The 57383-nt window shown below is 59.9% G+C and carries 53 protein-coding genes and 3 pseudogenes (2 of these 56 only partly in view); 36 read left to right on the forward strand and 20 right to left on the reverse strand.

Annotated elements, in window-relative coordinates; all coding sequences use genetic code 11:
• From ACIQWP_RS16030 to ACIQWP_RS16050, 5 genes are all read right to left on the reverse strand, one after another.
• Positions 1-658: the 5' portion of a dihydroxyacetone kinase subunit DhaK gene (locus ACIQWP_RS16030; RefSeq protein ID WP_402788858.1), read on the reverse strand. The gene continues 335 nt to the left of window position 1, outside the view; only the first 658 of its 993 coding nucleotides appear in the window; it begins with the start codon at positions 656-658; the stop codon falls past the left edge of the window.
• Positions 659-691: 33 nt separating this feature from the next.
• A complete protein-coding gene (locus ACIQWP_RS16035) occupies positions 692-1465 on the reverse strand; it encodes an SDR family oxidoreductase (RefSeq protein WP_402788860.1) in 774 nt (257 codons plus the stop codon).
• 61 nt (positions 1466-1526) lie between these two features.
• On the reverse strand, positions 1527-2516 hold the full coding sequence (locus ACIQWP_RS16040) for a substrate-binding domain-containing protein (RefSeq protein ID WP_402788862.1): 990 nt from the start codon (positions 2514-2516) through the stop codon (positions 1527-1529).
• A gap of 84 nt (positions 2517-2600) precedes the next feature.
• Positions 2601-3605: an ABC transporter permease gene (locus tag ACIQWP_RS16045; RefSeq protein ID WP_402788864.1), complete on the reverse strand. Its 1005-nt coding sequence runs from the start codon at positions 3603-3605 to the stop codon at positions 2601-2603.
• 55 nt (positions 3606-3660) lie between these two features.
• The gene (locus ACIQWP_RS16050; RefSeq protein ID WP_402789872.1) at positions 3661-5139 is read right to left on the reverse strand and encodes a sugar ABC transporter ATP-binding protein; all 1479 of its coding nucleotides are present in this window, start codon (positions 5137-5139) and stop codon (positions 3661-3663) included.
• A gap of 413 nt (positions 5140-5552) precedes the next feature.
• On the opposite strand from ACIQWP_RS16050, the gene ACIQWP_RS16055 reads away from it, so the two are divergent.
• The 5 genes from ACIQWP_RS16055 to ACIQWP_RS16075 all read left to right on the forward strand — a co-directional run bounded on the left by ACIQWP_RS16055 (position 5553) and on the right by ACIQWP_RS16075 (position 10109).
• The gene (locus tag ACIQWP_RS16055) at positions 5553-6137 is read left to right on the forward strand and encodes an NADPH-dependent FMN reductase (protein ID WP_402788866.1); all 585 of its coding nucleotides are present in this window, start codon (positions 5553-5555) and stop codon (positions 6135-6137) included.
• 123 nt (positions 6138-6260) lie between these two features.
• Positions 6261-6977 carry a FadR/GntR family transcriptional regulator gene (locus ACIQWP_RS16060; protein ID WP_402788868.1) on the forward strand — a complete coding sequence of 239 codons (717 nt, stop codon included), beginning with the start codon at positions 6261-6263 and terminating at the stop codon, positions 6975-6977.
• Between the two features lie 63 nt (positions 6978-7040).
• A complete protein-coding gene (locus ACIQWP_RS16065; protein ID WP_402788870.1) occupies positions 7041-8009 on the forward strand; it encodes a mannonate dehydratase in 969 nt (322 codons plus the stop codon).
• Positions 8010-8055: 46 nt separating this feature from the next.
• Complete coding sequence (gene kdgD / locus ACIQWP_RS16070) at positions 8056-8958, forward strand: 5-dehydro-4-deoxyglucarate dehydratase (RefSeq protein WP_402788872.1); 903 nt, start codon at positions 8056-8058, stop codon at positions 8956-8958.
• Positions 8959-9023: 65 nt separating this feature from the next.
• A complete protein-coding gene (locus ACIQWP_RS16075; protein WP_402788874.1) occupies positions 9024-10109 on the forward strand; it encodes a lactonase family protein in 1086 nt (361 codons plus the stop codon).
• Between the two features lie 23 nt (positions 10110-10132).
• Here the strand turns inward: ACIQWP_RS16075 and ACIQWP_RS16080 are convergent, their stop codons facing one another.
• Positions 10133-12232 carry a putative bifunctional diguanylate cyclase/phosphodiesterase gene (locus ACIQWP_RS16080; protein WP_402788876.1) on the reverse strand — a complete coding sequence of 700 codons (2100 nt, stop codon included), beginning with the start codon at positions 12230-12232 and terminating at the stop codon, positions 10133-10135.
• Positions 12233-12550: 318 nt separating this feature from the next.
• On the opposite strand from ACIQWP_RS16080, the gene ACIQWP_RS16085 reads away from it, so the two are divergent.
• A complete protein-coding gene (locus ACIQWP_RS16085; protein ID WP_402788878.1) occupies positions 12551-13465 on the forward strand; it encodes a DMT family transporter in 915 nt (304 codons plus the stop codon).
• Between the two features lie 201 nt (positions 13466-13666).
• A pseudogene (locus ACIQWP_RS16090) lies at positions 13667-13775 on the forward strand (Rrf2 family transcriptional regulator); the annotation flags it as partial.
• Positions 13776-13976: 201 nt separating this feature from the next.
• Here ACIQWP_RS16090 and ACIQWP_RS16095 read toward each other — a convergent pair.
• Positions 13977-14162: pseudogene (locus ACIQWP_RS16095) on the reverse strand (hypothetical protein); the annotation flags it as partial.
• A gap of 477 nt (positions 14163-14639) precedes the next feature.
• Between ACIQWP_RS16095 and ACIQWP_RS16100 the strand changes: the two are divergent.
• Both ACIQWP_RS16100 and ACIQWP_RS16105 read left to right on the forward strand, forming a co-directional pair.
• Positions 14640-16493, forward strand: a complete 1854-nt coding sequence (locus ACIQWP_RS16100; RefSeq protein WP_402788880.1) for an ABC transporter ATP-binding protein — start codon at positions 14640-14642, stop codon at positions 16491-16493.
• 92 nt (positions 16494-16585) lie between these two features.
• Complete coding sequence (locus ACIQWP_RS16105) at positions 16586-17065, forward strand: hypothetical protein (protein WP_402788882.1); 480 nt, start codon at positions 16586-16588, stop codon at positions 17063-17065.
• Positions 17066-17116: 51 nt separating this feature from the next.
• Here ACIQWP_RS16105 and ACIQWP_RS16110 read toward each other — a convergent pair whose 3' ends face one another.
• Both ACIQWP_RS16110 and ACIQWP_RS16115 read right to left on the reverse strand, forming a co-directional pair.
• Positions 17117-17263, reverse strand: a complete 147-nt coding sequence (locus ACIQWP_RS16110) for a DUF1127 domain-containing protein (RefSeq protein ID WP_402788884.1) — start codon at positions 17261-17263, stop codon at positions 17117-17119.
• Between the two features lie 202 nt (positions 17264-17465).
• A complete protein-coding gene (locus ACIQWP_RS16115; RefSeq protein ID WP_402788886.1) occupies positions 17466-18557 on the reverse strand; it encodes a Gfo/Idh/MocA family protein in 1092 nt (363 codons plus the stop codon).
• Positions 18558-18759: 202 nt separating this feature from the next.
• Between ACIQWP_RS16115 and ACIQWP_RS16120 the strand changes: the two genes are divergently transcribed.
• The 9 genes from ACIQWP_RS16120 to ACIQWP_RS16160 all read left to right on the forward strand — a co-directional run bounded on the left by ACIQWP_RS16120 (position 18760) and on the right by ACIQWP_RS16160 (position 27406).
• Positions 18760-20037, forward strand: coding sequence for an ABC transporter substrate-binding protein (locus ACIQWP_RS16120; protein WP_402788888.1), 1278 nt, complete (start codon positions 18760-18762; stop codon positions 20035-20037).
• A 77-nt stretch (positions 20038-20114) separates the two neighbouring features.
• Positions 20115-20987, forward strand: a complete 873-nt coding sequence (locus tag ACIQWP_RS16125; protein ID WP_402788890.1) for a sugar phosphate isomerase/epimerase family protein — start codon at positions 20115-20117, stop codon at positions 20985-20987.
• A gap of 52 nt (positions 20988-21039) precedes the next feature.
• A complete protein-coding gene (locus tag ACIQWP_RS16130) occupies positions 21040-21828 on the forward strand; it encodes a 6-phosphogluconolactonase (RefSeq protein WP_402789874.1) in 789 nt (262 codons plus the stop codon).
• Complete coding sequence (locus ACIQWP_RS16135) at positions 21825-22790, forward strand: ROK family protein (RefSeq protein ID WP_402788892.1); 966 nt, start codon at positions 21825-21827, stop codon at positions 22788-22790. The genes ACIQWP_RS16130 and ACIQWP_RS16135 overlap by 4 nt, the downstream gene beginning before the upstream one ends.
• 20 nt (positions 22791-22810) lie before the next feature.
• Positions 22811-23707 (forward strand): carbohydrate ABC transporter permease, encoded by an 897-nt coding sequence (locus ACIQWP_RS16140; RefSeq protein WP_402788894.1) that lies wholly within the window; start codon positions 22811-22813, stop codon positions 23705-23707.
• A gap of 8 nt (positions 23708-23715) precedes the next feature.
• Positions 23716-24537 carry a carbohydrate ABC transporter permease gene (locus tag ACIQWP_RS16145; protein ID WP_402788896.1) on the forward strand — a complete coding sequence of 274 codons (822 nt, stop codon included), beginning with the start codon at positions 23716-23718 and terminating at the stop codon, positions 24535-24537.
• 30 nt (positions 24538-24567) lie between these two features.
• Positions 24568-25701: an ABC transporter ATP-binding protein gene (locus ACIQWP_RS16150; RefSeq protein ID WP_402788898.1), complete on the forward strand. Its 1134-nt coding sequence runs from the start codon at positions 24568-24570 to the stop codon at positions 25699-25701.
• Between the two features lie 11 nt (positions 25702-25712).
• On the forward strand, positions 25713-27026 hold the full coding sequence (locus tag ACIQWP_RS16155; RefSeq protein WP_402788900.1) for an ROK family transcriptional regulator: 1314 nt from the start codon (positions 25713-25715) through the stop codon (positions 27024-27026).
• Positions 27027-27226: 200 nt separating this feature from the next.
• Positions 27227-27406: a hypothetical protein gene (locus ACIQWP_RS16160; RefSeq protein WP_402788902.1), complete on the forward strand. Its 180-nt coding sequence runs from the start codon at positions 27227-27229 to the stop codon at positions 27404-27406.
• A 287-nt stretch (positions 27407-27693) separates the two neighbouring features.
• Here the strand turns inward: ACIQWP_RS16160 and ACIQWP_RS16165 are convergent, their stop codons facing one another.
• From ACIQWP_RS16165 to ACIQWP_RS16190, 6 genes and pseudogenes are all read right to left on the reverse strand, one after another.
• Positions 27694-27948 carry a hypothetical protein gene (locus ACIQWP_RS16165; RefSeq protein ID WP_402788904.1) on the reverse strand — a complete coding sequence of 85 codons (255 nt, stop codon included), beginning with the start codon at positions 27946-27948 and terminating at the stop codon, positions 27694-27696.
• A 158-nt stretch (positions 27949-28106) separates the two neighbouring features.
• On the reverse strand, positions 28107-29405 hold the full coding sequence (locus ACIQWP_RS16170; RefSeq protein WP_402788906.1) for a hemolysin family protein: 1299 nt from the start codon (positions 29403-29405) through the stop codon (positions 28107-28109).
• Positions 29406-29514: 109 nt separating this feature from the next.
• Positions 29515-30423, reverse strand: coding sequence for a TIGR03571 family LLM class oxidoreductase (locus tag ACIQWP_RS16175; RefSeq protein ID WP_402788908.1), 909 nt, complete (start codon positions 30421-30423; stop codon positions 29515-29517).
• A 177-nt stretch (positions 30424-30600) separates the two neighbouring features.
• The gene (locus ACIQWP_RS16180; RefSeq protein WP_402788910.1) at positions 30601-30972 is read right to left on the reverse strand and encodes a PsiF repeat-containing protein; all 372 of its coding nucleotides are present in this window, start codon (positions 30970-30972) and stop codon (positions 30601-30603) included.
• 192 nt (positions 30973-31164) lie between these two features.
• Positions 31165-31400, reverse strand: a pseudogene (locus ACIQWP_RS16185) (alcohol dehydrogenase catalytic domain-containing protein); the annotation flags it as partial.
• 50 nt (positions 31401-31450) lie between these two features.
• Positions 31451-32284 (reverse strand): sugar phosphate isomerase/epimerase family protein, encoded by an 834-nt coding sequence (locus ACIQWP_RS16190; protein ID WP_402788912.1) that lies wholly within the window; start codon positions 32282-32284, stop codon positions 31451-31453.
• Positions 32285-32627: 343 nt separating this feature from the next.
• Between ACIQWP_RS16190 and ACIQWP_RS16195 the strand changes: the two genes are divergently transcribed.
• Together ACIQWP_RS16195 and ACIQWP_RS16200 are read left to right on the forward strand one after the other, a co-directional pair.
• Positions 32628-33662 (forward strand): sterol desaturase family protein, encoded by a 1035-nt coding sequence (locus ACIQWP_RS16195; RefSeq protein ID WP_402788914.1) that lies wholly within the window; start codon positions 32628-32630, stop codon positions 33660-33662.
• Between the two features lie 519 nt (positions 33663-34181).
• The gene (locus ACIQWP_RS16200) at positions 34182-34415 is read left to right on the forward strand and encodes a 4-oxalocrotonate tautomerase family protein (RefSeq protein ID WP_402788916.1); all 234 of its coding nucleotides are present in this window, start codon (positions 34182-34184) and stop codon (positions 34413-34415) included.
• Between the two features lie 97 nt (positions 34416-34512).
• Here the strand turns inward: ACIQWP_RS16200 and ACIQWP_RS16205 are convergent, their stop codons facing one another.
• Complete coding sequence (locus tag ACIQWP_RS16205; protein WP_402788918.1) at positions 34513-35175, reverse strand: HAD-IA family hydrolase; 663 nt, start codon at positions 35173-35175, stop codon at positions 34513-34515.
• Complete coding sequence (locus tag ACIQWP_RS16210; protein ID WP_402788920.1) at positions 35175-36095, reverse strand: sugar-binding transcriptional regulator; 921 nt, start codon at positions 36093-36095, stop codon at positions 35175-35177. Before ACIQWP_RS16210 ends, ACIQWP_RS16205 begins: the two co-directional genes overlap by 1 nt.
• Before the next feature lie 228 nt (positions 36096-36323).
• On the opposite strand from ACIQWP_RS16210, the gene ACIQWP_RS16215 reads away from it, so the two are divergent.
• The 8 genes from ACIQWP_RS16215 to ACIQWP_RS16250 all read left to right on the forward strand — a co-directional run bounded on the left by ACIQWP_RS16215 (position 36324) and on the right by ACIQWP_RS16250 (position 45513).
• Positions 36324-37265, forward strand: coding sequence for a tagatose-bisphosphate aldolase (locus ACIQWP_RS16215; RefSeq protein ID WP_402788922.1), 942 nt, complete (start codon positions 36324-36326; stop codon positions 37263-37265).
• A complete protein-coding gene (locus ACIQWP_RS16220) occupies positions 37258-38670 on the forward strand; it encodes an ROK family protein (RefSeq protein ID WP_402788924.1) in 1413 nt (470 codons plus the stop codon). Before ACIQWP_RS16215 ends, ACIQWP_RS16220 begins: the two co-directional genes overlap by 8 nt.
• Positions 38671-38898: 228 nt before the next feature.
• A complete protein-coding gene (locus tag ACIQWP_RS16225) occupies positions 38899-39888 on the forward strand; it encodes a substrate-binding domain-containing protein (RefSeq protein WP_402788926.1) in 990 nt (329 codons plus the stop codon).
• A gap of 106 nt (positions 39889-39994) precedes the next feature.
• Positions 39995-41059: a ribose ABC transporter gene (locus ACIQWP_RS16230; RefSeq protein ID WP_402788928.1), complete on the forward strand. Its 1065-nt coding sequence runs from the start codon at positions 39995-39997 to the stop codon at positions 41057-41059.
• Positions 41052-41798: an ATP-binding cassette domain-containing protein gene (locus ACIQWP_RS16235; protein ID WP_402788930.1), complete on the forward strand. Its 747-nt coding sequence runs from the start codon at positions 41052-41054 to the stop codon at positions 41796-41798. Before ACIQWP_RS16230 ends, ACIQWP_RS16235 begins: the two co-directional genes overlap by 8 nt.
• Before the next feature lie 267 nt (positions 41799-42065).
• On the forward strand, positions 42066-43580 hold the full coding sequence (hutH, locus tag ACIQWP_RS16240; protein ID WP_402788932.1) for a histidine ammonia-lyase: 1515 nt from the start codon (positions 42066-42068) through the stop codon (positions 43578-43580).
• A 112-nt stretch (positions 43581-43692) separates the two neighbouring features.
• Complete coding sequence (locus ACIQWP_RS16245) at positions 43693-44697, forward strand: ornithine cyclodeaminase family protein (RefSeq protein ID WP_402788934.1); 1005 nt, start codon at positions 43693-43695, stop codon at positions 44695-44697.
• 6 nt (positions 44698-44703) lie between these two features.
• Positions 44704-45513: a phosphate/phosphite/phosphonate ABC transporter substrate-binding protein gene (locus ACIQWP_RS16250; protein ID WP_402788936.1), complete on the forward strand. Its 810-nt coding sequence runs from the start codon at positions 44704-44706 to the stop codon at positions 45511-45513.
• Between the two features lie 56 nt (positions 45514-45569).
• Here ACIQWP_RS16250 and ACIQWP_RS16255 read toward each other — a convergent pair whose 3' ends face one another.
• Positions 45570-46151 carry a nucleoside 2-deoxyribosyltransferase gene (locus tag ACIQWP_RS16255; RefSeq protein WP_402788938.1) on the reverse strand — a complete coding sequence of 194 codons (582 nt, stop codon included), beginning with the start codon at positions 46149-46151 and terminating at the stop codon, positions 45570-45572.
• Positions 46152-46367: 216 nt separating this feature from the next.
• On the opposite strand from ACIQWP_RS16255, the gene ACIQWP_RS16260 reads away from it, so the two are divergent.
• From ACIQWP_RS16260 to ACIQWP_RS16275, 4 genes are all read left to right on the forward strand, one after another.
• Positions 46368-47615, forward strand: a complete 1248-nt coding sequence (locus ACIQWP_RS16260; protein ID WP_402788940.1) for an adenylate/guanylate cyclase domain-containing protein — start codon at positions 46368-46370, stop codon at positions 47613-47615.
• Positions 47616-47866: 251 nt separating this feature from the next.
• Positions 47867-48391 (forward strand): DUF992 domain-containing protein, encoded by a 525-nt coding sequence (locus ACIQWP_RS16265; RefSeq protein WP_402788942.1) that lies wholly within the window; start codon positions 47867-47869, stop codon positions 48389-48391.
• 190 nt (positions 48392-48581) lie between these two features.
• Complete coding sequence (pepT, locus tag ACIQWP_RS16270) at positions 48582-49814, forward strand: peptidase T (protein ID WP_402788944.1); 1233 nt, start codon at positions 48582-48584, stop codon at positions 49812-49814.
• A 273-nt stretch (positions 49815-50087) separates the two neighbouring features.
• Complete coding sequence (locus tag ACIQWP_RS16275; protein ID WP_402788946.1) at positions 50088-50873, forward strand: hypothetical protein; 786 nt, start codon at positions 50088-50090, stop codon at positions 50871-50873.
• Positions 50874-50972: 99 nt separating this feature from the next.
• On the opposite strand, the gene ACIQWP_RS16280 is transcribed toward ACIQWP_RS16275, so the two are convergent.
• Positions 50973-51590 carry a hypothetical protein gene (locus tag ACIQWP_RS16280; RefSeq protein WP_402788948.1) on the reverse strand — a complete coding sequence of 206 codons (618 nt, stop codon included), beginning with the start codon at positions 51588-51590 and terminating at the stop codon, positions 50973-50975.
• A gap of 642 nt (positions 51591-52232) precedes the next feature.
• On the opposite strand from ACIQWP_RS16280, the gene ACIQWP_RS16285 reads away from it, so the two are divergent.
• The 4 genes from ACIQWP_RS16285 to ACIQWP_RS16300 are packed head-to-tail and all read left to right on the forward strand — an operon-like array spanning position 52233 to position 56839.
• Positions 52233-52730 (forward strand): spore coat U domain-containing protein, encoded by a 498-nt coding sequence (locus ACIQWP_RS16285; RefSeq protein WP_402788950.1) that lies wholly within the window; start codon positions 52233-52235, stop codon positions 52728-52730.
• A gap of 25 nt (positions 52731-52755) precedes the next feature.
• The gene (locus ACIQWP_RS16290; protein ID WP_402788952.1) at positions 52756-53475 is read left to right on the forward strand and encodes a molecular chaperone; all 720 of its coding nucleotides are present in this window, start codon (positions 52756-52758) and stop codon (positions 53473-53475) included.
• 22 nt (positions 53476-53497) lie between these two features.
• On the forward strand, positions 53498-55861 hold the full coding sequence (locus tag ACIQWP_RS16295) for a fimbria/pilus outer membrane usher protein (protein ID WP_402788954.1): 2364 nt from the start codon (positions 53498-53500) through the stop codon (positions 55859-55861).
• Between the two features lie 15 nt (positions 55862-55876).
• Positions 55877-56839, forward strand: a complete 963-nt coding sequence (locus ACIQWP_RS16300) for a spore coat U domain-containing protein (RefSeq protein ID WP_402788956.1) — start codon at positions 55877-55879, stop codon at positions 56837-56839.
• Between the two features lie 51 nt (positions 56840-56890).
• Here ACIQWP_RS16300 and ACIQWP_RS16305 read toward each other — a convergent pair whose 3' ends face one another.
• A protein-coding gene (locus ACIQWP_RS16305; RefSeq protein ID WP_402788958.1) for a GGDEF domain-containing protein crosses the window boundary here: on the reverse strand, positions 56891-57383 show its final stretch. It continues 1307 nt past the right edge of the window; 493 of the gene's 1800 nt are visible here — the last part of the coding sequence; its start codon lies off the right edge, out of view; the stop codon is at positions 56891-56893.

The raw sequence follows: 57383 nt of genomic DNA on the forward strand, positions 1-57383 counted from the left end.
CGTGATGGCCGATGCCGACTTCCATCGTGCCCGGCTCGATCTGGAAATTCGGATGACCGACGGCGGGCAAGGTGCAGGGACCGAGGCCGATGCCGACGGAGCGGCAATTGTCGATAGCCTTCTGCGCGGCGACGCGCACTTCTTCAAGGCTCGCGCCTGTCGCAGCCTTGGCGCCGCCGACCTTCCACATGAAGATTTCGCCCGCCACGCCGCGACGCTTCTCGCGTTCTTCCAGCGGTGCCGAGCAGACATCGTCGTTGGCAACGACGGTGGCGACTTCGATGCCGTCCTTTGCGGCGAGTTTCGTCGCCATCTTCACGTTCATGTTGTCGCCGGCATAGTTGCCGTAAAGGCAGATAACGCCACGGCCGCCATTGGCCTCGCGAATGGCGTCATGGAAGCTCTTGGCCGTCGGAGACGAGAAGAGCTCGCCGACTGCGACCGCATCCAGCATGTTCTTGCCGGTGTAGCCGATGAAGGCCGGCTCGTGACCCGAACCGCCGCCGGTGATGACGCCAACCTTTCCGGTATGGGGCGCATCCTTGGCGACGACCACGCGTGGGTTTTCGGCCAAGCGGACGATATCCGAATGTGCCTTGATGAAGCCTTTTACAGTGTCTTCAACGACTTCATCGGGGTTGTTGATGAACCGCTGCATGGTCTCTCCTGTCGAATTGCCGAGCGCTTGCGCTCAAAGAATTGTGTAGCCGCCATCGATCAGAAGATCGGCGCCGTTGATCATGTCTGCGCCAGCAGACGAGAGGAAAACAGCCGCGGCTGCGATCTCCTGCGGGAAGGCGAAGCGGCCGGTGGGGATGCGCTTCTTCGCGGCTTCGCCCTTTTCGCCGGCCCAGGCCTTCTTGCCGAGTTCGGTCAGGACGATGGTCGGGGAAATGGTGTTGACGTTGATGCCGTGCTTGCCCCATTCGGCGGCAAAGGTCTTGGACATGCCGATGACGCCGAACTTCGAGGCGCAATAGGCGACATGTTCCTCGATGGCGACGGTGCCTGCCTGGGAAGCGAGGTTGACGATCTTGCCGCCCTTGCCGGCGGCGATCATGGCGCGACCGACGGCCTGCGTGACCAGGAACGTACCCTTCAGGTTGATATCGATCGTCTTGTTCCAGTAGTCGAGCGGCAGATCCTCGGCAGGGGCCAGGAAGACGACGCCGGCGCTGTTGACGGCGATGTCGATGCCGCCGAACTGCGACACCACATCGCTGACGGCCTTGTTCACAGAAGTCGGATCGGAGACATCGCAGACGAATGCTTCAGCGCCGCCGCCGATTTCGGCTGCCTTGGTCTTCACCATATCGACATTGATATCGAGCACGGCGACCTTTGCGCCCTTGGAGGCGAACGCCGCCGCGACCGCGGCGCCGATGCCGGAGCCACCGCCGGTAACAAGAGCTGTCTTGCCTGACAGCGGGAAATTCAAATCAATGTCTGGAGATGTCTCGGTCATCTTTTTCAAACCTCTGTCTTCGGGGTGAGGCGGGGCGACAGTTCGCCCCGCCTCATTGATCTCACTTGCGGGTTTCGAGCAGCTTGTCGACGTTCTCGGCCGTTACCGGGGTCCACGGAACGTTGTAGTTCTTGTCCTTGCCGTCGTTGAACGGCATGGCAGGATACTGTTCCCAAATCTTGGATTCCGGCTTGTAGTTGCCCTTCTTGGCGGCAAAGATCGCAAGATCGAGTGCGCCCTGGGCCTGTGCGCTCGCGTCCTGCAGGATCGAGGTCATCGTGCCTTGCTTGACGGCATGGAGCGCATCGGTGATGCCATCGATGCCGGCAATGGCGAAGTCCTTGACGTTGAGCTTTGCGGACTTGATCGCCTCGATCGCGCCAAGCGCCATTTCATCATTCTGGCCGATGACGCCGTTGATCTGGCCTGGATGCGAGGTCAGCCAATTTTCCATCAGCGTCTGGGCTTCGGCGCGCGACCAATTGGCGGTCTGGTCTTCCAGCACCTTCACATTCGGGCACTCGGCAAGCGCTTTTTTGTTGCCCTGCAGGCGCGAGATCTGGGCGGACTGGCCGACCGGTCCTTCGAGGATGACGACATTGCCCTTGCAGCCGATCTTGTCGAGCACGGTCTTGGCTTCCATGTAGCCGGAGACCGTATCGTCGGAGCCGACATAGGACGTCAGCAGATCGGAATCCACGCGGGTATTAGAGCCGATGACCGGGATGCCGGCGTCATGGGCGGCTTGCACGGCGGTTGCTGCGGCTTCGATATCGATCGGCGCGAAGATGATCGCGTCGAACTTCTGCGTGATCATCGTGTTGATCTGTTCCTGCTGGACGAGCGCGTCATAGCGGCCGTCGAAGATGGTCAGATCGACATCGCCGTTCTTGACGGCCGGATGTTCCTTCAGCGCTGCGGACCAGATCTGCATGAACTCGGCATTGAGGCCATAAGGCGCCGCGCCGATCTTCAGTTTCTTGTCCTGGGCGAGGGACGGCGAGGCCAGAAGCGCAGTGGCCGCTGCAAGGGCAATCAATAATTTCTTCATTATAATTCTCCTCCGTTGAAAGTCCGGCGGCCGTCGTGGCGTGCCGTTTGGTTTCCGAGTGCGAACACCCAGATTTCTTTGGGCTCAGCCGCCCAGATTTCTCTTCTGATCGAGCATGACGGCGCCGACGATGAGCGCGCCCTTGAGGACCTGCTGGTAGTAGGACTGGATACCCATGAGATCGAGGCCGTTGTTCATGACACCGATGATCAATGCGCCGATTAGCGTGCCGGTGATGCGGCCGACGCCGCCCGAAAGACTGGTGCCGCCGATAACGACAGCCGCGATGGCGTCGAGTTCATAGGCGATACCCGCCTGAGGCAGAGCCGAGCCGGTGCGGGCAGCGAGGAGCATGCCGGCCAATCCGGAAAGACCGCCAGAGATCACGTAAACGAGAAAGCGCAGCTTGCTGACATTGATACCCGAGGTGGTGGCGGCGTGCGGATTGCCCCCGACGGCATAAATGTAACGGCCGAAACGCGTGCGATTGAGAACCCACCATGCGATCGCAAAGACGATGGCCAACAGGATGACGGGCATCGGGATCGACAGGACGCTGCCTGTGCCAATCCAGCGGAAATCGGGTGTCAGAGCCGGAACCGGCTTGCCGCCGCCGTAGATCAGCGTCAGGCCGCGCGCAGCGGAAAGCATGCCGAGCGTTGCGACGAAGGCGGGGACGGCAAAACGCGAGACGATGAGGCCGACCAAGGCACCGCAGGCGACGCCGACCAGCAAACCGACTGCCAGCGCCACATAGGGCGGGTAGGGCGCGCCGACGATGCCTGCCGTCGCCGAGGTCGTTGCGAAGCTGGCACTGACGATGCCGGTCAAGGCAACCACGGAACCGACGGAGAGGTCGATGCCGCGCGTGAGGATGACAAATGTCATGCCGATCGCCAGCACGCCGTTGATCGAGGTTTGCAGTAGCACGTTGGAGATGTTGCCCGCCGTCAGGAAGTACTCATTCGAGAATGAGAGGACGATGGCGAGCAGCAGGAAGGCGAGAAAGATCCCGTATTCCTGAATGATCAATCGGCGCCGGTCCGAGCCGAACCATGAATTGGACTGGTTGTTGTCAGTGGCGGTCATTGCAAATACCTCTTGTTGCCGGACGCGTTCTTTTGGGCTTCGCGCTTTGTCGCATTCAGGTCGACAGATGCACGAGCGATTGCGCGTCGGCCTCCTCCCTCGTGAGAATTCCTGCGGAACGCCCCTGGCGCATCACCAGGATGCGGTCGGACATGCCGAGAACCTCGTCTATTTCCGATGAGATCATGATGACGGTACCGCCTTCGGCGGCGAAGTCGCAGATGATGCGATAGATTTCGCGCTTGGCGCCGACATCGACGCCGCGCGTCGGTTCGTCGAGAAGCAGCACCTTCGGCTTGCGCAGAAACCACTTGCCGAGCACGACCTTCTGCTGGTTGCCGCCCGAAAGACCCGACACGGGCATGCTGTCGCGCGCGGCCTTAATGCCGAAGTGTTTGATCATATCCTGGCTCGCGCCGGCTTCGGCCCGACGATCCATCGAGAAGCGCGGGCTCATTTCGGGCAGGCTCGCCAGGCAGATGTTATTGCGCACGCTGTCGATCAGATTGAGCCCCGTCAGCTTGCGATCTTCCGTGACGAAGGCAATGCCGTGCTGCATGGCTTCGGCCGGCTTGCGCACAACGATGGGCGCGCCGCCGAGCTTGATCTCGCCGCTATTGACGCTGTCGAGACCGAAGATGCAGTTGAAGATTTCGGTCCGACCCGATCCCATCAGGCCGTAGATGCCGAAAATCTCGCCTTTGTGAGCGGTAAACGAGATATCGCTGACCTTGCCTTCCGCCGTCAGGCCGGCGACTTCCAGTCCGGGGGCCGTCGTCGGAACGTTGGTCTTGATGTATTCCTCGCCAAGCTCGCGGCCGACGATCATGCGGATGAGGCCGGGCCGATCGATATCGGAAAGCGCGCCGCTACCGACATAGGAGCCGTCGCGGAATGCCGTGTAGGAATCGGCGATCTGGAAGATTTCCGATAGCCGGTGCGAGACGTAGACGACGCCTTTGCCCCCGGCCTTCAGCCGCTCGATTGTCGCAAACAGCTGCTGCGCTTCCTTCTCGCCGATAGCCGAGGTGGGCTCATCCATGAAGATCACTTCGGCATCATGGCTGAGCGCCTTGGCGATTTCGACCAGCTGAACCTGGGCGACCGAAAGGTTCATCATGAATTGCGTGGCGCGAATGTTGAACTGGAGCCGGTCGAGCAGCGCCTGGGCATTGCGGTTCATCGTCTTGAAATCGATGCCGCCGAAACGGGCGGAAGGCTCGCGACCGAGATAGATGTTCTCGGCAACGGTCATGTGCGGGATGGGGCTCAGTTCCTGCTCGATGATGGCGATACCGGCCGCCAGAGCTTCGGCCGGACTTGCATAATCGGCCTCCTTGCCGCGGCGGAGAATGGAGCCGGCATCGCGCTTGTGAATTCCCATCAGGATCTTGAGGAAAGTCGACTTGCCGGCGCCGTTGCCTCCGCACAAGGCATGCACGGAACCGGGGCGCAGCTGAAAGCGCCCGTCGCGCAATGCAGCGACGCCGCCAAAGGACTTCTTTAGCCCCTCTACTTCAAGCAGGAATTCCACTTTCCCCTCCGCACTCCCGATGCCGGAACGAGCTCTGACGACAGCGTCAGTCATTGCCCAGCACCAATATTGACAATATTCGAGGTGCTTTCGACAAATGTCAATATGGTTACCTTGAATTCGTGCGGTTGCGGTGTCGCGTGTCGATGGCCGTGAGAGATATGGCTTAAATCCGGCTTTAGAAAATATGATTAAGTAATTGTAATTATTATTATAAATACGTTGAAGCTCAACGCATGTCACTAAGGATGAGCAGGTTTAGAAATGCCGTTCCGATAGTGTGGCGGTGTAAGTCCCTTGTGCAGAGGGCCGCGATCGTGCAGAAAAAAGTTGGTTGCAAGCGTAACCAATCCGCTTAATTGCTGCGTGCAGCGCATCCCGACCGATGTCACTGGCGCCAGAGCGAGACAGAGATGCATCCATCGAAAATCACCATTTTGTCGTGCAGCCTGGACCCGCAAAGCCGCAGCCGCCGGATTGCCCGTGAGGCGGAGAGGCTGTTGCAGGAGAAGCGGTGCGAGGTCGAGTTTATCGACCTCCAGGATCTTGAATTGCCGGCATTCGACAACTCGAACTGTTATGAGCATCCTTCATACGACAGGCTGTATCGTGCAATTCGCAATGCGGATGGCGTGTTGCTTGCTTTGCCCATTTATAATTGGTCGGTGGGTAGCGCCGCCAAAAGCCTCATCGAACTCACCGGCGCGACAGGTGCGGAAGGTCGAAAATCAGCATGGTTCGATCAGCTGGTCACTTTCATCTGCTCCGGTGGGCTCCCGCACAGCTACATGGCGTATGGAAGTCTGGCCATGTCGCTGATGCTCGATTTCAAATGCGTGATCAATCCCTATGTGGTTTACGCCACGGAAAGGGACTGGATCGACGGCACCATCCTCTCCGACACTCTTGCGGCAAGGTTGCGAAAAACGATCGAGGTCAAGCTGGAGCTATCATCGAGATTGAATTCCAGAGCATACAGGTCCGACTGGGAAATCTGATCGCGTGGTCCGTCCCGATTGCAATCGACCCGCCTCATGTTAAAACTATGTCATATTATGACTTAATGCCGCCTGTGAAAGACAAGTGCGATTGAGCAGCGGCAACGGTATCGGGGATTGGCAATGACGATAAACGCCCGGACGCGGCAAAGGCTGGCGCAGAGGGTCATCGACCAATTGCGTATGCAGATCGAGACCGGCAAGCTGCGGACTGGCGACCAATTGCCGACAGAGCCGCAGCTCGAAGCCGCCTTCGACGTCAGCCGGACGGTCGTGCGCGAGGCGATCGCCGATCTGCGCGCCGCCGGCCTGGTCGAGCCGATACAAGGCAAGGGCGTGTTCGTTTCGGATGTGACGGCCCGTTCCGGCCTGATGCTCACGCCTGTCGAGATCAGAAGCATCCCCGAGACGCTCGAATTGCTGGAATTCCGAATGGCAACGGAAGGGGAGGCGGCTGCGATCGCCGCCTATCGCAGAACCGCCGAGCAGGAATCGGCCATCGCCACCGCCAATCGCAAAATGGCATCCTTGATAGAGCAGGGGCTGTCGACCGTCGAGGCGGATTACGAATTCCACCTGGCCGTCGCCGTCGCCACCAACAACCGCTTCTATGTGGACGTGCTCCGGCATTTCGGCTCTCGCACCATTCCGCGCGGACAGTTTCCGACACTGCCCGAGGCCAATGATCGCGTCTATCTGGAAAGGGTTCACGCCGAACATGCGGAGATTCTGGCCGGGATTGCCGAGCAGGATGCCGAACGTGCGCGGCAGGCGATGCGTGCGCACCTGATGGCGAGCCAGCGCCGTTATCGCCTCCTGGCCGATCTGCAGCCGCAATAATGCTCGACATGGCACCATAGTCATATTATGTCATATGATACGACTCTCAAGGGAGGTGCAGGCGTGTATTTGGGAACGCAGGTTGAAGCACGCGATGACGACGACTATCGCGTTTTCGCGCAACTGGGGGTGAAGCACATCTGCGCCGATCCGCCGGGGAGGCCGGAAAGCTGGACGCAGTCCGACCTTGAGCGGCACCGCGACAAGGTCGAGAGTTTCGGATTGATTCTGGACATGATCCAGCTTCCCTTGCCGTCCCAGCCGATCGAGAAGGCGTCCTATCCCGACATCCTGCTCGCGGGGCCGGACCGTGATCGCCAGATCGACGCGGTCTGCAAGCTCATCGAGGATGCAGCGGCGGTCGGCATTCCCTCCGCGAAATATAATCTCAATCTCATCGGCATTCCGCGCACGCCGGATGAGCCGGGCAGAGGAGGCTCGTTGAATGCGAGTTTCCGCTGGAACAAGGCAGACCAGCAGGCTGCCCCTGGCCTTGCCGGCGTCTTGTCGGAAGACGAAAACTGGGAGCGGATCGATTATTTCCTGGAACGCGTCGTTCCTGTGGCGGAAAGCAATCGCGTCCGTCTCGCCTGCCATCCGCACGACCCCTATACGCCGCCCGGTTACCGCGGCGTCACCCGCGTCCTCGGCTCGGTGGAAGGTTTGAAGAAGTTCGTTCTGATGCGCGAAAGCCCCTATCACGGGCTGAACTTCTGCCAGGGATCGATCGGCGAAATGCTCGACAATCCGCGCGACGAGATCGACGACGTCATCCGCTGGTTCGGCACGCGCGGCAAGATCTTCAACGTCCATTTCCGCAACATCAGGGGCGGCAAGCTGTCCTTCATGGAAACCTTCCCGGAGGAAGGCGACATGGACATGGCGCGCTCGGCCCGGATCTATAAGGAGGTCGGTTATCGATACATGCTGATGCCCGACCATGTGCCGACGGTCAGCGGCCGAGATCCGACCGGCGTCGCCTTCGCCTTTTGCTACGGCTATATCGCCGCTCTGCTTCAGACCCTGAAATAGCGCTTTGAACTCTCGCGGCCCAATCGATTGAGAAGAGGATGTCGTCATGAACCCGAATGAATTGAAGAAGGCAGTTGGCAGCGGACTGCTGTCGTTTCCCGTCACCCATTTCGGTCCGGATCTGACTTTCGACGAGGCTCAGTATCGAACCCACATCGAATGGCTGGCGGGCTATGGAGCCGCGGTCCTTTTTGCGGCCGGCGGCACGGGCGAGTTCTTCTCTCTCAATCCCGCCGAAGTGCCCCAGGTGGTTCGCGCCGCAAAGGCATCCGCGGGCAATACGCCGATCATCTCGGGAACGGGCTATGGCACGTCGCTCGCCATCGACATCGCCCAAGCGGCTGAAAAGGCCGGGGCGGACGGCCTGCTGCTTCTGCCTCCCTATCTCATGTTCGCCGAGCAGGCGGGCCTGATTGCCCATGTCAAGGCGGTCTGCCAATCCGTCGGGATCGGGGTCATCGTCTATAATCGCGACAATGCCGTGCTCAGCGCCGATAGCATCGCGCGGCTCGCCGACGACTGCCCCAACCTTATCGGCTACAAGGATGGCGTCGGCGACGTCGACAAGGTGATCGAGATCACCACGACGCTCAAGGATCGTCTTGTCTATGTCGGCGGCATGCCGACACATGAAGTCTACGCACAGGCCTATTTCGCCGCCGGCGTCACCACTTATTCGTCGGCGGTTTTCAACTTCGTCCCGACCCTGGCGCAGCGTTTCTATACGGCGCTTCGCACGCAAGATCAGGCGACGGTTGACCATATTCTGAAGACCTTCTTCTTTCCGCTGGTAGCGCTGCGCAATCGCAAGAAAGGCTACGCGGTTTCGATCATCAAGGCGGGCCTGCGTATCCTCGGCCGCGATCCCGGACCGGTCAGGCCGCCGCTGACCGATCTCACGACAGAGGAAATGGCGGCCCTGGAAAAGATCATCGCGGCAGCCGGATAATATCTGCTAGAAGAATCGGCGTGATCGCCGGTCAAGCCGGCCTCGATGCTTGGACAGGGTGACCCGTGGTTCAGTCTTCTTTCAGCGCGCCGCGCACATTCGTCTACGTCTCGGCGGCGGTTGCCGGAACGATCGACATATATGGCATGGACGGGACGACAGGCGCGCTCACGCAGGTATCCAGCGCGGATGTCGGTCAGATGGTCATGCCGATGGCTATCAGTCCCGACAGGCGGCATCTCTATGCCGTCATCCGCTCGCAGCCGTATCGGGTGCTGACGCTGGCGATCGACCCGGCTACCGGCAAGTTGAGGCAGGAGGCCGTCACCGGCCTGCCCGACAACATGGCCTATATTTCCCTCGATCCGACCGGCGGGCTTCTGTTTGCGGCTTCCTATGGCGGCAACAAGATCGCCGTCCTGCTCATCGGCAAGAACGGGCTGGTCAACGGACAGGCCCAACAGGTGATCGCAACCGGACGCAACGCCCATTCGATCGTCAGCGATCGGACAGGCAAATATGTCTTTGCCGCCAATCTCGGTTCCGATGCCGTACAGCAGTTCATTCTCGATCCCGAGACCGGGATACTGAAGGCGAACGATCCGACGCAGGTCTTGACCGGCCCTGGCTTTGGTCCGCGCCACATCGTCGTCTCGCCCGATAACAGGGCCGTTTACGTGCTGACGGAACTGACCGGGCATGTCATCCACTATGCGCTCGATGCTACCAACGGCACATTGAGCGAGATCGAAAGCGTCGCTTCCGTTCCGGAGAACGCGAGGCTTTCACCAGGCGTCGCGCCGACGGCAGCACAGGCGGACGACGACAAGCCAAAGGTCTGGGCCGCGGATATCGCCATCACGCCGGATGGCAAATTTCTCTATACGACGGAGAGAACCACCAGTCGGATCGCGCTTTTCCATGTGGGCGCAGACAATGGAAGACTCGTCTATGTCACGAATTATCCGACCGAGCAGCAGCCGCGCGGTATCCGCATCGATCCATCGGGCCGGTTTCTCGTCGCGTCCGGGGAGAAATCCGACAGGCTTTCGGTCTATGCCATCGACCAGGCGGATGGTGGCCTCGGGCTGCTGGGCCGATATCCGGTCAATGCCGGCGCGAACTGGATCGAGATCGTGACATTTCCTTGAGCCGCGGCCGCCGGTGGCAAACGTCAAGTCGCCGCGACGGCGACTGTCCCGGCAATCAGGCTTTCGAGTTCGGAGGAGGGAAGCGGCCTGGCGAACAGATAGCCTTGAAGCAGCTCGCATCCGGCGCCTTCGAGAAAACGGGCCTGCTCCTCGGTCTCGACGCCTTCCGCCACGACCTCCAGATCAAGAGTTCTGCCAAGCGATACGATGGCTGACGTAATCGCCATATCGCCGGGTTTTTCCGGGATATCGGCAATAAACGATCTGTCGATCTTCAGCCGGGAAAGCGGGAAACGCCTGAGCGTGCTCAGGCTTGAATATCCGGTGCCGAAATCGTCAATTGCAAGGCTGACGCCCAGCTTCTTCAGCTCATGCATCCGCTCTATGGCCCCCTCGACATCGCGCATGATCAAGCTTTCCGTCAACTCGAGCTCGAGCCATTGCGGATCGAGATCCGCGGACCGCAGCGCGGATGCGACCTGACCTGTCAGCGAACTTTCCAGGAATTGCCGTGCCGATACGTTAACGCCGACGCGCATCGTGGGCAGACCGCGATCTTGCCACGCTCTGGTCTGCTGACAGGCTTTGCGCAGAACGATTTCTCCGAGCGGGACGATGAGTCCCGTTTCCTCGGCAAGCGGGATGAAGGCGCTGGGAGGCAACAAGCCCTCAGTAGGATGCTGCCACCGCACCAGAGCCTCTACACCGATCACTCTGCCGCTGCGGACCTCTTTTTGCGGCTGGTAGTGGAGTATGAATTCGTCCCGCTCCACAGCGCGTCGCAGTTCCTCGATGCGGATCAGCTTGTTGCGGGCATCTTCCGCCATGGCCGGCGTGAACAGTCGAATGGCGTTGCGCCCGGCTTCCTTGGCGCGATAGAGCGCCATGTCGGCATTGGCAAACAGTTCCGAGGCCGTCTCGCCGTGCTCCATGGCGCAAGCCACACCGATGCTGCAGCCGACGCGGATCTCGACGCCGCGCACGGTCATTGGCTTGGATATGTTTCCAAGAATGGACGCGAGCCTCTCCTCTATCGGTTCGGGGGAACCTTCGAGAACGATGATGAATTCGTCGCCGCCGATCCTCGCCACGATGCCGCGGCTACCGACATGGGTCGATATGCGCTGAGCAACCACCATCAGCAATTCGTCGCCGGCTGCGTGGCCGAGGGTGTCGTTCACCAGCTTGAAATTATCGAGGTCGACAAAGGCAACGGCCAGAGAGCTTCGTTTCCGTGACGCTTTTTCCAGCAGCACACTCAGCTTGCGGTCGAGCAGCATGCGGTTCGGCAAGCCGGTGAGCGCGTCATGTTCAGCGAGATAGGCGATGTGGGCGATGTCCCGATGGCGATCGATGGCAATGCCAACGGTTTGCGCTATGCCGGCAAGGAACTCCATAAGCCCGGCCTCGTCGCCATCCGTTTCCACCGTCACCAAGGCTCCATGTCGGCCGCCGTCCCGCGAGAAGATGGGAAATTCCAGAATATCGCCGGTAATGGATTCGGATTGCTCGCCGTTGAGAACAAAGCCGACCTGTCTGCCGTTAAGCAGTCCTTCGAGAAGGGTTCGGGCATCCCTAAGAAACACATCGAGCTCGACGCCACGCGCCACATCCTGCAGGAGTTTCGTCTGCGCGCTCATCAGTTTTTCCGCGCGTTTGCGCGCGGAGATATCGCGGGATGCGCCGACGACGCCGATGATGCCGCCGTTTCTGTCCCGCAGCGGCACGCGCGACATCATGAGCCAGCCTTCACCCTTGAGGCGCGGCTCTTCGACACCAAGATCGGCTTTGCCGGTCTCCATGACATGCCGCTCGACCTCCTCGATCTTGTGGGCATCGGCCATCGGGTGAATTTCGGCGTCCGTGAGGCCGATCAGCTCGTCGACATGGGTGAAGCCATTGTTGAGGACGATCGCCAGGTTGGCAAAAAGGAAACGGCCATTCCTGTCCTTGGCGTAGATATAGTCCGGTACATAATTGATCATCGCCTCGAGCCATTCGTAACGCTCCGCGAGGGATAGATAGCGAGCCTGCAACAATTCACGCGGCTCGCGGACCTGCTCCTCCGCACCGGCCTGGTCTCGGTGCGTCGACTCTGGCGATCCATCCGGCTGCTGCGTCATCTATGTTCTCTCACCCGGCATGCGGACAATATCGGCCGGCAATCTACAACCATGAAAGCGTACCGGCAGATTGGTCGCCGGCTGACGAGCTTTGGCCCGTCCGCTCAAATAAATGTTATCATACAATAGAATTTATAAACATCCGCTCAAGTTTTACAGGAAGATTGCATATGCCTGCGAAGGGTGCGCGGAAGCTTACGCATCGTGAGCTGATGGATCTTTTTGATAAACTGTTTGCCGCGACGCCATTGCGTGCAGAGGGCAAAACCGGCTAAAGCGCAGGTGGTAGAAACGCAGGATTCGCAAGGATAAATCGGCATGCGCTTTGGCAAAGCCGCGGCGAGTGGCAATCTCGTGCTTGCCGGCATGCTTCTGATGCTTCTCGGCGACTTCCTGTTTTCGTTGAACGATGCCATGGGCAAGTGGCTGGTCGCGAGTTTCTCCGTCGGCCAGGTTCTGGTTATCCGCTCATTCGGTTCGTTCATCATTCTGGCGCCGATGATCGCGCGGCAGGGCAGTGACGCGCTCTTCCGCCTGGAACGGCCACCTCTGCAGCTTTTGCGCGTCGTCATGACAACTCTCGATGTTGCCCTGTTTTATGCCGCCGTCACCTATCTGCCGCTTGCGGATGTCATGACCTTCTATATGGCCGGCCCAATCTATGTCGCGGCGATTTCGCATTTCTTCCTGGGAGAGAGGATCGGCTGGCGACGCTGGCTGGCGGTTTTGGTCGGCTTTATCGGCGTATTGATCGCGCTCAGGCCTTCTACGGCAATGTTTTCCTGGCCATCGCTGTTCGGCCTTTGCGGCAGTCTCGCCTTTGCGTTGACCCTCGTGCTTGGACGGCGGTTGCGGCAGACGCGCGACGCGACGCTCGTTGCGTGGCAGACGGTCGGCGCGCTCATTGCCGGATTGGTGCTCAGCATCGGCAACTGGCGCTCCGCGTCAGCGCTCGATTTCGGCGCCATGCTCGCCCTCGGCATCGTGGCCGGCAGCGCTCACATGCTGATAACCCGATCCTTGAAGCTTGCTCCAGCATCGCTGCTCGCGCCGCTGCAATACAGCCTGCTTGTCTGGGCCATCGTGCTGGGCTTCGTGTTCTTCGGCGATATTCCCGACGCTCAGATCATCATCGGCTCTGTCATCATCGTGCTTGCCGGGCTTTTCATCTTCCATCGGAAGAGCTTGGTCGATACGGTCCCGAAAGAGGCAGTTGCTCGGGATGGGCATTGAGACAGTCGTTCCAGCTTTCGGCGATCCAGTGCATTTGCGGCAGGCGGCATTTGGGGTAGGGGAATCGTCTTGCTCACCGTGGAAGCGAAGTCCCGCAGGGTAGCGTCAATTGGCGCTGAGGAGATTGGCTGCTCGACGGCAAGAACAAGTTTCGCCTCGATCTGGCCATAAGCACAACGGGCTAACTCAAACCATTGGGCATTGCATCGTTGCGCCATTCTTGCAGGCCCGCCCGACGGCCGTTATCTCTCCACCAAGGCGCCGGCCAAGTTTCACGGACTTCTCGAGGAGTATCTTTCCAAGGCTTTTCTGATTGTTCCGCTGTTCCACGTAGGGGAGCCGACCAATAGCGATGGCCCGCTCGCGCAGGCCATCGCTTCGGTTCCTTCAGATCTTTCCGGACACAGTCGGCTTCAAGCCAAACCCTCGGCATGAAGAGCCGCCTGTACCGCGGGCGGCTGCGTACCGTTTCGATAAAGCGATTGATGTTCTTGTAGGACAACAAATCGACATCGATGCGGCCGGACCAGCCCAAAATGGTCCACAGGTAGGCATCGGCTGCTGTGAAGCGCTCGTTGAGCAGGAGAAGGCTAGGGGCAAAGCGGGCCAGATCGCTGAGGTCTTGGTCCCGCTCGACCTGTTGGTTCCGGATGAACCGGGATACCCGCGCGTCCAGGGGCCTCCTTGCGTTTGGCAAGCCGACCTATCAGGCGAAGCGAACTATCCAGATGATGAGGAGCATGTCGATTAGCAATGCAATCACCAGAAGGAGGCTTACGACCCTTCGTCGCTCTACCGTCTCCCTGGACACAATTTTGAAAGCCTCCTTGTAGGCGTTTTCCACGTCTCGGTCACTCACTGGTCTAATGGAATTTCGAGGGCGTGTCATATTGACGAGGCCGCATGTGACGAAGAGGAAAAGTAATAGCAAATATGGGGCCATCTCAAACGCAGCCTCTTGCTGTCCAGCCAGTTATCATTCGCATTAGATAAACAGGTTTCACTTTCCATCGCAATTGAAAGCCGCTTGTGCATGCCAGGAAGCCTTCTGCACGATTACCATCGCAAGAATCCCGACATTTGCTGAGATGTTCCAATTGAGATTGCAGCTGGAAGGTGGTCTTGTTCCGGCTGCCGAGTCCTCGCCCTCCCATTCATTTAGAGTTCGAGCACCATGTCAATTTCAGATGCGATCTACCGCCCCTTCGAAAGCCTGATCCGACCGCTCGATATTCCCTATCGGCCGTTGCCGTCGAAGGGGCCGGTCGCCGTTCTCCTGCACTTCATCTCTATGTTTCGCGGCATCCTGATCACGCTCGCCCTCTGCACCATGGCGATTGAAGCCATGAGCCTGACCATCGTTTGGGGCCTGTCCGTCATTGTTGATGGCGTCACGCAGCAGGGTGCCGCCGCTTTCCTGCATAACGACCGGATGCTGTTGATCTTCCTCGGCCTGATGCTTTTCCCCTGCATCCCGATTGGCTCGTTCCTCGTCAATACGCTGAACTCGCATACGCTCGGCATCGGCATGCCGGCCGCCATTCAATGGCAGGGCCACAGGGCGGTGGAGCGACAGGACCTCGCCTTCTTCCACGATCTCTATGCCGGCCAGGTCGCCTCGCGCCTGCAGCAGGTGGCGTCTGCCGTGCAGCAACAGGTCATCTCGGCCTTCCAGTCCATCCCGCGCTTCATTATGCAGATGGTCGGCTCCGTCATCCTTCTGGGCGCGCTCTCCTGGCAGCTTGCCCTGCCGTCCATCGTCTGGATCACGCTCAACGTGCTGCTCGCCATTAGGCTGGCGCCCGTCTTCACTGAGCGCGCGCGCCGCTCTGCCAAGCGTCGCAGCCTCATTTCCGGCGCCGTCACCGATCTCTACGCCAATATGCAGATGGTGAAACAATTTGCCGCGGAAGACAGCGAGGCCGGCGCCATCAGAGGCATCATCGGCAGGGCTATCAAAGCGCAGCAGAGCGAACAGCGCATCTATCGCACCTCGGAGGTCATCGTCGTCGTCCTCAACATGATGCACTGGCTGGCCATCCTGTCGATCGGCTTTACCGGGCTCGTCGACGGCTTCGTCACGATCGGCGAGTTCACGGCCGCCGTCTATGTTCTCAACCGCCTCTCCGGTCACACATTTACATTCCTGCAGATGGGCCAGCAGATCTTCCAGGCGATCGGCACGATCAAGGACGCCATGCCGGTCATGACGACACTTCCCACCATCACCGACCGGCCGGGTGCGCTGGACCTTGCCGTGCCCGGCGGCGAAATCCGTTTCGACAATATCAGCTTTGCCTACAAGGCAGGTAAACCCGTCATCGACAATCTCTCGCTGATGATCCGCCCCGGCGAGAAGGTCGGCCTCGTCGGCCTCTCCGGCGCGGGCAAGACGACGCTCGCTAACCTGCTCCTGCGCTTCTACGACATCAAGGACGGCACAATCCTGATCGATGGCCAGGATATCCGCGCAGTCACGCAAGCCAGCCTGCGCCGCGCCATCGGCGTCATCGCCCAGGATGTCGCGTTGCTGCACCGCTCTGTCGGCGACAATATCCGCTACGGCCGGCCGGAGGCGAGCAGTGGGGAGATCGAGGCCGTCGCCAAGATGGCGAGTGCGGACACCTTTATTGCAGATCTCGCCGACAGCGAAGGCCGCAAGGGCTATGACGCCTTCGTCGGCGACCGCGGCGTTAAGCTGTCCGGCGGCCAGCGCCAGCGCGTCGCCATCGCCCGCGTATTGTTGAAGAACGCGCCGATCCTGGTGCTGGACGAGGCAACTTCCGCCCTCGACAGCGAATCTGAGGCTGCCATCCAAGACAGGCTTAACCTTGTCATGGAGGGAAAAACGGTGATCGCTATCGCACATCGCCTCTCCACGATTGCCAGGATGGACCGGATAGTTGTGCTCGATCAAGGACGTATCGTGGAAGAAGGCGGGCCGGATGAACTGATTGGACAGGATGGTCTGTTTGCCCGTTTGTGGAAGCACCAAACCGGTGGCTTTATTCCCGACGAGATTAGCTAACCTGGCCCTTGTCGCAAAATTTCTAACTGGAGAAGCTAAGCCAAGTCCATCGCGCCGGCGTTTAGGGTGGGGGATCACGTCTCTTTCTGCCAATGCGCCGTGAACACTTCCGTTGGCGTTTTGCAGCCGAGGCAGTTGCGTGGCTGATTGTTGAGATGGCGAGCCAGGTGTGCCAGTTCACGCCGAGAGACGGCTGCCAGGTCGGTGACGTTCGCATTCTCTTCGTTGCATTTGAAAATGGAGTGTATCACCCGGCAAAACAAACATCAGATAATAAGTATTATGGAACATTGAGGCGGCTTGTTGCGCCCATGCTCTGGAATTTGTCTGTGGTTTTGATCTGGTCGCGGACGGTTCGCGTTCGTCTCGAACCGTTTCTGGAAACGGCTGATCCCTTGACGTATGCGGAAGCATCCGTTCGGATTGTCGAGGCTCTTCGACAGAATAGAGGAAAGCTGGCGAAGCCGGCCTATTCCACGGACACGGATGCCGTTTGTCCCCACTGCCGCGATACGCTGTATTTCAGGGTTGAGGCGCCGAAATCGATCTTTTCAATCCTCGGCTACTGCTAATGCGGCTTCGCGGCGGCGCATACCTCAAGGGTATGCGCGCGAAGGCAAGGCTCAGTTGCCGCGAGCGCCGCTGACAGCGTAAGGAATATGCGAGCGGGAAATGCCGAGATCACGAAGAACATGATCGTCGAGGGCGGAAAGCTCTCGGATTGCTCTGCGCTGTTCGCTGAAGCGTCTAATCTTCTCAAATACTTTCATTTTTGCGGTCTCCTTTGTTGCTGCGCAGGAGATAGGCATTTACCCGCCTAAATAAAATGCACATGCCTGCAGGATAGCCATGCCGCTTTTGCAAAGCTTATCATCGGCGAAAGCGCTACCGCACTGGCCGGAATTTTCAGGGCGAGCGACGGCACATTCGCTCGCCCCTTCTGGTATCTGCAATGTTACAGCAAGCAAACCGTTATTGGGCCGCCAGGATCGACTTGGCGGCTGCGAGGATTTTCGAGAAAAGCTCGATATCCTCTCGCGAGTCCGTGGGCGGCGTGCGGTTCAGCGCGCCGTTGACGACGGAATTGTAGAAGGCTTCGAGTTCGATCTGGAACGGGTCCGCATGGAACGGCCCAAGCGTGCGCACGAGATTGTCGGTCACTGTGCTCTCCTGCACTTCGAGCGTCATTGGCAGATTGCGCAGATAAGGGGTGTTGTAGCGGAAATTCAGGCGCTTGTTCTTGGAGAAGACCTCGATGCCCGCATCGAAGCGCGCGATGTCGTCTATCAGGCACTCGTAGATTGCGGTGAAGCTTCCATAGTCGAACATCGCGGTCAGTTGTTCGCCATTTTGCGACAGTTGCGCGCCGATCACCCGCTTCGGCGAACCGCCCAGGAGATCGCGCATGGCCGAGAGCGAATGCGAAGAAAGCCCGGTCATGACTTCATAACCGCGCTTGACGATCGCAGGCGCATCGGCGCCGCACATGGCGTCCATCATTACCTTGCGAAGCGCCCGGCTCTCGTCGATCAATTCACCCGGTATATCGCCCTTCGGCGTGACGACCTTGTCGGTCTGGTTGAAGAACCACGGTCCCTCGCAGATCACGTCGCGAACGCGGACGTAGGAAATCGGCCCGAAATTCTCGAGCTCCAGCTTGGCAGCCATGAAGGCCGGTGCGAAGCGGCGCATGTAGCCGACCATGACGACACGGTCGGATGCCGCTTCGGCAGCGACCAGCGTTTCCAGATCGGCGGGCGTCAGGCAGGCGGGCTTTTCGATGAACACATGTTTTCCGGCGGTGATTGCCGCCCTCGCCTGCTCGCCGTGATGCTGGTCGGGGCTGAGGATCAATACGGCATCGATGTCCGGATCGGCAAACAGCGCGCCGGCGGTATCGTAGCGCCTGGCGATTTTCCAATGATCGGCCACCTGCTGCAACACCGAAGGCGAAACGTCGTGGACGGCAGCCAGTTCGAACTGCTCCTGCAATTTGTGAAGCGTCGGAATGTGCATCAGTTGCGCCACTTCCCCGAGGCCGACCAGACCAACCCTCAATCGCATGTTCCACTCCTCTGCCGCGCTCTAAAATGTGAATTAAATTCGGATGCTGCATTTAATTATCGAAAGCAGTGAACTTCCTCAAGCAGCAAAATGGAATGAATGTTCGATTATTTTTCGAAAAAGAATGGGGCATTCCATTTACAGGCGTTATCTTCTCGTTATTATGATCCATAATCTGGATTTAAAAAAAGGGGAGTACGTCATGAACATCAGCAAGGCATTCGCATTCGGCATCGCCACTCTCGGATTTTCGGCTGCCTACCCGGCGATATCGCAGGCCGAGACGATCAATATCTTCTGCTCGTCCTCCGGCATCGAATTGCAATTGTGCAAGGAAGGCTCCGAAGCCTGGGCCAAGGAGAGCGGCAACACCATCAAGATCACCACGATGCCGGCAAACTGGGATGACGTGCTGTCGCTTTACCAGCAGCTGCTCTCGGCGCAGTCGACCGATGTCGATGTCATGATACTTGATGGCGTCTGGGTCGGGCCGCTGAAAAGCCACCTGCTCGACCTCAAGGACGCGCTGCCCGCAGGCACCATTGATAAATATTTCCCGTCAGCGGTCGCGGCAGGCACGGTCGGCGGCAAGTTTGTCGCGACGCCATGGTACATGGATACCGGCCTCCTCTTCTATCGCAAGGACCTGCTCGACAGGTACGGCGCCAAGGTTCCGGAAACCTGGGCCGATCTCACGACGACGGCGCAGCTCGTCCAGGATGGCGAACGCAAGGCCGGCAACGACAAGATGTGGGGCTATGTCTGGCAGGGTCGCGCCTATGAGGGCCTTGTCTGTAACGCCACCGAATGGTTCGCCAGCAGCGGCGCCGGCACCTTCATCGACGCCGATGGCAAGATCACCATCGATTCTCCCGAAGCCAAGGAGATGCTGAAGACGGCTGCCGGTTGGGCCGGAACGATCTCCCCCGCCGGCGTTCTCAACTATGACGAAGAGGGTTCGCGCGGCGTCTTCCAGAACGGCGATGCCGTGTTCATGCGCAACTGGGCCTATGCCTGGTCGCTCGCCAATGGCACCGACAGCGCCATCAAGGACAAGGTCGGCGTGGTTCCCCTGCCGAAGGGTGCGAAAGGCCAGCATGTCGGCATCGATGGCGCCGCCTATCTCGGCGTGTCGAAATACTCGACCCATCCGAAGGAAGCAGCCGCGCTGGTCGCCTATCTCGCCGGAGAAAAGGAAGAAAAGCGCCGGGCCATCGCCGGCTCCTACATTCCGAGCATCTCGTCGCTGTTTTCCGATGCGGATGTCTTGAAGGCCATCCCGTTCCTGACGACCGCCAAGGCTGCCTTCGAAAACGTCGTGACCCGGCCGACCAGCGTGACCGGCAGCGACTATCCGCGCGTTTCCACAGAGATTTCCAATAACATTCATTCCGCCCTCGCCACCCCGGCATCGAGCGATACGGCGATTGACGATCTGGCATCGAAGCTCGATGCGCTGAAGTCGCGCGGTGGCTGGTAATCCTTTCCGACAGTGAGGTCCGCATCGATGAGACGACGGTGCGGACCCGTTTATCCCGAATATTAGGTGACAAGACAATGACGATCAAAGTGGCGACTGCGCCGGACTCCTGGGGTGTCTGGTATCCGAAGGACGAGAAGCAGGTCGGGTGGGAACGCTATCTCGATGAGGTACAGAAGGCTGGTTACGGCTGGACGGAACTCGGCCCCTGGGGCTATCTGCCGACCGATCCCGAAACCTTGCTTTCGGAGCTTGGTCGCCGGGATATCAAGCTCTGCGGCACGGGCGTCGTGCATCCGCTGTCGCTTGCCGATTCTGCTGAAACGCTTGCGGCTCGTGTGGGACCGATCTGCGCGCTTTTGAAGGCCGCGGGCGCGGAATGGTTCGTCCTGATGGACGAATCCGAATCCTATGCCGCTCCGGGCGATCGTCTGCTCGATGACAAGGCTTGGGCGCAAGTGATTGCGATCGTCGCAGCGACGGCCAAGCGTGTGGTCGAACAATATGGCATGAGGTTCGTCTTCCATCCGCATGTCGGCACCTGCATCGAGACGGAGGCTGAAATCGAGCGGCTTCTGGCCGACACAAGGCCGGAGCATGTCGGACTGTGCTTCGATCTCGGCCATCACATCTATACCGGCGCCGATCCGCTCGCCTTCATGGAAAAACACGCCGATCGCATTCCCTACTATCACTTCAAGAACATGGACGGCGCGCTGCGCAAGCGCATCACGGATGAGAACATTCCGTTCATGGATGCCTTCCAGATGGGTGTCATGTGCGAACTCGACAAAGGCGTCATCGACTTTGCGAAGGTTGTAAAATTCCTCGAAGCACGCAGCTATGATGGCTTCGCGGTGGTCGAGCAGGACATGTATCCCTGCCCGCCGGAAAAGCCCTACCCCATCGCCAAGCACAATCGCGACTATCTGAGGACGCTCGGCCTTTAAGGCCGAGCAGCTGGCCCGACCCTGCTTGATTTGACTGGAGGAAAAATTGCCCGTGCATTCCGCTGAAATCCTGAGCACGCCGGCCGAGATCGGCGATGTGCTCGCGACCGACATACTGCAAGCTATCGCCGCCGCGCGTGCCGAAGGCAAACCGTTTCTCCTTGGTTGCCCCAGTGGCCGGTCGCCAAAACCGGTCTATGACGCGATGGCGGACAAGGCGGCGGCCGGCAATCTCGACCTCTCCAACCTCGTTCTGGTTATGATGGACGAATATCTCGGCGGCGGCGACGATGGTCTCGGTCTTTGCCCGCCCGACGCGCACAATAGCTGCAGGCGCTTTGCCGAATACGAGATCCGCCAGCGGCTGAACGCGGGCATTGAAGCCGCGCATCAGGTTCCCAAGGAGCATGTCTGGTTTCCGGATGCCGCCAATCCCGATGCTTATGACGCCCGCATCTCGGCAACAGGCGGTGTGGACCTGTTCATTCTCGCATCCGGCGCAACCGACGGTCATGTCGCGTTCAATCCGCCCGGCAGCCCTGCCGATGGACCGAGCTGCATCGTCAAGCTCGCGGAAGAGACGCGCCGCGACAATCTGGGTACATTCCCCGATTTCCCATCGTTAGATGCCGTGCCGCATCACGGCCTGACCGTCGGTCTCGGCACCATCGCCAATCTGTCGAAAGCCGTTGCCATGGTCATTCACGGCGCCCACAAAAAGGACGCGGCCAGACGCCTGACACAGAGCGATCGCTTCGATCCGCAATGGCCGGCCACCATCATTCATCGTTGCAAGCAGGTTCGTATCCTTCTTGATACGGCCGCGGCAGGCCAGGCATGACAGGCGCCGGCAAGGAAGATTCCGGCATTGCCTCTCCAAGCGACGGAGATTATCGCATCGGCATCGACCTCGGCGGCACCAAGATCGCCGCCGGTCTGGTGAATATCGAAACGGGCGCCGTCACGCATTTTCGACGCAGGCCAACTCCCGTCGCCGCAGGCCCGGCCGCCATCTTTCGCGATGTCGCCGATATCGCCGCCGACATCCTTGCACTTGCCAATGCCGAAAGCAAAGCGCCAGCGTCGATCGGCATCGTCGTTCCGGAACTTGTCGATCTTGAAGGCCGCGTCTGTAGCGACTGGAATTTCTCGATCGAATCCATCCGAGCGCAGATCGAGGGCATGATCGGCATTCCGGCGATGGTCGACAGCGACGTGCGCGCCGCCGCACATGCCGAGGCCCGCTTTGGCGCCGGCGTGCCGCACCGCAGCTTTGTCTATGTCTCGCTCGGTACGGGCATGAGCTATTCGCTGGTTATCGACGGGCAACCCTGGTCAGGCGCCAACGGCTTTGCCATCCACTTCGCCAGTTCTTCGCTGGCGCTTCCGAGAGACGACGATACTGGTCTGGCGGTTGCAAATGCCGAAAATTTCGCCTCGGGCAAGGGAATGCAGCTTTCTTTTGGCCGCCGCAGCGGAATGCTCCCAGAAGACGGCGTGCGCACGTTGGAAGCGCTGAGCACCAACGGAGATCTCACCAGTCGGCGCGTCATTGACGAGGCTGCGGAAGTGACCGGTCGCCTGATCGCGCAGATGGTCAACATGCTCGATCCCGAAGCGGTTATTCTCGGCGGTGGGCTCGGCTGCTCGACCGGTCGCTATCGCGAAAGGCTGGAGCAGTACATGCGCGATAATATCTTTGCAGAGCGATGCAGGTCTATGCCGCTGCTCATTGCGGCGCTCGGCGAGGTTGCAGGCGTCGTCGGCTCTGCGCTCGCGAAGCCATCTGGCAATCACCGGTAAACGATCAAGGTCATGGTATGATGTCGCAGGCGACCCTTCAATCCAATTGGATCAAGCGTATCGAACCATGGCTGCTCCTTGCCCCGATGCTGATCGTGCTCGCAACGGTCACCGCCTGGCCGCTTGCCCGCACCGCCTATCTCTCCTTCATGCACGCCACTCTGGACGCCGGCGATCTGCCAAGGTTCATCGGCTTTCGCAATTATCTGGCGCTGATGAAGGACGGGGACTGGTGGCATGCCGTTCGCAACACTGCTTTCTTCTCGGCAACTTCGGTGACGCTGGAAACGCTGGCCGGTGTCGGCATTGCCCTTCTGATCGATAGTCAGCTCAAGGGCCGAGGCGCCTTGCGCGCGGTCATGCTGATCCCCTGGGCGATCCCGACGGTGGTCTCCGCGCAGATGTGGCAATGGATGCTGCATGACCAGTATGGTGTCATCAATGCGCTCCTGATCAAGCTTGGGCTCATCAGCCATGGAATCGCGTGGACGGCCGGAACCGGCACGGCGATGGCAGCGATCATCGCCGTCGACGTTTGGCAGACGACGCCCTTCATGGTGCTGCTGATCCTTGCCGGCCTGCAGATCATCCCGCGCGATCTCTACGAGGCCGCCAAGGTCGATGGCGCTCCCGGCTGGGCACAGTTCTTCTACATCACCCTGCCGCTGCTCTGGCCGACGCTTGCCGTTGCCATTCTGTTTCGGCTTCTCGATGCCGTGCGCATGTTCGATCTCGCCTACGTTCTCAGTTCGAAGAGCCGCGAAACCGCGACCATATCGATCTATGCCCGCCAACAGCTCGTCGACTTCCAGGACGTCGGCTACGGCTCGGCGGTAGCGATGCTGGTCTTCCTGATGATCTCCCTGGTGGCGGCGGCCTACATCCAGCTGACCAAAATCCGATTGATCAGCGAGTGAGGATCTCAATGAAACGCCTTGCCAAAACAATCGCGCTGACCCTCCTCAAGATCATCGTCGTGTTCTACACAGTCTTCCCGTTCTATTGGGCCATCGTGTCGTCCTTCAAGACCGGCTCGGCCCTGTTCTCGGTCGACTTCTTTCCGCCGATCGACCTCACCAACTATCGCGATCTGCTGACCAACGGCAATTTCCTCCGCAACATCCTCAATTCGGCGATCGTCGCGGTCTGCGTCGTCACGCTCTCGCTGATCTTTGCGATCACCTCGGCCTATGCACTCGGAAAATTGAAATTTCGCGGCCGCGGGTTCGTCCTGGCGGGCATCCTCGGCGCCTCGATGTTTCCGCAAATCGTCGTTCTTTCGGGGCTCTTCGGAACGATCCGCTGGCTCGGGCTATATAACAGCCTCGGCAGCCTCGTTCTGTCCTACATGATCTTCAGCCTGCCCTTCACCGTCTGGGTGATGACAAGCTTCATCCGGCAGATTCCGGCGGAACTCGAAGACGCTGCCCGCATGGACGGATGCTCGACCTGGGCGATGATCTGGCAGATCTATTTCCCGCTTTTGGCGCCGGCACTCGCCAGTACGGGCCTGCTGGCCTTCATCGCCTCTTGGAACGAGTTCCTCTTCGCGCTCACCTTCACGCTCAGCGATACGGTGCGCACCGTTCCCGTTGGCCTCGCGCTGATCTCCGGAGCGAGCCGCTTCGAGCTTCCGTTCGGGACGATCATGGCGGCCTCCGTCATCGTCACCGTTCCCCTCATTCTGCTGGTCCTGATCTTCCAGCGCCGCATCGTATCCGGCCTGACGGCGGGAGCGGTAAAATGATGCCTATTGCTCTCAAGGAAGGAAATACCGATGGCTGACCTGTCCCTGACCAATGTGCGCAAGGCCTTCGGCGCCCTGACGGTGCTGCACGGGATCGACCTTACGATCGAAGATGGCGAGCTGGTCGTCTTCGTCGGCCCGTCGGGTTGCGGCAAGTCCACCCTGCTCCGGGCAATCGCCGGACTGGAGGACATCAGCGGCGGCGATATCCGCATCGGCGGCCAGGTGGTCAACCACGTCGCGCCGGCGGAGCGGCAGATCGCCATGGTGTTCCAGTCCTATGCGCTCTATCCGCATATGGATGTCTACCGGAACATGGCCTTCGGCCTTAAATTCGCGAAGATCCCAAAGGATGAGATCGACCGGCGCGTCCGCAAGGCGGCCTCGATCCTGAAACTCGACGGCGTGCTCGACCGCAAGCCCGGCGCCCTTTCCGGCGGCCAGCGCCAGCGTGTCGCCATCGGCCGCGCTATCGTCCGCCAGCCGAAGGTCTTTCTGTTCGACGAACCATTGTCAAACCTCGATGCGGCGCTGCGCGTCAATACCCGCATCGAAATTGCCAAGCTGCACCGCGAACTCGGCGCGACGATGGTCTACGTGACGCACGATCAGGTCGAGGCGATGACATTGGCCGACAAGATTGTCGTCCTCAACGGCGGCCGGATCGAGCAGGTGGGAACACCGCTCGACCTTTATCACGCACCCGCAAACCTTTTCGTCGCCGGCTTCATCGGCTCTCCGGCCATGAACCTGATCGAAACGCGGGTCGTTTCGCTCGACAATGGCGAGTTGCAGCTTTCGATCGGCGAGCAACGTGTCGGTCTTCCCTATTCTGGACCCGCCGTCGCACCCGGCACGCAGGTCACCATCGGCATTCGGCCGGAGCACTGGATTCCCGGCGATGGCCCGTCAGTGAAGATTGAGGGGACGGTTGACCTCGTTGAGCATTTGGGCGAGACGAGCATCATCTATCTGCGACTGGCCGATGGGCAGACCCTCACCGTCCGCTATCCAGGCGATATCTTCTGCACGGCGGGCGACCGTTTCGTGGCCGAGGCGCCGGCGGCGGCCGTCCATCTTTTCAACGATGCCGGACAGGCTATGCTCGGTCGCCGCTCGAGCCCGGCCTATGGCATTCTCGGCCAGGAATTCCGGGCGCGCTGAATGGAAACGGAATGAACGATACGCCAAAGACAGGGTCGGGAGCGACCAAGTTGACCAAACTTGCGAAAGGACGGCAAAGGCTGCCCGATGTCACCGGCACCAATCTCGAACAGTCCCGCATCTTCAACCGCAGGCTGATCTTCGAGGCCCTTTACCAATCCGGTCCGCTCAGTCGCGTCGATGTTGCCAAACGGGTCGGGCTGACGCCGCAGACCGTTTCCGGCATTACTCGGGAACTGCTGGACCAGCAGTTCATCGTCGAGACCGGCCGTTCGCAGGGCCAGCGCGGTCAGCCGCAAATCTATCTCGGCCCCAATCCGGTTGCAGGCTTCTCCATCGGCATCCATCTCGATCGCAACCGCGTCGTCATGGTGGTGTGCAATCTGCTGCTGGACGTTATCGGGCGAAAAACCTGGACGGGCGATACCCGCGATCCCGAGCCGACCCTGAAGCATATTGCCGGCCTTGCCGACGAGCTGATCGCGGAGGCCGCCATTCCTCGCGAAAAGATCTGGAGCATGGGCCTGGTCTTGCCGACGCTTGACGACGACATCTACGATTTTGCCACCAAGCAACCCGGATGGGATGCCTGGGCCAACGTACCCGTCGCACAGCGCCTGAAAGACCTGTGCGGGTTGACGGTGCTCGTTGAGAATGACGCGACCGCCGCGGCCATCGGTGAACATTTTGCCCGCAGCGACAAAGACAAGCGCAACTTCGCCCATCTCTATATCGGCTACGGCGTCGGCGCCGGCATGATTATCGACGGCATGCCCCTGAAAGGCGTCTGGGGCAATGCCGGCGAACTGGGGCTGCTGCCCTTTCAACCCAAACGGACGCGCGACAACGGCGAACCGCCGATCATCGATTCCGTTCTCTCATTGAACGGTATCGCAAAGGCACTGGAGTGGACGATCGAGGATGCCGATGCGGCGGCGGCCGACCTCTCGATCCTCGCCGATCTTCACAGCCAGCGCGATCTCCGGCTTTCCAGCTGGATGGAGGAGGCTGGACTTTGCCTCCGTTTTCTTGCCGCCATACTCGAGAGCACGATCGATCCCGAATTCATCACCGTCGGCGGATCACTGCCGTCTTCAATCGTCGCGGCCTTGGTGGAGCGGGCCTATCCACTGCATCGTTCGCTGAGCGAACGCAAGGACAGACGCTGGCCGAGGCTTGTTGTCGGTGAGTTGACGGACGATGCGCCGGTCATCGGTGCGGCCAGCCTGCCGATCTTCGTCAACATCAACCCAAACTTCCGCCACCTCTACATCCGTCAACTCGGCGACGAGCAGCACCCCTTCGAGCAAGCCCCAAGAGGCTGACCTTCAGGTTCGGCCTGGCGGACAACCGCTTCAGTCGGAACAGCATGTTTGAAATGCCTGCCTCTGCCAGCCATTCGTTCGGATTCCATTCATGTGAACCAGTTACACTGGCAACAGACAGTTCAGCGATCCGGAAGGGCCAAGACCCCTGATGGATCGCCTTTCGTTCGTCAGGTGTGGCTCTGACGAAGGAGACAATGATGGAAAATGATGAAAATTCGAAACTCGAACGGCGGCGGTATGCTCGAAAGGCGCTTCTGACCGTCGTTGTTGGCGCCGCCATCGCGGCGTTAGGTGCATGGCTTGTCCAGCCTGAAACGGCCTCGGCCAAACTGCATGAGCATTCAACGCAGCCAGCGGCATCCACGATGTCGCTTTAGGCAGCTTATTGCAGAGCTGCGCACTGCGTGATCCTGCACGGCAGGCCATTGCAGTGCTCGAAGGCAATCTGTTCGCCGCCTCGGCCTATTTCACCTTCACTGTATTAGTGGATAACCTTAGTCGGCTCCTGGAAAGCGATTTCAGAGTGGCGTTTGATTTAGGTATCATCTCCCTAATGTCGCCGCCATTCCGATGGTTTAAAGAAATATTTTCTTCAAAATCCACTTAAATTGGAGGGGCCGGCAATCGCCAAGGGTCCCGTTACCAGATAATGTCGATCAAGGTACTAGACAATCAGGATTCGGCCGACGTAGACTTGAGAGACGAACGGACGCCAGAAAAGCCAGAAAAAGAAGGTCATCACCGTCTTGATCTCACGCGGAACGATCACGCCACTACTGACAACTTTCCCTTGGATATGGAGCTGACCGATGCTGCATGATCCAAACGCATCCCGATCGCGCTGGCCTCTGCCGTTTCGTCGGCAATCATGGGAGACATTGATCGGTCTTGTCTCCGTAATCGTGCTGGTCGGGATCATATGCGCAAATCTGCCCAGCGCGTGGATCGCCGAGCGAAACGTCTCCGTGGCATCTACGAACCACGCCGGACATTGACGCGCTACGATCACGCCGCCACTGATACAAAGCGATCGGAAGCCACCGTCGGATGGACCTTTTGCGTCCGTTTCTGCGAGGATTACTTTTCAGCAGGCGGACCGTCCGCACTCACGAGCAGCTTGTCGATCCTGCGGCCGTCGAGATCCACCACCTCGAAACACCAGCCGTTCTTCGTGAAGCTTTCGCCTACATCCGGAAGATGGCGTAGTTCCTGCAGCACGAAGCCTGCGACCGTCTGGTAGTCGCGATCGTCGTCGATCTGGAGATTCATGAAATCGGCGAACTCGTCGATGGGCATCCAGCCGGACACGAGATAGCTGCCGTCGTGACGACGAACGATAGCCTGTTCGCCGCCGGTATCGGTCTCTTCCTGAACGGCTCCCAGGATCGCTTCGAGAATATCGCCCGATGTGATGACGCCTTCGAAGTGGCCGTATTCGTCATAGACCAGCACCATATGCGAGAAAGAACGGCGCAGCGCCTTGACCACGTCGAGCGCGCTCGAAAGGTCCGAAACGATCGGCACCTGCTTGGCCAAGGCTAGAATGTCGACTCGACTACCGGATGCCAGTGCGTCGAAGAAATCCCTGGTTGTCAGCACGCCGACGATCTCGTCGGAGCTGTTCTTGCGCAGCGGCAACCGCGCCTTTTCGGTGCGACGAAGCTGTTCGCGAACCTCGTCGAAACTGTCTTCTATATCGATGACCTCGACATCGCGGCGCGGCGTCATCAGCGCTCTGGCGGTTCGGTCAGCCAAGCGCATGACGCCGGAGATCATCGCCTGCTCTTCCGTCGCGATCACGCCGGCGCTCTGCGCCTCCGCCAGAACGGTCTTGATTTCCTCGTCGCTGACACCGTCTGCCGTCTTGCCGGACTGGCCGAGCGCGCGCAAAACCAGCCGTCCGGAAATATCAAGCAGCCAGACCAGCGGTGCAGCAGCGCGCGAAAGAAACACCATGGCCGGCGCAATCTTGCTGGCCACGGCCTCGGGCGCGCGAAGCGCGACCTGCTTCGGCACCAGCTCGCCGATAATCAGCGACAGATAGGTAATCGCAACGACAACGGAACCGACGCCAATGGCATCGGCAGCGGTGACCGAAAGACCTTGCATGGCAAGCCAACCCGACAGGCGAGCGCCGAGCGTCGCGCCAGAGAATGCGCCGGATAGAACGCCGACGAGCGTAATGCCGATCTGTACGGTTGAAAGGAAGCGGCCCGGCTCTTCGGCGAGCCTGATCGCCATGGCGGCCCCTTTGCTTCCTTGGTCCGAAAGCACTTTCAGGCGGGCGGGTCGTGATGAGACGATCGCTAGTTCCGACATTGCCAGTACGCCGTTAAGGACGGTAAGAACGATGACGATAGAAATTTCGAGAAGCAAAGTCGGCCCTTTTTGTTTTCAGCAGAAAGATAGGTGGCAGGGGCTATAAAAGCCAGCACCCAATAGAAATGATTTCCATGGCACCACTATTAAGGGCAATTCGCTGACGCTATCGCAGGGCCGGCAGGATATCCGCTGCGATCTCCGCCATGACCTCGCCGGGCGGCCTCGTCTGTATGACGAGGTTGAAGGCGACGTGATGGATGCCAGCTTCGCGCATTACCGACAGCGCCTCGATCAGCCCTCGCCTGCCGGTTCTGCCGCCGAGATTGATCTCCTCATATGCCGCTTGGGGATTATCGAGCAGTTCCAGAACCATGGACTGGCCGAAGCCACGAAAATCCGTCGCGACCTTTGCTTGGGCATTACGCCAAAGCGCCAATCGATCCTTCTGGACCGCGAGCGGCCGGTAATAGGTCATCCAGGCGGCCGCATGGCGGGCGATCCATTCGAGGGATTGCGACGATGACCCCACGGCCACCATCGGAATGGCGGCCCGCTGCAGGTGGGGTCTTATCGAGAATTCATTCCGTGCATGGCCGCTTTCGTCCGTGACCTCCTGATCCGGACGAAGAGCGGCGGCGAGCCGCTCCCAATGCGATTGGAACCGTAACTTGCGGTTCTCGACATTCTCTCCAAACATGTCGTATTCGCTCGGCCTGTCTCCCGAACCGAGACCGAGAACGAACCGGCCTTTCGACAGGGATGCAGTCGAAAGAGCTGCCTTGGCGATATGGAGCGGATGCCGCAGAGGCAGCACGATTGCTCCCGTCGCCAGTCGAATGTCGGATGTGGCCGCCGCCAGGGCTCCAAGAAAGACCCAGGGATCGGCATGGCCGATCGGGTCGGGATAGCTGTCGCTATTGAGCGGAACGTCCCTGACCCACAAGGCGTCGAAGCCCAACCTGTCGGCATGGGCTGCAATGCCGAGCTGCGTATCGAACTGCACGTCGGCTGGGATTCTCGTCTGGGCCGGCAAGACGATGCCGAATGAAAGCTGGTCTGGATGGAAAAGCACGTCGCGTCCCGAAACATATTGCGCTGACAAAGAGATAAGGACGATCGTCTCTTAGAAAAGGTCTGCGTTGCGGAAGAGCTAGTTGCTGATGTTGACCAGACTATAATGGCCCACCTTGTACAGGCGGGCCACGATCCAGTTGCGGAGCGAAAGCCATCTGGCAGCTTTCACTGCAGGTTAGCTCGCTGCGATGCACTGCTTGACGAAATCGCGCAGAGCCTTCTTTTCCAGACCCTTGGCCGCGCCCTGGTCATGGCAGGTCTTGCGTTTCGCCAGGACCGGATATTTCTGCTGCATGCAGCTTCTGACCGAATCCTTGCGCGGCTGACCCTTGAGGTTCTGGCCGGCCGCATCCTGTTGGCAGGCCTGCCGCGCCGTCTTGAGTTCGTCCTTCGACGGCATGGCCGAAGATGGGGCCGAAGCAGATGAGGTCGCGGAAGGAGCAGGCGTCGCCGTCGTCGAAGGGGTCGTCGTCTGTGCGAAGACCACCGTTGTCGAGCAGAGGGTCAACAGAGCGGCTGCTGTCGCACAAAGAAGCTTGCTGGTCATGGGCATATCCTTTTGCCTGAAGGCCATTCATGGTCAAGCCGCCGGCCTCCTAACGAGACCGGCGTTCTTCTTGAACGATGGCGACCGGCTTATCCGTCGCTCGGACTGCCAATAAATTTCGCACCAACGCGCTACCCGACGTCGGTAAATGACGACACCCCTGACACTCTTTCCGGAGTGCATGAGGTCGAAACCCTTCTTGACCGAGGTGACGCGGCGACCAACATCGACGACGATACCGGCACCCGCATGGCCGAGGATGGTGGTAACAGCCCTTCTGGATCGGCGTCCGACAACGTGAAATCATCGGTGTAGCAGATGCCGGTCGCCTTGGCCTCGATCAGCACTTCGCCCGCGTCCGGTTCCTCAAGCTGAACCGTTATCACCTCAAGCGGCTCGCCGGCCGCAACCGCTGCTCTAAAGTCCATATAAAAATACTCAAAATCAATATACTATGACTGTTATCTAATTTTATTTGTTAGCTGGAAATTCGCGTCCATAAATCGCGTATTTCCTGCTGCATAAGCAGGGATTCTTCCCAGCGGTCGGTGCTGTCTTCGCCGTCCCTTCCGGTGATGGCATAGGGTTTTGGCCCCAGTTCGCAGGTGAAGGCGAGCGTTGCGCCCTTTTCGGCGCGTTTCCGCCAGCTCCTGAAACCGTACTCCCACCAGCCGAGGAAGAGATCGACCCAGGGCCTGTGATGCGGGAAGGAAATCTCGATCTGGACCTGTTCGCGCGAGGCAACGCGGCCATGAAACGCCCAGGAACTGTCGAGTATCCGGTGGATGAGCGCATGGTTCTCGTCGGATACCGGCCAGGCGAACTCCCGCGCGACGAGGAAATGGGAGATATCACCCAGCAGCCGCAGATCCGGTAGCCGATCGAGCAGGTCGAGCGTGAAGAACAGATCCGTCGTCATCCGGTCGCGATGGGTCTCGATCCAGACGTCGATGCCGGCTTCCTCCGCCAGCCGCTGCCAGCCTTCGAGCAGCGGAATGCAATCCTCCAGCCGCCGCAGGCGCACGTCCGGCTGCAGGCAGATGTGATGGACATTGTATTTTGCGGCGATTTCGAGCACGGGCTTCAGATCATCGACCGTCTTCGGGAAGCATTGCCCCTCCGCCTGCAAACCATGCTGCTTGAGCAGCCCCGCGACACGGGCGACGACGTTGCGGTCGTACCAATGGGTGCTGATGCCATCGAAGCCGGCGGCCGCTATCTTTTCGATATTCTCTTCCAGAGAAAGCTCAGGATGTCTCTCACTGCGTCTCTCCATGGCCCAGAGCGACTGGAATATCAGCAAATCTTGCATAGGTCCTCCCCTACCGTCGAGTTGCTCAGATCACGAATCCCAACTCATTGCCAGACGGCGCGGTGATGGGTTTTGCTCATGAGCGCGTTTCATTGCAAAGCGGATGTATTCGCGAGCCGGGAGCCGGCGGCATGATGGTTTTTCCTCAAGATACTCCCGGACGTGGTGCGGCGTTTCCTGGCAGGAAAGCATGGTTCGGTTCGAAAGTCCCGACTGCGCGAAGAGGCGCTGGAAACGCTGAGCACAACTGCCGCCGTGAGCAAATTTCATCAAATCAATACTGTCGTTTCGCGCCGACGTCTCCGACACTGGCTGCCTAGTTCCATTCACTGGGAGGCACATCATGGACGACACGCTCTACGGCAAGCGCGACAAGCGCGGCGACTGGAAACCCAACAAGCTCTTGCAATATCCGCCTGTCTTCATCTGGCCGGCGAAACCGATCGCCTTCCTGAAATGGTTCTTCGGCTATCCGGGCTATCTGATGCCCTGGAACGTCGTCTATGCCGCCGTCGCAACGCTGCTGTGGCTCTATGCGACGCCTTCCATGGACAGCATGAAGACGCTGGCGCCGGGCTGGATCGCCTATCTTTTCGCGCGCAATGCCATTCTGGTATTCCTGTTCTTCGGCGCGTTTCACCTGCGCCTCTACATGCAGAAGAAGCAGGGCACGAGCTTCAAATACAATAGCAAGTGGCCATCGAAGGATAACTCTGCCTTCCTCTTCGGTAACCAGACCGTCGACAACGTCGTCTGGACCTTTGCCAGCGCCGTGCCCCTCTGGACGGTCTTCGAGGTGCTGACGCTCTGGGCTTTTGCCAACGGCATCATTCCCTATGTCGATTTTGCCGAACACCCGATCTATTGCGCCATCATCATGCTGCTGGTCCCGGCATTCCGTGATCTGCACTTCTATCTCGTGCATCGCCTGATCCACTGGCCGCCGCTCTACCATACGGTCCACAAGCTGCATCATAACAACGTCAATCCCGGCCCCTGGTCCGGGCTCGCCATGCATCCCGTCGAGCATCTCCTGTATTTCTCGGGCGTTCTCATCCACTGGATCGTACCGTCCAATCCGATCCATGCCCTGTTCCATCTGACGCATGCGGCTCTTGCGCCGGCGCCTGGCCATGCCGGCTTCGACAAGATCGTGATCGGCGAGGATGCCGGCATCGATACTCACGCCTACGACCACTACCTCCATCACAAGTTCTTCGAATGCAATTATGCGGATGGCGTCATCCCGCTCGACCAATGGTTCGGCACCTTCCACGACGGCTCGAAGGAGGCAGAGGACCGCATGAACAAGCGTTTCATGGAGCGCGCGAAGAAGTACGCCGAGAGGCGGGCTCGCAGCTCCAACACGCCGAGCTGAGATGAAGCGGAGGCCGGCCGAAACTTTCGGCCGGCATAACGCTGTCGAAAACTTGCCAAGGGCGCTTGGTGCTCCATATGCAGCTTTAGGTTCTCCCCCCGCCGCCGGCCCAACCGGCCGCTGACGGCGGGAAATGCCGGAGCCTGCGGCCCTCCTTCCGCAGGCTCCGGCGTTGTCGCCTATCGGTGACTTGATTGGAGCCCGATATTTTCTGCCGTACAGGTCAGGAACTGCGCAGGGGCCTGACGCCCGTCAAGTTGCCTCTCCGCCAGCCTGCCGTGTTTGTGGCAGGCTGCCACCACTCAGCGCCCCTTCAATTCATGAGTGCGCATCATAAGTGCTTGTGGTCATCGGGCGCTAATCCCGAAAACGCATCTTCCTACATTCCTCTCGCGGTTTCGGAGGGCCAAGCAGGCGACGGTGTCGCCGCGTCGCTATGAGGTCCGGCGAGAATGCCTGCCGACTTGGCCCTTCGCATGGCCGAAATTGGCTATCCCTTATCGATACAGGAGTAGATTGATGCCCCACGTAATTCTGAAGATGGCCGCCGGAAGGCCCGAAACATTGAAGCATGCTTTGGCTGAAAACCTAACCAAGGCCGTCATGGAAACGCTTGGCGTCGACGAGGACGCAGTTTCCGTCGCGATCGAGGATGTGCCGATGGCCGACTGGGTCGAGAGCGTCTACCTCCCGGACATTCAGGGGAAGCCCGAGACCATCTACAAGGAGCCGGGTTACGATCCCTTTCGATAGGGGGCTGGCATCTGCGAACGCAAAGGAATGACGCATACGGAGCGGGTCAAAGGATCACGCTCGGTCATCACCGCTATCTCAGCCGCATAGCGGCAAACTAATTTGGCCCGACCGAAAGACGCAGGCTGCCATTTGCAGTGGTACTTGCGGCTATGCGATCATAATCCTCAGCGCTCGGATGCCGCGTCAATAGCGGCGTCCGATGCGTTGCGCTGATGACCAACACAGAAGCACCCGCTGCTTCCGCCGCCTCTATCCCGGCGGGCGCATCCTCAAAGACAAGACACTCTTCAATGGGTTGGGCCAACATCCTTGCGGCCAGCATGAAGCAATCCGGTGCCGGCTTGCCATTCTGTACATCCTCGCCGGCGATCAGAACCCGTGGCCAGGGGAGCCCGACCGCCGCGAGGCGAACTTTGGCCAGTTCCCGCGGAGCCGAGGTGACGATCGCCCACCGATCCGGCGGCAGGCCTTTTAGAAAATCGGCGGCACCTGCGATCGGCTCGACACCAGCGACATCATCGATTTCGGCCTGGGTCAGGACCTCCACCTCCTCTGCCGGGTCGATTCCCGACAGACCGAGCCGGGTGATCGTCTCGATCGCCTTGCGACCATGAACGGTCGCGAGCAGGCTGACAGCATCGACGCCGCGTCTTTGCGCCCACGCGGTCCATACCCGTTCCGCGACCGCAATCGAATTCAGGACGGTTCCGTCCATGTCGAACAGGAAGGCCCCGAAGGGCCGGCTGTCAAAGGGCATCAGAATCGATCCTCGGCTTTCTGATGGGATGACAGGCGATCGAGAATGGCCTGTGCGGTGTTGGCGTCGGTGACCAAGGCATTGATCATCCCGGACCGCGCCGCGCCGATGATGCCGCTCGCCTTGTTCGGCGTTGCCGCAACCGCGATGCAGAGCGACACTTTGCGCAACTGCTCGGGAGAGGCGGCGATCATCCCCTCCTCCCCGTCCCAATGCAGGATCTCGCCCGCTTCGGTGACGTAGTGGCGGAGTACGTCGCCTGCCGCATGGCTCAGCGCCCTTTCTCCCGGCAGCGCCGCTTCCGAAGGGTTTGCGGCGTGAGCCAACCCGACACCGACAATTGCCGCATCCAGCTTGTCCCAGAGGGACGTCACCTGCTGCACGGTGGGATCGCCGAGAAACGCATCGCGGAGTTCGGTCGAGGAGATGTAGGGCGCATGCAGAAAGTGCGGTACGCCGCCCATCTGGGCTGCCGCCTGGCGCACGAATTCATTGATCTGGAAATGTGGCGCCGCCTGCTGCATGCCGCCATTCAGTGCGACCGTGACGATACCGGGCAATTGCGGCAATCCGGCCAACGTCACCTCGCGCACCGCCCGGCCCCAGCCGATGCCCAGCGTCGAGCCCGAGCGTATGCCCGCCTGCTGCAGAAGCGAGCCGACAGGCGCGGCAAGCGCGCTCAGCACGTTTGACGACGGAGTGTCGATCACGGTTGCGGTGCGCAACTTCAGGCCCTCGATCAGGGCAGCGCTCAGATCCTCGGCCGGCGAGAGATCGATCACTTCGATCCGGACGATCCCGACCGCCCGTGCTCGCTGCAGCAGTCGCGAAACGGTCGCCGTCGATAGGCCCAATTTCCTGGCAATATCGACCTGCGACATGTCTGACTGGTAGTGCAATTTGGCGACCGTATGCAGCAACGCGCGATTTGCCGCAGCCTCCTGCGATTGAGACGAATTCAGATTGAAATTCCTTTCTGCAATGTGTTACACATACAGTACCTGAGGAGTTATCGCTCAAAAAAGCCGGTTTCGCAACGTCTGTGCCGCGCGTGAGAGCCCTCAATTTCAAGAGTAATGCCCTCTTCGAGGAGTGGAGAAGGCGTGCTTGCGTCGGTGCCGTTTCGCAACGGCTGGAGGAAGGATCAGATGACGAAATTGACGACAGCGGAGATGCGCGGTTACCAGCAGATTTGCGGTAGCGACGGTGCCATGATGGTGATCGCCTGCGACCAGCGCGGCGGTATGCGCAGCCTTCTGGCCAAGGACCCTGCCGAGCAGGCGGCCATCTCGGACAAGGTGCTGGGGGACACGAAGGCCGATATTGCCCGGTTCCTGGCAAGCAAGGCATCATGCGTTCTCGTTGATCCGATCTGCGCTGTGCCGGCGCTGGTCGATGACCGGGTTCTTCAGCGCGATACCGCACTGCTGATCGGCCTGGATGCCTCCGGCTGGGATACGTCGCTGGAAGGTTATCGTCTGTCGAAGCTCGTTCCCGGCATTTCCGCGCGCCGCGTGCGCCAGCTTGGGGCGACCGGCGGGAAGATCATGGTCTATCTCCGCTCGGATCGGGAAGCGGCGAATATTCACAATATCGACATCCTCAGGCGCTGCATCGAAGACTTCGCGCACGAAGATCTTCTGCTCGTTGTCGAGTTCCTGACCTATAGATTCGAAAATGAGGACGAGGCAGAGTATAAAGCCAAACTGCCGTCTCTGATCGTCGGCGGCAGCAAGATCTGCCTGGATCTGGGCGCGAAGGTCTTGAAGATCCCCTATCCCGGGTCGTCGGACGCCTGCGCCGAGGTCACGCGGCTTGCCGGCGACGTGCCTTGGGCAGTGCTTTCGGCCGGTGTCGACCATGCAACCTTCCTGATGCAGGTCGAGGATGCCATGCGGAATGGCGCCTCCGGCGTCATCGCCGGCCGCTCGCTATGGAAGGATTGCATTTCGCTCGACCGTACGGTGACGAAGGATCGGCTTGAATCGGTCGCGGTGCCAAGGCTTCGCGAAATCCAGGCCGTGATTGCGACGCACTTCAGGGGTACGGGATCGCACGGCACAGACCAAAGGCTGCGCGCCAATGGCTGACACCGCGATCGGTGTCGATATTGGCGGCACGAATATCCGTGCGGCCCTCGTCTCCGCCCAAGGCGAGATCCTTGCCAAGCTGTCGGAACGCACGCCGACCGACCCCTTGCTGGTAGTGGAGCGCGTCATCGCGATGGCGCGTGAGTTCGACGCACCTGAGGTCTTGGGCATCGGCGTCGGCATACCCGGCCGGGTCGATGTCGCAACCAGAGAAATCCTCTCCGGCGGCATCTTGAACCTCGCCGGCCTCGACTTCGTGAAACGGCTGGAGGCGGCCCTCGGAAAGCCTGTTGTCATCGAAAATGATTGCAGCATGGCGCTGATCGCCGAGATGCGGATCGGCGGCGCCAAGGGCTATCGCAATGTCGCGATGCTGACGATCGGAACGGGAATCGGCGGCGCTGTCGCACATGCCGGACGCATCTATCACGGACATAGGGCGGCGGGCCAACTCGGCCACATATGCGTATCGCAGGATGGTCCGCCCTGCCCCTGCGGTCGACGCGGTTGCGTCGAAACCTTCAGCTCCGGAACCGCTTTGCGCCAGCATATCACCGAAGCCGGGTTGTCGGTAGCAACGATCCGAGAAGTCTTCGACATGGCAGTCGCGGGAAACGACGCGGCAGTGCGCGTTCTGCGCCAATGGGCAATCCCTTTGCGTGTCGCGCTCGACAATATTTCTGCGACGATGGACCCGGAGATTATCCTGCTCGGCGGAGGGCTCGGCTGCGACGCGGCGCGGGCGCTTGCCGATTTGCCGGCGGTGGCGCCGTGGTTTTGCCCCGCCATATTGCCTGCGAAACTTGCCGACGATGCCGGCGTAATCGGCGCAGGCCTTTCGATTTTCGACGCCGATGCCATGCCGCAGGAAAAGCGCGTCGTCCTCATCAATGGCGTGCCGGCTTCCGGCAAAAGCCGGCTTGCCAGGGGTCTGTCTCAGCGCACCGGTTGGCCGGTCCTGTCACTCGACGGCATCAAGAACCCGTTCCTCCAGCATATCGGCCCGGTCGATCGCGACTTCAACCGGACTTTGGGAAAAGCGAGCTACGAGGCGATCTGGTCCGTCGTCGCGGCGGCGCCGGCCGGCTCGACCTTCATCATCGATGCCTGGTTCGGCTTCCAGCCGAAAGCGCAGCTCGAAACCTATATCCGCGCCGCGAAAATCGAGCACGTTGCGGAACTATGGTGCAAGGTGCCAGGATCGGTTGCGGGCGAGCGCTATGCCAGCCGGCTGAAGGATCGACTGCCTGGGCATCCGGGTGCCGAATACGTACCCGAGCTGATTGCCCTTGCCGATCGCGCCGAGCCCATGGGTTGCGGTGTCGTGATGACGGTCGACCAGACGCGAGAACCCGATATGGAGGCTATTTTAACCTGGCTTCTACAGGTTTTCGGCGGCGAATAATATGAGCCGCCATCCAGGCAGGCGGCACGAATGCCAGATAGTCTTGAACCGCCGTGCGACGCTATGTCCCCGGCGGATCAGGATATAGTGCCTGTGCCGGAATTTTCAAATTATATCAAATGGATAATAGAAATTCATTACAGAAAAAAATTACTTGACGCGCGGAAATAAGCCACTGATTATCGCTGTGCCGGACAGGGGAGGTTCGGCTTCAAGAGGAGGAAAATTATGGAGCGCCGCTCATTTCTAAAGGCTTCGGCCGTGGCATCGCTCGCGACTGGTGTTGCGGCGGTTGCCGGCAGCACCAAAGCCGCAGACAAGAAGTTTACCATTGCCCTCATTCCAGGTCTGACGACCGATGCTTTCTACATCACCATGCGTAAAGGTGCCGAAGCCGCTGCCAAGGCAGTTGGCGCGACGCTCGTCTTTCAGGGCGGCCCCGATTTCAACCCGGTAACCCAGGTTCCGGTTCTTGACGCGGTGATCGCCAAGAAGCCCGATTTCATTCTCATTGCGCCGACCGACAAGGACCAACTGATCCAGCCTATGAAGAAGGCTGCGGACGCCGGCATCCCGATCATCACCGTCGATACCTTCATCGGCACCGGCGTCTACCAGACCGGCAGCGGCGATGCCGACTTCCCGCTGTCCTATATCGCTTCCGACAATTTGCTCGGCGGTGCGATTGCCGCACGCGCGCTGGCAAAAGCCGTTGGCGAGAAGGGCAAGGTCTACGTTTCCAACGTCAAGCCCGGCGTGTCGACCACCGACCAGCGCGAGCAGGGCTTCAAGGAGGAAATGAAGAAGTACCCGAACATCACCGTTCTGGAGACGCAGTACAACGACGACGACGCCAACAAGGCAGCATCGCAGTTGCAGGCCGTCTTTGCCCGCAACTCGGATCTCGACGGCGTTTTCGGGGCCAATCTGTTCTCCGCCCTCGGTGCCGCCAACGGCGTGCAGCAGGCCGGCCAGACGGGCAAGATCCGCGTGGTCGCCTTCGATGCGCCGACATCCATCGTCGACAACATCAACTCAGGCCTCGTCGATCTGGCGATCGCGCAGCATCCGGCTGAAATCGGCTACTTCGGCGTGATGGCAGCCTATGCTCATCTGACCGGCAATTCGATCCCGACGGCGATCGGCACCGGCTTCACGGTCATCGACAAGTCGAACGTGGCAGACAAGAAGATCGCGAAATTCATCTACTCCGATTAATCGGATGCAGCCTGTGCCTCGCTGAAGGGCGAGGCACATTTCCAACGATGATTGAGCCGAGAGCGCTGCATGTGCCGCGCCATCATAGCTCCAGTTTGGACGATCCATGACACTCGACAATGCAGAGGTCCGCAAGGCGGATCAGCACGTGGCGCCCCAGGCAGACCACGGCGACCAGGCAAAAACCATCCTGAACCGCATCGCGCAGTTGCGCGCATGGCTCTTTCTTGCCGCGCTTATCGTGACATTCGAGATCTGGGCGCGGATCGACTTCGGCGGCACGTTCATCGGCTCGAGCTTCAATTGGCAGTCCGTTGCGATCTTCGCAGTGGCGCCGCTGCTGCTCGCAATCGGACAGACCTTCGTCATCATTTCCGGCGGCATCGATCTGTCGACCGGCTTCATCATGGGACTTGCGGCCGTCGTGGCCGCGCATATCGCCAATATAGCCGGCCTCTACATGCCTTTGCCTGTCGCAATGGTGCTCGGGATTCTCGTCGCCATGCTGGCAGCCGCAGTCCCCGGCTTCATCAACGGCCTTTTGATCTCACGTCTCAAGGTCCCGCCGTTCATCGGCACGCTCGGCATGTTCGGCGTCGCGCGCGGCACGGCCTTCCTGCTCGCCGGCGGAACGACGGTGCCGGTCAAGAATTCCTATTTCGCCGAGCTCGGCAACGGCCGCTTCTTTGGGGTGCCGTATCTTGTCATCGTCACGCTCGTCTTTGTCCTGATCATGCACTACCTGCTAAGCCAGACCCGCTTCGGCCAGCACAATTACGCCATCGGCGCCAATGCGCAGGCGGCGCGGCGCGCCGGCATCAACATCAAATCTCATCTGCTCCGGCTCTACATGCTTTCGGCGGTTTGCGCGGGTCTTGGCGGAGCGCTCTATGCTGCCCGCTTCACAGCGGGCGCGGCGCAGGCCGGCGAACCGCTGCTGCTCGATAGCGTAGCCGCGGTCGTCATCGGCGGGGCGAGCCTGTTCGGCGGCTCGGGAACGATTATCGGTACGGTTGCCGGGGCGTTGGTCATTGCCGTCATTCAATACGGCCTCGTCTTCATGAATGTCGAGCCGTTCTGGCAATTCATCGCCGTCGGCGTCGTCATCATCATTTCGGTGCTCATCGACCAGGCGCAGCGCCGGTTCAGCGGAGCGAAACAGGATGAATAGTGTCACTCCCCTCCTCGAGGTCCGCAACCTCTCGCGTTATTTCGGCGCAGTGCGCGCGCTCGACAATTGCTCCATGGTCGTCCGACCCGGCGAGGTCGTCGCTCTTGCCGGTGACAACGGCGCCGGCAAGACGACGATGATCAAGGCGATCTCCGGCGTCTATCCGCCAACCGCAGGCGAAATCCTGATCGAAGGCAAGCCCGTCACCTTTTCTTCGCCGCAGGATGCGCGCGAGAAGGGCATCGAGACGATCTATCAGGATCTCGCTCTGGCCGACAATCTGACCATCGGCGCCAATATCTTCCTCGGCCGCGAGCCGATGAAGAAGCTCTTCGGATTCCTGCCGGTTCTGGATCGCAAGGCCATGGCGGAAGCGGCGCGCAAGACGATGGCGGAGCTGGACTTTCACGTGAAGAGGCTCGACGCGCCGGTCAGCAACTTCTCCGGCGGCCAGCGCCAGGCGGTTGCGATCGGACGTGCGGTTTACTGGAATGCCCGCATTCTGGTCATGGATGAGCCGACGGCAGCCCTCGGTGTACCGGAACAGCGCAAGGTCGTAGCACTCATCAAGTCGCTGAAGGCGCAAGGGCGCGGCGTTGTCTTCATCTCGCACAATCTGCAGGACATTTTTGCCGTCTCGGACCGCATCGTCGTCCTGCGCCGTGGGATCGTCGCCGGCGAGCGCAATATCGCCGACACCAATCACGAGGAAGTCGTGAGGCTCATGATCGGCGGCTAACCCGTCACCAAACCAGCGCCCAACTCAAGAGAAGGTGACAGCGTGTGATCGCTGTCACCTTCTTTGTTTGCGTCATGGTCCTTTGTCGCTGCTTGAGCAGGATATTGCCTCGCAATGAGATAGCGGTGTTCTTCAATCGATATGACTGTTGCTGGCCATCTGCCATGCTATGGGTGATATCGACTATTCCAACGACCAATATCGACTGGAAGCGCGTTCCGGCTGAGATCGCGGAAAACCGAGCGCACTTCTTGGAGGCAAGCAGGAATGAGCAAGACGGATCATATCGTGTCCCTCACAGAAGCGTCCCCGACGGTGAGCGATATTGCTGCAATCGCGCGGCGCAGTGCCACGATCGCGATTTCACCTGGTGTCAAAGACAGGATCACCGCCGCCCGCGCCGTCGTGGAACGCTACCTCTCATCTGACCAGCCGGTCTACGGTCTGACGACAGCATTGGGTGCAGGTGTCGACACACGGCTTGCCACCGATGACCTCATTGCCTTCCAGTTGCGCGTGCCGCAAGCCCGTGCAGTCGGGGTCGGGCCAGCGCTGCCACGCGAAGCCGTCAGGGCGATGATGGCCGCCCGTATCGTTGGCATGGCAGCCGGCGGCTCCGGCGTGTCATTACCGGTTTTCGCCGGCCTCGTCGCAGCGCTGAATGCGGGCTTTCATCCAGTCGTGCCATCGCTCGGCTCGATCGGCGCTGCCGATCTTGCGCCTTTGGCGCATATGGGACGCGCCCTACTGGGGGATGGCGAAGCCGAAGTGGATGGCGTGGTGATGCCAGCTCTGGACGCTCTCTCCAGGGCGGGGCTGAAACCATTGCCGATCGCGCCGAAGGATGGCCATGTGCTCGTGGTCGCCAATAGCCTGTCGGTCGGCAAGGCCTGCCTCTGTATCGAGGATATCGAGCGCCTGTTCGATTGGTCGCTTGCAGCCGTCGCGCTGAATTTCGAGGCGTTTCGTGCCAATGTCTCGGCCTTTGACGACGGGGCGTTGGCAGCGAGGCCGGCCTTCGGCCAGCGTGAGGCGGCGGCAGGACTTCGCGCGCTGCTTTCCGGAAGCTCGCTCCTTGTCGATGGCGCGGCACGGCGTCTGCAAGATCCGCTGAGTTATCGTTGTGCCCCGCAGGTTTGGGGCGCCCTCCTCCATGCGATTGGCGAGGCGCGCGCCGCGACCGAGATCGAGCTTGCCAGTTCCGGCGACAATCCCGTCGTGCTTGTCGAAGAAGGATTGATCCTGTCCCACGGCAATTTCGACATGACGGCCTTCGTCCTCGCATGGGAGCGGCTCGGCCAGGCAATTGCCCACTGCGCGGCGGCGACCGCCTATCGAACAATCAAGATCATGTCTCCGGGCATGTCGGAGCTGCCGCGTTTCCTGACGCCGCTGGGGCAGAGCAGAACTGGCTTTGCCACCGTACAGAAAACGGTCTCGGCGCTCGAAGCCGAGATACGGCATCTCGCCATGCCGGTCTCGCTGACGCCTATCCCGGTCGCCGATGGTGTCGAGGATCAGGCGTCGATGGCGCCGAGCGTTCTGTCAAAGATCGAAGCGATGATCGGGCGGCTGCGCTATCTCGTGGCGATCGAGCTGATCGCGTCGGCCCAGGCCGTCGAACTGCGTGGCGTCGCGAGCGAGCTCGGCAGTGGAACATCGAGCGTCTATCGGCAAGTGCGCCAACTGGTGCCACCGCTTGAAGAAGATCGCGCCCAAGGTCCCGATTTTCAAAGGGTGTCGGAATTTATTGCGGAGAGAGCCGTAAAGGTGGCTCCCTGATCGAAAATGGCGGCAAGGCGGTCATCGCCTGTCGCTTCACTCCCGCAGGCTGCTTGCCGGCCCGCATAATTCGATAGACCGGCGCTGCCGCTGACATGCCTGGAGAACGAGAATGCAGGAAATCTGGATCGACTATCTCAATGCCATCGACGCCAAGGCGCTGGCGCTTTCCAATGATGAAATCCTCGATGCCGTGACCAGGGCGCTCGATGCGCAAGGGCGCGGCGAGACCGTCATCGAGCCTCGTGTCCATCTCGTGCCGGAGAGTTCCGACAAGGGGCATTTCAACGTACTGCGCGGCTATGTGAAGCCGCTCGACTATGCAGGCGTCAAGGTCGTCGGCGATTTCGTCGACAACTACAAGCAAGGATTGCCCTCGGAAATGGCGGTCCTCAATCTGTTCGATCCGCGCACCGGCGTGCCGAAGGCCATCATCGATGCGACTGCGATCACCGACATGCGTACCGGTGCCGTCACCGCTATCGGCGCCCGCCATCTCGCCCGCAAGGACAGCAAGATCCTCGGTCATATCGGCGCGCGCGGGACGTCCTACTGGAATGTGCGGCTGCTCGACCACATCTTCGACTTCGATGAAATCCGCGTGCATTCGCGTCGCCCGGAAAGCCGTGATGCCTTCGCCGCCCGATTGGAGAAGGACCTCGGCAAGAAGATCATCGTCACGGACAATTGGGAGGATTGCCTGAAAGGCGCCGACATCATGATCGAGGCAAGCCGCCTGCCGGAGCCAACGCCGCTCTTCAAGACTGCCTGGGTCAAGAAGGGGGCCTTCGTCGTTCCCTATGGCACGATGAGTGCGCTCGAATTCGATCTGACCGATATCATGGACAAGGTCGTCGTCGACGATTGGGGCCAATGCGGTCCCGGTCGACCCTTCGGCGCGCTTCGCCGCCATGTCGACGAGGGCAAGGTGACGGCCGAAACGCTGCATGCCGAAATCGGTCAGATCGTCTGCGGCGCGAGGCCGGGGCGCGAAAGCGACGACGAAACCATTCTCTTCTGGCATCGCGGCCTCAGCACTACCGATGTGGCACTCGGCGCAGCAATGGTCGACAAGGCGAGGCGCATGAATATCGGTCAGCGCCTTCGGTTTGCGTGACGGGCCATGACGACTTCCGCTGCCATCGCCTGCTCGCGAATGTACAACCTCAGCCCGAAGATATCAGGGCTTTGGGATCGGCTCTTCCATTGGCTTGCGGACCGATCTGGTGTCAAGCTCGAGGTCATCGCCCATGCCGCTCCGGCGCCTCTTTCCGAGCTGTGGGGACGCGCGGACATGGGCGCCGTCTTGATGTGCGGCTTTCCGTTCTCCAGCCTGTCGCCGGCCGAACGTCCTCAGCCGCTGGCGGCTCCTGTTTCGCTCGCAGATTGGGCCAACGGACGGCCGGTCTATGCGAGCCATATCGTCGCCGCTAAGGACAAGCCGCTGGCGGAAGCCGATCTCGCAACGGCGCGCTGGGGTTGGACTGTGCGAGACTCGCAATCCGGCTACAACGCGCCGCGCGAATTCGCTTCGGAGCTTGCGCATAGGCCATCGGCGGCGCAAACCGTTGGCCCGCTTCTCAATCCACGCGGCGTGGTCGAGGCCATTCGCGCCGGTGCCATCGATGTTGGCGGCATTGACGCTTACGCCTATCAGCTTCTGGCAATGCACGAGCCGGACATGGTCGCGCCATTGCGGATCGTTGCGACCACGAAGCCTGCGCCCTTCCCGTTGCTGGTGGCTTCGCGGCAACAATCTCCCGAGGTCGTCGCAGCGCTTCGCGCCGTTCTCCTCGGTGCCCACGAAGATCCGGAGGGGCGCGATATCCTTGCGTTGCTCGGTCTGGCGGCCTTCGCGCAACCGGATATTGCCGCTTATGACCAGCTTCCCGCGAGGGCCCGGGCTATTGATGAAATTCTCGGGACGTGGTGAAACTCAAAGAGGCGGCACCGCCAGGATAGCTCAACGCGGCAATCAATAGCCGGATATCACGCGCTGGCGGCTTGCTTCAACAATTTCTCCGCAGCCAGGCCCAGGCATTCCTCGAATGCCGTCAGATCCAGAAAGAGCTGATCCGATGCGACCTGACGCGTGACGATGACGCCGCCACGTGACACTATGCCGCCATCAAGCATCAGATTGTCGGTCATGTCGAAGTTTTCCAGCGATAGTCCGTCGGGACCGCGCTCGCGTCCATCGGCACCGAGATGAACCTCGCCGCCGTAGAGCTTGCTCACGCGCTCGAAATGATTGTCGGCGCAGTTGGAAAAGGCGAATGCCGGGCAGCCACGCGCGCACATGAAGCCGAGCTCGAAGGCCGTGCCGATATCGGCCGCAACGCCGCGGAACGGCGTCAGATTGGCGATGATGAGATCGGCGCTCGTCATCAGTTTTTCATTGATTGCACTGATGGCAAGCCCGCGCTGCCGGCGCGTCTCCGTCTCGGGCACAGCGAGGTCGCCGGGCGAAACGGGCGTAAAACCATAGCTGCGCGCCAGCGCGATCTTGCGATCGAGGATTTCCCTCGCGTTTGGAAGAAACACTTCCGGGCCTGCCAGATATGCTCTCAATGCCTCGCCTCTTCGCCAGAATATTGCACCGCAGGAGTTGCGGGACCATATGAAGCCTATGGCCGATTCAAGGCTCCTCTGCCATAGCCGGGCACATAATTTACGAAATCGCAAAATAAAGGCGATTGCCGTTCCCGGTTACTGGCGAGATGCGTATAGTTCCATTCGGATCGAATGGCGCTCACGATCGATGACAGAATTTGTGGGGTATAGAAAATGCAATCTTCCATTGAGGCCGTTGCTGCCTCGACGCAGGACGACCAGGGCAGCTGGCCGACGAAACAAAGCAAGATCCTCGATTGGCTGATGAACGATGTCCGCGAGCAGCGGTTCATCGACAATATCCTCGTCGAGCTTTGCGAGAAAATGCGGGCCGTCGGAATTCCGATCGGAAGAGCGACGATGCATTTCAGGACGCATCATCCGCAATGGCTCGGCGCGAGAATTCTCTGGCGCACAGGCATGAAGGAAGCCGATATCGCCACCTTCAGCTACGGGGTCGAGAACACGCCTCAGTTTCTGGCAAGCCCCATCAACGAGATTTTCAACGGCGCGACCGAGGTGCGGAAAAATCTCGAGATCTGCCAAAAGGTGGACCTGAATTATCCTCTCTACAAGGAGATGTATGCGGAAGGGCTGACCGACTATATCGCCTGGCCGATCTTTCACACACTGGGCAAGCGCCATATCGTGACCTTCGCCTCCGATGCCCCCGGCGGATTCACCGAGCAGCATCTCACGGTTTTGAAGGACTTGCTGCCAGCCCTGACGATGGTGACCGAGATCCGGCTGAAGAACATCATGGCGCGCACGCTGCTGCGAACCTATGTCGGGCCGCATGCCAGCGAAAAGATCCTGGCGGGTGCAACGACGCGCGGCAGCGGCACCACGGTCGGTGCGGCGATCCTCATCTGCGATTTGCGCGATTTCACCTCGATCTCGGACATGTGGCCGCGCGACGATGTGATCGAACTGCTGAACGGCTATTTCGACGCGATGGTCGACCCGATCGAAAAGCACGGCGGCGAGATTCTCAAGTTCATGGGTGACGGGCTGTTGGCCATTTTCCCATTGAGCGACCCCAATGCCTGCGACAATCTTCTTCTCGCCATCACCGAAGCACAGACGGGCGTTGCAGCGCTGAATGAGGAAAACCGCAAGCATGGCCGCGAAGTGCTGCGCTACGGCGTCGGCGTGCATGTCGGCGACGTGATGTACGGCAATATCGGCTCGCGTACGCGCCTTGATTTCACGGTCATCGGTCCGGCTGTCAATATCGCCTCCCGACTGGAAACGCTGACCAAGGAGGTCAAGCGGCCGGTGCTTCTGTCCAAGGCTTTCGTCGATATGGCCGGCTGCCAGCGGGATATGGAAAGCCTTGGCTCCTTCCCTCTCAAGGGCCTAGGGGAGCCGGTCGACGTGTTCGCCTTCGCCGCCAAGCAAAACTTGCTTCAACATGGCTGATTGACAAGCGGGGCGAGCTTCGCCCTGCAAACCCTCGATCTTGTACGGCGCGATTCAGTCGGTAGCAAAACGTGAAATGGCCAGGGGATGCCGCGGCATAGGGACCTCCCTATATTGTGAGTTGGATCATGACGATAGCCGCCTTATTTTTGGGATCGTTCTGCGCGTAGGAACGTTAAGTAGGGGTTGATTCTATCGGCTCGACCACGAGGGTGCCTGCCACCCATAATACTCTGACAAGGAGAAAACAGATGAGAAAAATTCTGACCCTGGCGTTTTCAGCAGCGTCGTTGATCGTTGCGAGTGCGGCGGTGGCACAGGCGGCGGACATGCCGACGACCTACCGCGACGAAGAGCCAGACCAGCGCAACGGCGTGAAGATCGGCTACCTCGAGTGCGAAATCGGCGGCGGTGTCGGCTATGTGCTCGGCTCGGCCAAGGAAGTGGATTGCACTTTCCATTCGACCGTCGGACGCGGGCGCGTTGATCACTACACCGGTGCGATCCGGAAGATGGGTGTCGATCTCGGCTTTACGACCCGCAGCCGGCTTGTCTGGCTCGTCTTCGCGCCGACAGCCGGCTATCATCACGGCTCGCTGAGCGGACTCTATCAGGGCGCCACTGTCGAAGCGACCGTCGGTGTCGGTGCCGGTACGAACATTCTCGTTGGCGGCACTTCCGGCTCCATCCAGCTTCAGACCGTCAGCGTGACGGGCCAGCTCGGCCTGAACGTTGCCGCAACCGGCACGTCTGTTACGCTGACCTCGGCCGACTGAGACCTTTGGCCACAGTTATAAGCCATTGTATGGCCGCTCTTGCTTAAAGCCGGAGCGGCCATTGTTTTCGTTGAGGACAAGCGCAAAGCCGTTTCTCATATCAACGCCTTTCAGCGCGAAATCGGTTTATCGGCGCATGCGTGCGGCGCTATAGCTAAGCAAAACCCAGAGATTCTTTGGAGCCAGAGTCATGACCGATACCGTCACTGATCGTTTTCTTCGTTATGTTGTCGTCGATACGCAATCGGACCCGACTTCGGCCACGCAGCCTTCCACCGCCAAGCAGAAGAATCTCGGACGCATCCTCGTCGAGGAATTGCTGGCGATCGGACTTGCCGATGCGCATCTGGACGAGCACGGCTATGTCTATGCCACCATCCCATCGAATGTCGACAAGCCGGTTCCCGTCATCTGCTTCTGTTCGCACATGGATACCGCGCCCGATTTTACCGGCACGAACGTCAAGCCGCAGATCCTGCGGAACTATTCCGGCGGCGATATCCGTCTCAGCGGCGATCCGCAGCAGGTCATTCGCGTTGGCGAGCACCCTGCCCTACGCGATCAGATCGGCAACGACATTATCACGTCGGACGGCACGACGCTGCTCGGAGCCGATGACAAGGCCGGCCTCGCGGAAATCGTCGCGGCTGCCAAATATCTTGTCGACAATCCCGATATCCGCCACGGCACCATCAAGCTTCTGTTCACGACCGACGAAGAGATCGGGCGCGGCGTTGACAAGGTCGATCTGAAGAAGCTCGGAGCACAATTCGCCTATACGGTCGACGGCGAAACGGCAGGCCATATAGAGGACGAGACTTTTTCCGCCGACAGCGTCGAGGTCGTCATCCAGGGCGTCGCCATTCATCCGGGCTTCGCCAAGGGAAAGATGGAAAATGCCATCAGGATCGCCGGCGCGATCATCGACAGGCTGCCGATGGATATAGCGCCGGAAACGACCGACGGTCGAGACGGCTTCATCCATCCCACGGGCGTCAGCGGCTCCATGGAAAAGGCATCACTCGGCTTCATCATCCGCGATTTCGATGAGGCAGGCCTTGTCGTCAAGGAGGCCATGCTGGAAAAGATCGTCAAGGACGTCATGGCGACCTATCCTGGCTCCTCGCACGCATTCACCGTCAGACATCAATACCGCAACATGAAGACCATCCTCGATCGCCATCCGGAAATCGCCGAAAATGCCGTCGAGGCGATCCGCCGTGCCGGCATGACGCCGGTGCGCGGCAGCATTCGCGGCGGCACGGATGGCTCCAGGCTTTCCTTCATGGGTTTGCCTTGCGCCAATATCTTTGCCGGTGGACATGCGTTTCATTCACCGTTGGAATGGGTGAGCCGCCAAGACATGGAAAGAGCAGTAAAGACGCTCGTCGAATTGGCGAAGGTGTGGGCGGAGCGTTCCTGACGGCTCCCGAGAATAAGTATCATTCATCCTCCAAGAACCTAGTAACCCTGTCGCGAAATAGGGCATTTTCGTCTGACTGGAGTTAATCTCCTTGTCATTATGCAAGCCATTGGTGAATTTTTATATTGAAGCATTACTAAATTAGATTATTCTGTAATATAGTCTTGGGAGGAAAGGAGAACAAGCAAGCCCCTTCGTTCCAACTCTACGGTGCGCGCGCTCCGACAATCAGAAACAGGCTGACAAAAGCCTAACCTGAAACGGAGTCTAGTCATGAGAGTACAATCTTCACGGATAGCAATCGCTGCATCCGCTCTTCTTCTATTGGCCTCGACAAGCTATGCGGAGCCCGGCGGCGGGACGGATCACGGCGGCAGCCGGTCCGGAAGCGGCGGGCTGGGAGCTGGTCTTGGCGTGTCGGTCGGCGGCATCAACGCCGGCGTCGGCGCCGGGCTCGGGTCCAATGGACTTAATGCCGGCCTCGGAGCCTCCGTCGGCGGCACGAACGGCGTCAATGCCGGGGTGGGTGCCTCCGTATCCGGAACGAGTGGCGTCAATGCTGGCGTCGGCGCTTCCGTTGGCGGTTCCAGCGGTATCAACGCCGGTGCTGGCGCCTCCGTCAATAGCAACGGTGTCAACGCAGGCCTCGGCGCTTCCGTCGGAGGCTCAAGCGGCGTCAATGCCGGCGCAGGCGTCTCTGTCGGCGGGTCCGGAGTGGGCGTCGGCGTGGGTGTCGGCATAGGCGGCGGCAGTTCCGGCGGCAGCAGCGGCGGCGGAACTGGGACCGGTAGCGGAACTGGGACCGGCGGTTCTGGTTCCGGCGGAACCGGCCTGGCAACCGGAGGAACAGGCGGCACGAGCGGCTCTGGGCTGGGCTCGGGCAATTCCGGTACGGGATCGAGCACGCGCACGCTTGCCGCTTTCCGCACCATGTCGAGCGCTGAGCAGAAGCGCATGCTGATTGCCTGTCGTCAGGTGACGACATCCGGCAATTTCGATGCTGGTCTCGTCAGCCTTTGCCGGCTCCTGCGCAGCACGGCGAGTGCCGGTGGCCTGTAGGCGTCCATCTTCGACGTCACAGGGCTGCTTGCGCCCCCGGGAAAAAATCCTAGCGCCCGTTGCCTGGATGTTGGCAACGGGCGCGGACACGCGTCACAGCTACCAATCTACGCGGGCGACGTTATCGATCACCTGCCGACTGCGACGCAACATCATGCCCGGGGCATCCACGGCTCTGGTCAGCAGATTGCGCGCGCCTGCGAGTGGATGAAATCCGACCCTTTCCTCCACCAGAGGAGGCGTATCGTCATTTGCAAGAGGCGGAGCGGCTTCAGCATATTCAGGCTGGCCGGTAATTAACGGGTCCCGCGTTTCACATTGCGGCAGGCAGCGGTCGAAATGTTCCACTTCGCCGGATGCCGCGACCTTGGTCTTTGCGACGTCGGAATGCGATGCGATACGCTTTGCCGGCGCGCTGCCTTTGACCATGGCGGCAAGCGGCGAGGGTTGCGGGATCGGCACTGATATCGGCGGCTGTGCCGGGCTTGCATCGATCGTCGACTGCAATTGGTTCATCGCAAGTTGTTGCGCAGGTGCCACGCTGTTGATCGCGATGCGGCCGCTATCGTCGATGTACTCCAAGGTACGGTCGACGGGGCCGGTTTGAACGATCACATAGAGAGCACCGACAACGGTGCCGCAGACGGCGAGCCCGGAACCCAATCTTCGGGTTGTCTCGCTTTGACCGTTCCACCATCTCACAGGCTGCGTATCCATTGACCGCTCCTTTGGACAATATCTCGGATACCCATTTTCACGCGAACTGTGGCGCAGCTTTTACCGAAAGATGGCCAATTGCGGACCTTTTGCAAAGAAATGTTGATGAATGCATCTTGGGTCCGGGTCCGTGTGCATCGATGACGGCGCGATCCCTTTGAAGCGTCTGAGCGGAACGTATCATCTCAGCCTATTGGACTGCGCTGAGTGTGGGCGGAAGAATAGCATTCCCTTTCGTTCGGCAGCGCAAGGGCTGGACTTCCCGGATAGCGAGCATGAGCGGAGGCGCTGCGAACATACCGTATGAATTGTTGCCGCCGGCGCCACAATATCTTCAGGCAACGAATCATAGCACGCCGCCTTAGTGCGCAAAATGTCTGATTCGGTCGCGATTAAGCCGATATCTTCGACGCACTTACTCAGAAACCAAGCAGGACATGGTCTATAATATTAACCAATTTTTTCAAAAAGATTGAACATCTATGGGTATTTATTAAACAAAACAAAACTCTACTTGATAAGTATTCTTTTGATACTGTCGCGCTTGCCGCGAACGCTCCCCGCCTCATTGCCAGCGAAGCATATATGTGCTTATTTTATTATATTCTGATATTTCTGAGGCCTACGCGAAGGGGAATGTGAATGCTGAGAATGCTCTGCGGCGCCACCCTTTTTGGTATCGCAATGACCATGGCAGTGCCGTCCGTTATGGCCGCCACTGCAACCGCAAATATGACGGTTCGCATCACCATCCAGGCGCAGTGCCTGATCCAGAGTGCCAACAATCTCGATTTTGGCACCAATGGTGTCATCACCAGCAATATCGACCAGGCAACGACCATCGGCGTGCAATGCACATCGGGCCAGACCTACAATGTTGGCTTGAGCGCCGGCGCCGGGGCCGGAGCGACAACAGCCGTCCGTGTCATGACAGGCCCGGGAAATGCGACGATCAACTACGCCATCTATAGCGACACCAACCGAACACAGACTTGGGGCACGACCATCGGCACCGACACTGTCGCGGGGACGGGCAATGGCGCTGTCCAGAATATAAATGTCTATGGCCGGGTACCCCCGCAAACCACACCGGCTGCGGGCGTCTACACCGATACCGTGGCGGTTACCGTCACCTACTGACAACTCATAGATCCAGGAGGCCGTCATGCAACGCATGTTGCCATGCATTGCCGCGACTATGCTTTTGCTTCTGAACGCTTACGGCATAGGTGCGGCATCCCTGCGAGTAGCACCCACCAGTCTCGAACTCATAGCGCCGTCGGCTGCCACGGTTTTGAATCTGGCCAATGACGGAGATCATCCGATCAATGTCCAGATACGCGTCTTCAAGTGGAGCCAGGCGGGCGGCGTTGAACGTCTGGAGCCGACCAGGGATGTGGTTGCCAGCCCCCCTTCGACGAAGATGAACCCGAATGCGCAATACGTGGTCAGGGTGGTTCGCACGAGCAAGGCTCCCGTCAAGGCGGAGGAAACCTATCGCGTCATCGTCGACGAGCTGCCGGACCCTGGCCGCGCACGCGCCGGCACCGTCACACTCATCATGCGCCAGTCGATTCCGGTCTTCTTCAAGCGGCCGGACGTGAAGCCCGCCGATATTGCCTGGAGCCTCAATCGGCAGGGCAACGGCCTTTCCCTGACCGGCAGGAACAATGGCGGCAGCCGCTTCCGCCTGTCGAACGTAACACTGGCGCAAGGGACGACAAAGATCGGCAACCGCAACGGACTGGTCGGCTACGTGCTTGCCGGCGCGACGATGCAGTGGCCGATGGGAGCGGCGAAGTCCATCTCCGGCGGCGTCGTGACACTCCATGGCCAGAGCGATCTTGGGCCGTTCGATGCTACAGTCGCCGTTAATCAACGGTAGTGCCGGCGCCGTTCTCATATGCATGTTTTTCTCAGTCCCGGCGCTGCGTGCTCAGGAAGTGCCCGATCTGCCGGCGACCACTGCGACGGCAGAGCAACCGGCGGCCACGCGCGAGGTCTACCTGGAAGTATTCATCAACAATACTTCGATGAAGATGATAGGCAATTTCAAACAACGTCAGAACGGCTCGCTTGCGGCTACAGCGGAAGAATTGCGCGAAGTTGGCATAAAGCCGCCCGCTGGCGCCAAGGACGACAAGCTGGTCGAACTCAGCGCCCTACCCGGCCTGTCGTATCAGGTCGACGAGGAGACGCAGCGCCTCTATGTCCTGACGACGGACAACGGGCGCGCGCCTCACGTCATCAATGTGAGGCAACAACAGGAGAGTGCGATCCCGGCGCCCCAAGCCGGCTACGGCGCCGTCCTCAACTATTCGCTCTATGCGAGCTCCAACGGTCTCTTCCAAGGCAATTCGAACCTGTTTCAGGGCATATCCGGATCGTTCGATGCCCGCCTCTTCAGCCCCTACGGCACGCTCAGCCAGTCTTTTCTCGCTGGATATTCCGAAGGCAGCCTTGATGGCGTAACCCGCCTCAACACGACCTGGAGCTACTCCGACCCGAAGAGCCTCATCACCTATCGCGCGGGAGACCTGACGACGGGCGGCCTGTCATGGACACGGCCGGTCTATTTCGGCGGCATTCAATTTCAGCGCAATTTCGCGCTGCGTTCCGACCTGGTGACCGAACCCCTGCCCTCGTTTACCGGCAGCGCCGCCGTTCCCTCGACACTCGATATCTATGCGCAGAACGTCCGCACCTATTCCAGCGACGTTCCCGCCGGACCATTCGAGGTGACCAACCTCCCCTCCTTTTCCGGCGGCGGGCAGGCGACCGTCGTATTGCGTGACAGCCTCGGGCGGGAAACCACCCAGACCTTGCCCTTCTATTCCTCCAATTGGCTTCTGCGCCAAGGCCTTCTGGACTTCTCGGCGGAACTCGGCACTCCGCGTCTGAATTTCGGAACCGAATCAAACGACTATGACGGCCGCATCATGGGCACTGCCACGGCGAGATATGGCGTGACCGACTGGCTGACGCTGGAGAGCCATTTCGAGGGCGGTGCGGATCTTCTGAACGGCGGTGCGGGCGCCGCCTTCCCCATCGGCTCATTCGGTGTGGGGTCGATTGCAGGGGCGGCGAGCATGAGCGGATCGCGTTCCGGCGCGCTGGTGAATGCCGCATTCGAGCTCAGCTATAACAGGTGGGCTCTCTATGCCCGCCTGCAGCGGACTTTCTCCGATTATGACGACATAGCTTCGGTCTCTGCCCGGCCGACGACCAGCACGGCCGGAGACACGAGCATCATCAGTGCCGGCGTACCGCGCGCGATCGACCAGGTAACGCTCAGCGTGCCCACGCCACTCGATCTTTCCAGCCTCAATCTCTCCTACACCAACCTGGAAAGCGCCGACGGCACCAGGAGCAAGATCGCCGGGCTCTCCTACAGTCAGACATTTAAGCATGCGACGGTCTACGCGAGCGCCTTCACCGATCTCGACGACCGCAGCAATTTCGGATTCTTTGCCGGCCTCTCCATCCCCTTTGGCGGCAACATCACGGCCAATACCGGCGTGCAAGGCGGCCCCAACGGTCTCGACGTCGTTGCCGACGTTTCCAAGCCGCTTCAGCAGGAGGACGGCAGCTTCGGCTGGCGGCTGCGTACCACCGAGGGCGAGAACACGGATCGTCAAGCGGCAATCAGCTATCGGGCCCCCTTCGCCCAGGTCGAGGCTGGTGTCCAGCAACAGGATCATCAGACCAACGCGACCGCGCGGGTCGATGGCGCCATCGCGGTTGCCGGCGGCAGCGTCTTTGCCACCAACCGGATCGACGATGCCTTTGCCGTCGTCGATGTCGGCGCTCCCGATGTCGAGGTTCAGCAGCAGAACAGGCCCGTCGGCAGAACCGGTTCGAGCGGGCGGATTCTGGTGCCCAATCTCAATTCCTACGAGCCGAACACCGTGACCATCGATCCCAAGAACCTTCCCGTTGATGCCGACGTGCCGGCGACGAAGGAAATCGTCGTGCCGGCCGATCGCAGCGGCGTCGTCGTCAAGTTCGGCGTGTCCGAGGCGCCGCAGGCCGCCCTCGTGACCATCAGGGACAAGAACGGGGTGCCGCTGCATGCGGGGCTCAACGGCAGCCTACAGGGTGCGAACGAGGATTTCGTCGTCGGCTATGATGGTCAGGCCTATATTCGCGGACTGCATGCAAGGAACGCAATCGACGTCTCGCTCCAAGACGGAACGAAATGCCACGCCGAATTCGCCTATAAGCCGCAACGGGGCGAACAGGTGCTGATCGATGACGTCAGGTGCTTTTGAAAGGGAGTTGAAAGGATGCTGCGTTCACTCGCTCTTTTGCTCGCACTGCTGTTGCCTTCGCTCTGCGCGGCACAAAGCTGCAACTTCACCGCAACCAATATGAACTTTGGCGCGGTCGATATCTTATCAGGTACCCCGGTCAATTCGACATCTACGATAAGTGTCAGTTGTTCCGGGGGGCTTCTGGATCTGGGCAAGCGGCTCCTGATTTGCCCAGATATCGGTGCCGGCAGTGGTGGGGCATCTTCGGCCGCCGCCCGCCAGATGTTGAACGGAACCAGTTCTTTGAACTATCAGCTCTATTCCGATACCGGCCGGAGCGTGGTGTGGGGGTCGAGCAGCTGGTCCTATCCGTCACGGTCACCGGCCTATGCGCTGACAATGTCCTTGTTGAATGGGTCGCTGATCGGCGCAACCGGCAGTCTGACGGTCTATGGAGCAGCGCTCGGAACTCCATCGACGGCAGTGCCGGGATCGTATACATCCAGCTTCGCATCGACCGCGACCTCCTTCTACTACAGCTACAGTAGCGCTACTAACTGTACTGCCCCCTCGGGAACGATTGGAACCGCGCCGTTCACCGTCAATGCAAGCGTCGCCGCCAATTGTCTGGTCAGCGTCCAGAACATCGATTTCGGGACACAGGGCGTTTTGAGCACGAATGTCGATGCCACTGGTTCCGTCACCGCGACCTGCACACCGGGCACGGCCTACACGATCTCCTTGAATGGCGGCACGACGAACGCCGCGCCGACAGCACGAAAGATGACGAAGGGGACGGAGACGGTGACCTATGGTCTCTACAAGGATACAAGCCGATTGCAGCCCTGGGGCGATGCCAACACACCGGGCAGCACTGTCGCCGGAACGGGAACGGGTACTGCTCAGCTTCTGACGGTGTATGGCCGCGTACCGCCGCAGACCACGCCGTCTCCCGGCAGCTACACCGATACGGTCGTGGTCACGCTCACCTTTTGATTTTGAACACCCGAGCGCCTGGCTTCGGCCAAACCGATGGCGTCGCTTTCATCAGGCGGCGTTTGCGCCGCCCGAGCTATTCGGCTCGCGTCTCGAGGTGGCGATTGCCGTCTCCTCCGTCGCACTATCGGACGAGCACACCAAATTGCGCCCGTTGCGCTTGGCCTGGTAGAGGCGGTTGTCCGCGGCGACGGCCAGCTTTTCCCAATCGTCGTACGCACTTTGCGCGCGCCAGTCGACGCCGAAGCTTGCCGTCACCTTCAGACCATGCTCATCGCTGACGCTGGCTTGCGCCAGGGTTTCCCGCAACCTCTCCGCCGTTGCGCGTGCCGAAGCCTCCGTGACATCGCCCATTACGACGATGAACTCCTCACCGCCATAGCGGGCAAACAAATCGGCGGGCCGCAGGCATGGCCCCAGGATCTGCGTCGCTCTCTGCAGCACCATGTCGCCGACGGCATGCCCATACCGATCATTAATCGATTTGAAATGATCGATATCGAACATGATGATCGCCAAGCCCCGGAATCCGGTTCTCTGGGCG

Source organism: Rhizobium sp. NPDC090279 (genome assembly GCF_044769665.1).
GTDB lineage: Bacteria > Pseudomonadota > Alphaproteobacteria > Rhizobiales > Rhizobiaceae > Rhizobium.

Excerpts from the sequence above, each read along its gene's own strand:
- ACIQWP_RS16285 (WP_402788950.1), top strand. The coding sequence starts at position 52,233 with ATGCTGAGAATGCTCTGCGGCGCCACCCTTTTTGGTATCGCAATGACC.
- ACIQWP_RS16120 (WP_402788888.1), top strand. The coding sequence starts at position 18,760 with ATGAACATCAGCAAGGCATTCGCATTCGGCATCGCCACTCTCGGATTT.
- ACIQWP_RS16295 (WP_402788954.1), top strand. The coding sequence starts at position 53,498 with ATGTTTTTCTCAGTCCCGGCGCTGCGTGCTCAGGAAGTGCCCGATCTG.
- ACIQWP_RS16250 (WP_402788936.1), top strand. The coding sequence starts at position 44,704 with ATGACGACTTCCGCTGCCATCGCCTGCTCGCGAATGTACAACCTCAGC.
- ACIQWP_RS16235 (WP_402788930.1), top strand. The coding sequence starts at position 41,052 with ATGAATAGTGTCACTCCCCTCCTCGAGGTCCGCAACCTCTCGCGTTAT.
- ACIQWP_RS16245 (WP_402788934.1), top strand. The coding sequence starts at position 43,693 with ATGCAGGAAATCTGGATCGACTATCTCAATGCCATCGACGCCAAGGCG.
- ACIQWP_RS16145 (WP_402788896.1), top strand. The coding sequence starts at position 23,716 with ATGAAACGCCTTGCCAAAACAATCGCGCTGACCCTCCTCAAGATCATC.
- ACIQWP_RS16160 (WP_402788902.1), top strand. The coding sequence starts at position 27,227 with ATGGAAAATGATGAAAATTCGAAACTCGAACGGCGGCGGTATGCTCGA.
- ACIQWP_RS16200 (WP_402788916.1), top strand. The coding sequence starts at position 34,182 with ATGCCCCACGTAATTCTGAAGATGGCCGCCGGAAGGCCCGAAACATTG.
- ACIQWP_RS16275 (WP_402788946.1), top strand. The coding sequence starts at position 50,088 with ATGAGAGTACAATCTTCACGGATAGCAATCGCTGCATCCGCTCTTCTT.
- ACIQWP_RS16190 (WP_402788912.1), bottom strand. The coding sequence starts at position 32,284 with ATGCAAGATTTGCTGATATTCCAGTCGCTCTGGGCCATGGAGAGACGC.
- ACIQWP_RS16115 (WP_402788886.1), bottom strand. The coding sequence starts at position 18,557 with ATGCGATTGAGGGTTGGTCTGGTCGGCCTCGGGGAAGTGGCGCAACTG.
- ACIQWP_RS16100 (WP_402788880.1), top strand. The coding sequence starts at position 14,640 with ATGTCAATTTCAGATGCGATCTACCGCCCCTTCGAAAGCCTGATCCGA.
- ACIQWP_RS16290 (WP_402788952.1), top strand. The coding sequence starts at position 52,756 with ATGCAACGCATGTTGCCATGCATTGCCGCGACTATGCTTTTGCTTCTG.
- ACIQWP_RS16125 (WP_402788890.1), top strand. The coding sequence starts at position 20,115 with ATGACGATCAAAGTGGCGACTGCGCCGGACTCCTGGGGTGTCTGGTAT.
- ACIQWP_RS16180 (WP_402788910.1), bottom strand. The coding sequence starts at position 30,972 with ATGACCAGCAAGCTTCTTTGTGCGACAGCAGCCGCTCTGTTGACCCTC.
- ACIQWP_RS16300 (WP_402788956.1), top strand. The coding sequence starts at position 55,877 with ATGCTGCGTTCACTCGCTCTTTTGCTCGCACTGCTGTTGCCTTCGCTC.
- ACIQWP_RS16260 (WP_402788940.1), top strand. The coding sequence starts at position 46,368 with ATGCAATCTTCCATTGAGGCCGTTGCTGCCTCGACGCAGGACGACCAG.
- ACIQWP_RS16215 (WP_402788922.1), top strand. The coding sequence starts at position 36,324 with ATGACGAAATTGACGACAGCGGAGATGCGCGGTTACCAGCAGATTTGC.
- ACIQWP_RS16055 (WP_402788866.1), top strand. The coding sequence starts at position 5,553 with ATGCATCCATCGAAAATCACCATTTTGTCGTGCAGCCTGGACCCGCAA.
- ACIQWP_RS16060 (WP_402788868.1), top strand. The coding sequence starts at position 6,261 with ATGACGATAAACGCCCGGACGCGGCAAAGGCTGGCGCAGAGGGTCATC.
- ACIQWP_RS16230 (WP_402788928.1), top strand. The coding sequence starts at position 39,995 with ATGACACTCGACAATGCAGAGGTCCGCAAGGCGGATCAGCACGTGGCG.
- ACIQWP_RS16205 (WP_402788918.1), bottom strand. The coding sequence starts at position 35,175 with ATGCCCTTTGACAGCCGGCCCTTCGGGGCCTTCCTGTTCGACATGGAC.
- ACIQWP_RS16105 (WP_402788882.1), top strand. The coding sequence starts at position 16,586 with ATGCGCCGTGAACACTTCCGTTGGCGTTTTGCAGCCGAGGCAGTTGCG.
- ACIQWP_RS16110 (WP_402788884.1), bottom strand. The coding sequence starts at position 17,263 with ATGAAAGTATTTGAGAAGATTAGACGCTTCAGCGAACAGCGCAGAGCA.
- ACIQWP_RS16220 (WP_402788924.1), top strand. The coding sequence starts at position 37,258 with ATGGCTGACACCGCGATCGGTGTCGATATTGGCGGCACGAATATCCGT.
- ACIQWP_RS16085 (WP_402788878.1), top strand. The coding sequence starts at position 12,551 with ATGCGCTTTGGCAAAGCCGCGGCGAGTGGCAATCTCGTGCTTGCCGGC.
- pepT (WP_402788944.1), top strand. The coding sequence starts at position 48,582 with ATGACCGATACCGTCACTGATCGTTTTCTTCGTTATGTTGTCGTCGAT.
- ACIQWP_RS16195 (WP_402788914.1), top strand. The coding sequence starts at position 32,628 with ATGGACGACACGCTCTACGGCAAGCGCGACAAGCGCGGCGACTGGAAA.
- ACIQWP_RS16040 (WP_402788862.1), bottom strand. The coding sequence starts at position 2,516 with ATGAAGAAATTATTGATTGCCCTTGCAGCGGCCACTGCGCTTCTGGCC.
- ACIQWP_RS16265 (WP_402788942.1), top strand. The coding sequence starts at position 47,867 with ATGAGAAAAATTCTGACCCTGGCGTTTTCAGCAGCGTCGTTGATCGTT.
- ACIQWP_RS16150 (WP_402788898.1), top strand. The coding sequence starts at position 24,568 with ATGGCTGACCTGTCCCTGACCAATGTGCGCAAGGCCTTCGGCGCCCTG.
- ACIQWP_RS16225 (WP_402788926.1), top strand. The coding sequence starts at position 38,899 with ATGGAGCGCCGCTCATTTCTAAAGGCTTCGGCCGTGGCATCGCTCGCG.
- ACIQWP_RS16165 (WP_402788904.1), bottom strand. The coding sequence starts at position 27,948 with ATGATCCCGACCAGCACGATTACGGAGACAAGACCGATCAATGTCTCC.
- ACIQWP_RS16080 (WP_402788876.1), bottom strand. The coding sequence starts at position 12,232 with ATGACGCAGCAGCCGGATGGATCGCCAGAGTCGACGCACCGAGACCAG.
- ACIQWP_RS16035 (WP_402788860.1), bottom strand. The coding sequence starts at position 1,465 with ATGACCGAGACATCTCCAGACATTGATTTGAATTTCCCGCTGTCAGGC.
- ACIQWP_RS16280 (WP_402788948.1), bottom strand. The coding sequence starts at position 51,590 with ATGGATACGCAGCCTGTGAGATGGTGGAACGGTCAAAGCGAGACAACC.
- kdgD (WP_402788872.1), top strand. The coding sequence starts at position 8,056 with ATGAACCCGAATGAATTGAAGAAGGCAGTTGGCAGCGGACTGCTGTCG.
- ACIQWP_RS16135 (WP_402788892.1), top strand. The coding sequence starts at position 21,825 with ATGACAGGCGCCGGCAAGGAAGATTCCGGCATTGCCTCTCCAAGCGAC.
- ACIQWP_RS16155 (WP_402788900.1), top strand. The coding sequence starts at position 25,713 with ATGAACGATACGCCAAAGACAGGGTCGGGAGCGACCAAGTTGACCAAA.
- hutH (WP_402788932.1), top strand. The coding sequence starts at position 42,066 with ATGAGCAAGACGGATCATATCGTGTCCCTCACAGAAGCGTCCCCGACG.
- ACIQWP_RS16045 (WP_402788864.1), bottom strand. The coding sequence starts at position 3,605 with ATGACCGCCACTGACAACAACCAGTCCAATTCATGGTTCGGCTCGGAC.
- ACIQWP_RS16140 (WP_402788894.1), top strand. The coding sequence starts at position 22,811 with ATGTCGCAGGCGACCCTTCAATCCAATTGGATCAAGCGTATCGAACCA.